This window comes from Rhodococcus sp. 852002-51564_SCH6189132-a (genome assembly GCF_001665495.1).
In the GTDB taxonomy this organism is placed as follows: Bacteria; Actinomycetota; Actinomycetes; order Mycobacteriales; family Mycobacteriaceae; genus Rhodococcus; species Rhodococcus pyridinivorans.
In genome coordinates, this window is sequence record NZ_LZMJ01000058.1 from 1 (window position 1) to 48,269 (window position 48,269).

Here is a 48,269-nt window from a genome sequence, read left to right on the forward strand (position 1 = left end):
CGGGGGGGGGGGGGCGGGGCGGCGCGACCCGCACCCCCGACGTGGCTCCCCGGGGGCCCGCCCGCCGGGGGGGTAACGGGGTCCTGGGGCCCCCCCGGGCGCCGACGAGCACCGGCGTTCCGCCCAGGACACCCATCGCGAAGGCGATGTTGCCGCCCACTCCGCCGCGCCGGACGACGAGGTCGTCGACGAGGAAGCTCAGGGAGATGTGCGCGAGCTGGTCGGCGAGCAGCTGCTCGGCGAACCGGCCGGGAAAGCGCATGAGGTGGTCGGTGGCGATGGAGCCGGTCACGGCGATAGTCACGTGGCTGAGCCTTTCCGCGGATGTCGATGGTGTGGCTGCTCACACGGAGAGCCGGAGCGGTCCCACGGTACTACCGCGGAAACGACGGAACCCCGGCGCCGTGAAGCGCCGGGGTTCCGAGGTGCGTTCTCGGTTCAGTTGAACGAGTCGCCGCAGGCGCACGACCCCGTGGCATTCGGGTTGTCGATGGTGAAGCCCTGCTTCTCGATGGTGTCGACGAAGTCGATCGACGCACCCTCGACGTACGGCGCGCTCATCCGGTCGACGGCGAGCGTCACACCGGCGAATTCTTTCGTGAGGTCGCCGTCCAGCGTGCGGTCGTCGAAGAACAGCTGGTACCGCAGACCGGCACAGCCTCCGGGCTGCACGGCGATACGCAGTGCGAGGTCGTCGCGGCCCTCCTGATCGAGCAGTGCCTTCGCCTTCGCAGCGGCGGCCTCGGTCAGGATGACGCCGTGAGTATCGGTCTCTTGCTGCACAGTCATGGGCGCTCCCTGTCGTTCGTGTCGAAACCCGATGGTTCAACGGTACCGCGCCGGAATCTATTCCTCGTGGACGAGTTGCGCCGAGCGTGGTATGGCGTGCGGAATTTCCCGCTTCTCTCCACTATCCCATAGCCTGGTGGTGTGAAGTTGCTACGCCGCGGTGGTTCCGACGACTCCGCCGATCACCAGGTTCCTGCGACCGAGGACTCCCCGGCCGCGACTCCCGACGATTCCGCGTCCGCGAAGGCGACGACCGGTAAGGGGCGTCCGACGCCCAAACGGCGCGACGCCGAGAACCGTCGTCGCGGTCCCGTCGCCCCCGCTCCCCTGACTGCGAAGGAAGCCCGCGAGCGCCGCAAGGCCGCGCGCAAGTCGCAGAGCAAGGAGGAGCGCAAGGCGGCCGCCGCGCAGCGTCGCGCCGACGCGTCCGAGCGTCGCAACCGGATGCTCGCGGGCGAGGAGAAGTACCTGCTCCCCCGCGACCGCGGCCCGGTGCGCGCCTACGTGCGCGACATCGTCGACAGCCGGCGCAATCTCGTCGGCCTGTTCATGCCGCTCGCGCTCGTGCTCATCATGTCGATGTTCCTCGGGCCGGTGGTGCAGCAGTACGTCACGCTCGCGATGTTCGTGATGATGTTCCTGATGATCATCGAGGGCATCTATCTCGGGCGAATGGTCAACAAGAAGGTGCGCGAGCGCTTCCCCGATTCGACCGACGGTGGCTTCGGCCTCGGCTGGTACGCCTTCGTGCGCGCCTCCCAGATCAAGAAGCTGCGTGCACCGCTCCCCCGGGTCGGCCCGGGGGACGCCGTCTGACCTCCCGGCGACCTCAGTTGTGAGGCGCCCCGCACACCACCGGCGGTAGCTCCGGATCTCGGCCGCGGCCTGCACGTCCTGCGACATGCGGTGCCGCGGCCGAGTCGTCCGTGCGGGGCGCTCCCAGTGGAGTCGCCAGGGCGCGCGCCGGACCCAGGCCGGCGCGGTAGCGGTCCGCCGGCGGAGCACCTCGAGACCGATGACCAGGGTGGACAGGACCAGGACGGTGACTGTGAGTTCGATCATGTCTCGATCCTCCGACCGAATCCGATCGCCGAGAAGTGGCAGTGATGACGCATAGCATCGGATTTCTGCCAGAGCGGGCGGTTGATAGCGTTCTCGCGTGAAGATCCGTCCGAGAGGTGACCTGTGACCAGCGGTTCCGATTCCCCCGCCGACGTCGAGTTCCCGCGCGTCGACCCACCCGATCTCGAAGCACGCGTCGCCGCCGAGGAACGCCAGCGGGATCTGACGAAACCCGCCCGCTCACTCGGACGGCTCGAGGAACTCGGGTGCTGGGTCGCCGCCTGTCAGGGCGAGGTCCCGCCCCATCCCTTCCGCCGACCGCGGGTCGTGGTCTTCGCAGGTGACCACGGCGTCGCGCGCAACGGGGTCTCGGCCTATCCGCCGGAGGTCACCGCGCAGATGGTGGCGAACCTGTCCGCGGGTGGCGCCGCCGTGAACGTGCTCGCCGCCGCCGCGGGCGCAGGAGTGCGGGTCGTCGACATGGCAGTCGAGAGCGACACCTCCCCCGAGGTGTCCGAGTTCAAGATCCGTCACTCGAGCGGCAGCATCGACCGCGAGGACGCGCTCACGCACGACGAGACGGTCCGCGCGATCGAGGCCGGCCGTGCGCTCGCCGACCGCGAGGTCGACGAAGGCGCCGATCTCCTCGTCGCGGGCGATATGGGGATCGGGAACACCACTCCTGCAACCGTTCTCATCGCCATCCTCACCTCCACCGAACCCGTGGCCGCGGTCGGCCGCGGCACCGGCGTCGACGACGCGGGGTGGATGCGCAAGGTCACCGCGATCCGCGACGCCATGTGGCGGGCGCGGCCCCACGTACGCAATCCCGTCGCCCTGCTGCGCACCGCCGGTGGCGCGGACTTCGCTGCGATGGCGGGATTCCTCGCGCAGGCCGCGGTCCGCCGGACGCCGGTGATCCTCGACGGCGTCGTCGTCACCGCTGCTGCGATGGTCGCCGAGGAACTCGCACCCGGCGCGGCACGCTGGTGGGTGTCCGGTCACCGGTCGGCCGAACCCGCCCACACCATCGCGCTGCGTCATCTCCGGCTCGAACCGATCGTCGACCTCGGTATGCGCCTCGGTGAGGGATCGGGAGCCGTGACGGCGCTGCCGGTGCTGCAAGGTGCGGTCGCGATTCTCGCGCAGATGGCCACCTTCTCCGAAGCGGGCGTGAGCACCCGCGACGAGAGCGCCCCGGCAAACGCCGACTGATGATCCGCGCCTGGCTCGGCGGGGTCGCGCTGGCCCTGTCGTGGTTGACGGTCCTGCCCGCGCGAGGCCCGACGGAGATCGACCGGACGGTCGCCGGACGTGCGATCTCCGTGGCGCCGATCGCCGGTGCCGTACTCGCCGCCGCGGCCACCGCCGTCTGCCTGATCGGTTCCGCCGTCGGGACGCCACCACTGGTGACGGGCCTGGTGTGTGTCGGGGTGCTGGCGGTCGGCACCCGCGGAATGCACGTCGACGGCCTGAGTGACACCGCCGACGGTCTCGGCTGCTACGGCCCGCCCGAGCGGGCGCGCGAGGTGATGCACAGCGGCGGCGCGGGTCCCTTCGGTGTGGCGGCGCTCGTCGTCGTCCTCGGTCTGCAGGCCGCCTCGTTCGGTGCGCTCGTCGACACCGACGCGTGGGGGGCGGTCGGGTTCGCGGTCTTCTCCGGACGTGTGGCCGTGGTCGTCGCGTGCCGGCGCGGTGTCCCGGCAGCGCCCGGCAGCGGCTTCGGCTCGCTCGTGGCGGGGACGCAGGGTGTCGTGCCGATCACGGTGTGGACGGTGGCCGCGGTGGCACTGTCGCTCGTGTGCCTGCCCGGTCCGCTCTGGGCGGGACCGCTCGTCGTCACGGTGGTGCTGGTCGCCTCGGTGCTTTTCGCCCGTCACTGCGTCGCGCGCTTCGGCGGCATGAACGGCGACGTGCTCGGCGCGGTCACCGAGGGCACGGTCTCTGCCGTCGCGGTGGCTGCGGCGGCCTTGTTCTAGATCGCACTGCGTCCGGAAACGACGAAGGGGTGCTGCCGGAAATCCGGCAACACCCCTTCGCGTTCGTGGCTACGTCACTTGCGCAGCGTCGTCATCCATCCGTGGGTGTCGGCGAAGGTACCGCGCTGGATGCCGGTCAGGGTGTCGCGCAGGGCCATCGTGATGGGGCCGGGCTCGCCGTCGGCGATGGTGAACTCGCCGTCCTTGTCCTTGACGCTGCCGACCGGCGTGATGACCGCGGCGGTACCGCACGCGAACACCTCGGTGATCTCACCGCTGCCGGCCTTCTCGCGCCACTCGTCGGTGCTGATGCGTCGCTCCTCGACCGAGAGACCGGAGTCCTTGGCGAGGGTGAGCAGCGAGTCGCGGGTGATGCCGGGGAGCAGCGAGCCGGACAGCTCCGGGGTGACCAGACGCGCGTCGGCACCGGACCCGTACACGAAGTACAGGTTCATGCCGCCCATCTCCTCGACGTACTTGCGCTCGATCGCGTCGAGCCAGACCACCTGGTCGCAGCCCTGCTCGGCAGCGTGCGCCTGCGCGACGAGCGAAGCCGCGTAGTTGCCGGCGAACTTCGCGGCGCCCGTGCCGCCCGGGGAGGCGCGCACGTACTCGCGGGAGAGCCACACGTTGACCGGCTTCACGCCGCGCGGGAAGTAGGCACCCGCCGGGGACGCGATGACGAGGAACTTGTATTCCTTCGCGGGCCGCACGCCGAGAGCCGGCTCGGTCGCGAAGGCGAAGGGACGCAGGTAGAGCGAATCCTCGCCGCCGGCGGCGGGAACCCACTCGTTGTCGACCTCGACCAGCTCGGTGATCGCCTTCACGAACAGCTCCGGCGGCAGGTACGGCATCGCGAGCCGCTCCGCGGACCGGTTCATGCGCGCGGCATTGGCGGTCACGCGGAACGACGCGATGCTGCCGTCGGCCTGCCGGTAGGCCTTGAGACCCTCGAAGATCGCCTGCCCGTAGTGCAGGACCATCGCGGCCGGGTCCAGGGATATCGGGGTGTACGGCTCGACTTTCGCGTCGTGCCAACCGATCCCGCCGGTGTAAGTGATCGACACCATGTGATCGGTGAAGTACTGCCCGAAACCGGGATTCGACAGAACCTCCTGGCGCCGCTCCGCAGAGCTCGGTGAAGGATGCTGGACGCGGGCGAATTCGAGGACACCTGTCATGGAGGACAATGGTACAACCGCCTGCAGAAGCCCTATCTGGTGTGGTCCTCGACGAACGGCGGAGCCACCACTTCGGCGCGCAGCGACCGTCCGCGCACGTCCACGCTCACTTCGTCGCCCGGTTCGAGTCCGGCGGCGGTGTCGAGGAGTGCGAGGGCGATGCCGATCTTGAGGGTCGGCGAGAAGGTGCCCGAGGTGGTCCGCCCTACCTCGTCACCGTCGCGACGCACGGTCAGGTCCTGACGCAGGACGCCGCGGTCGAGCGCCCGCAGGCCCCACAGTTTCCGTGCCGGGCCCGCCTCCTTCTCGCGGACCAGCGCGTCGCGACCCCAGAACTGCGGCTTCTTCCAGCCCACGGCCCAGCCGACCCGCGCTTCGAGCGGCGAGATGTCGACGGACAGCTCGTGCCCGTGCAGCGCGTAGCCCATCTCGGTGCGCAAGGTGTCGCGGGCGCCGAGACCGGCGGCCTGACCGCCCTGTGCGCGGACGGCGTCGAGCAGCGCGCGGAAGACACCTTCGGCGTCGTCCCAGCGCGGCAGCACCTCGTAGCCCCGTTCGCCGGTGTAGCCGCTGCGGCACACGCGCACCGGAGCACCCTCGTACTCGGCGTCGGCGAAGCCCATGTAGGCGATGTCGGTGGGCAGGCCGAGCGCCTCGAGGACCTCGACGGCCTTCGGCCCCTGGACGGCGAACACCGCGTGGTCGCGATGCTGGTTCGTCACTGTGACGCCGGCCGGTGCCGCGGCGGTCAGCGCCTCGACGACCGCTGCGGTGTTGGCCGCGTTCGGAACGAGGAAGAGCTCGTCGTCGGAGACGTGGTAGACGATCAGGTCGTCGACGACACCGCCGTTCTCGGTGCAGCACAGGGTGTACTGCGCCTTGCCGGGACCGATGCGGGTGAGGTCGTTGCTGAGCGTGGTGTTCAGGAACTGGGCGGCATCCGGTCCGGCGACGAGTGCCTTGCCCAGGTGGCTGACGTCGAACAGTCCCACGTTCTCGCGCACGGCCGTGTGCTCGGCGACCGTCCCTGCGTAGGAGACCGGCATCTCCCAGCCGCCGAACGGAGCGAAGGTCGCACCGAGTTCGACGTGCACGGTGTGGATGGGGCCCTGCTTCAGTTCCTCGTCGCTCATGGCGTACGACGCTATCCCACCGCCACCGTGTCCGACAGCGACGCCGGGCGTCGTTGTCATTAGGGTCGATTACATCGAGGCGATTCCCCTCGCACCGAACGACGCCGCAAGAGAACGACTCGCTCGTTCCCGACCAAGCTGCAAGGAGATGCCCTGTGAGTGCACCCACTCCCGATCTTCCCGAACTCGTTCTCGCCGGTTCGGTTTCCAAACGAGCCGATGTCCTGGTGATCGGCGTGACCTCCGCCGACGGCACCCCCGAGATCCTCGCGGGCGATGCCCCGATCGACGAAGCGGTTCTCGGCGAACTGCTCGACTCCCTGGTCGCCGTGGGCGCGAAGGGCCGCGGCGAGGAGCTCACCCGCGTGCCGGCGCCTGCCTCCCTGCCCGTGGCGAGCGTGCTCGCCGTCGGTCTCGGCGACGCCGACAAGATCGACGCCGAGCAGGTCCGCCGCTCCGCCGGTACCGCGGCGCGCGCACTGACAGGTGTGGAGACGGTCGCGACCACGCTGTCCGCCGTCGACCTCGGTGCCGCGGCGGAAGGTTTCGCGCTCGGCGCCTACACCTACACCGAGTTCCGGTCGGAGAAGTCCGCACCCAAGAAGGACGCGCAGGCGGTCGCGCGGGTGGAACTGCTCGTGCCTTCGACCCGCGACCGCGCGGCGAAGGCGGCGCTCTCCCGCTCCGTCGCGATCGCCGAGGCCGTCGCGACGGCCCGGAACTTCGTGAACACCCCGCCGAGCCACCTGTTCCCGGCCGAGTTCGCCGAGCGCGCGAAGGCACTCGGCGAGGCCGCCGGTCTGAAGGTCGAGATCCTCGACGAGAAGGTGCTCGAGAAGAAGGGCTTCGGCGGCATCGTCGGCGTCGGCAAGGGCTCGTCGCGTCCCCCGCGTCTCGTGCGCCTGTCCTACTCGTCGAAGAAGCGCAAGGCCCCGAAGGTCGCGCTCGTGGGCAAGGGCATCACCTTCGACACCGGCGGCATCTCCATCAAGCCCGCCGCCGGCATGGAGGCGATGACCTCCGACATGGCCGGCGCCGCCGCGGTCGTCGCGACCGTCGTGCTCGCCGCGAAGCTCGGTGTCGCCGCCGACGTCACCGCGACCGTGCCGATGGCCGAGAACATGCCGTCGTCGACCGCGCAGCGTCCGGGCGACGTGCTGACCCAGTACGGTGGAACCACCGTCGAGGTCATCAACACCGACGCCGAGGGTCGCCTGATCCTCGCCGACGCCATCGTGCGCGCATGCGAGGACGATCCCGACTACCTCATCGACACCGCGACCCTCACCGGCGCACAGATGGTCGCCCTCGGCACCCGGACGCCGGGCGTCATGGGTCACGACGAGTTCCGCGACCGCGTGGCCGCGCTGTCCCAGGAGGTCGGCGAGAACGGCTGGGCGATGCCCTTCCCGAAGGAACTGCGCGGTGATCTCGAGTCCCGCGTGGCCGACCTCGCGAACGTCTCCCCCCACCGGTGGGGCGGCATGCTCACGGCCGGCATCTTCCTGAAGGAGTTCGTCGCCGAGGGTGTGCAGTGGGCGCACATCGACGTCGCCGGCCCGGCCTTCAACACCGGCGGACCGTTCGGTTACGTCGGCAAGGGCGGCACCGGCGTGCCCGTGCGCACCATGCTCGCCGTGATCGAGGACATCGCCGCCAACGGATGATCTTCCGCACCGGTCCTCTCCCCGCCTGGCCCCGCCCGGGGCGAGGGAGAGGACCGGTGTGATCGGTAACAGCGGAACCCCGGTGTGAGGTGATCCGCCCCTCCCCGAACATCACCGAAAGATAGGTGCAAGGATGGGAGGGGCCATGCCCCGCCGGTATCGGCCCGACCGAACACGTGAACCAGCAGGCACGGGGTTCCTGGCCCGCGCACAATGGTCAACGACCACACAATGGTCGGCGACCACGAGTCGGTACAACTCAACACACACGAACACAACCGTCGAGGAGTCAACAGACATGGCCTTCTCCGTCCAGATGCCAGCGCTTGGTGAGAGCGTCACCGAGGGAACTGTCACGCGATGGCTCAAGCAGGAAGGAGACACGGTCGAAGTCGACGAGCCCTTGCTCGAAGTCTCCACGGACAAGGTCGACACCGAGATCCCGTCGCCTGCAGCCGGCGTGCTGGTCAAGATCGTCGCCCAGGAGGATGACACGGTCGAGATCGGTGGCGAACTGGCGGTGATCGGTGACGCCGGTGAGGAAGCCGGCGAAGAGTCCGCACCCGCCGCCGAAAAGGCACCGGCCGAAGAGGCTCCCGCGGAGGAGCCCGCCGCGGAGTCCGCCCCCGCGCAGCCCGCATCCTCGGGTGGTAGCGGCGAGGGCACCCCGGTCACCATGCCGGCACTGGGCGAGTCGGTCACCGAAGGCACCGTCACCCGCTGGCTCAAGGCCGTCGGCGACGAGGTCGCCGTGGACGAACCGCTCCTCGAGGTCTCCACCGACAAGGTCGACACCGAGATCCCCTCCCCGGTCGCCGGTATCCTCACCGAGATCACCGCTCAGGAGGACGAGACCGTCGAGGTCGGTGGACAACTCGCCGTCATCGGCAGCGAAGCCCCGGCCCAGCAGTCCGCTCCCGCCGAGCAGTCCGCGCCGAAGCAGGAGGCTCCGAAGCAGGAGACTCCGAAGCCCGCCGAGCAGAAGCCCGCCGCACAGCAGCAGGCCCCGAAGGTCGAGCAGGCCACCCCGGCTCCCGCACCGAAGCCGGTCGGGACCGCGGCGACGACCCCGAAGCCCGCGCCTCAGGAGGAGTCCACCCCGAGCGGTGCGACCCCGTACGTCACCCCGCTCGTGCGCAAGCTCGCCTCGCAGCACGGCGTCGACCTGTCGACGGTGAAGGGCACCGGTGTCGGTGGCCGCATCCGCAAGCAGGACGTCCTCGCTGCCGCCGAGGGTGGCAAGGCAGCCGGTGGCGAGCAGCAGAAGTCGGCCGCTCCGGCGAGTCCGGCTCCGGGTGTGCGCCCCGAGCTCGCCAAGCTGCGCGGAACGACCCAGAAGATCAACCGCATCCGCCAGATCACGGCGAAGAAGACCCTCGAGTCGCTGCAGACCACCGCGCAGCTCACCCAGACCTTCGAGGTCGACGTCACCAAGATCGCCCAGCTGCGGGCCCAGGCGAAGAAGGCGTTCTCCGAGCGCGAGAGCGTCAACCTCACCTTCCTGCCGTTCTTCGCCAAGGCCGTCGTCGAGGCACTGCGCGCGCACCCGAACGTCAACGCCTCCTTCGACGACAGCAAGAAGGAGATCACCTACCACGCGGCCGAGCACCTCGGCATCGCGGTGGACACCGAGCAGGGCCTGCTCTCCCCGGTGATCCACAACGCCGGCGACCTGTCGCTGGCCGAGCTCGCCCGCGCGATCGCCGACATCGCCGAGCGTGCCCGCAAGGGTGGTCTCAAGCCCGACGAGCTGGCCGGTGGCACCTTCACCATCACCAACATCGGTAGCCAGGGCGCGTTGTTCGACACCCCGATCCTCGTGCCGCCGCAGGCCGCGATGCTCGGAACCGGCGCCATCGTCAAGCGTCCGGTCGTGGTGATCGACGAGACCGGCAACGAGTCCATCGGCGTCCGCTCGATGTGCTACCTGCCGCTTACCTACGATCACCGCCTGATCGACGGTGCCGACGCGGGCCGCTTCCTCAAGACGATCAAGCATCGTCTCGAGGAGGGCGCGTTCGAGTCCGATCTGGGACTGTAGGTTTCCGGATCCGGACTATCCGTCCGACGACCTCCGACGGGGGCATCACCACTGCCGTGATGCCCCCGTCGGCGTCCGCGCCACAGCGGGTGCCCTCCCCCTGCGGTGCGGCGTAGAGTTCAGGAACATGAGTGATCCCTCGTCTTCCGCCCGTTCCGATTCGGCTCCCGTCGCCGTCGCATGTCTCGGAACCCTCGGTTATCTCGAGGCCTGGGAGAGGCAGCGCGAACTCGCGAACGAGCGCGCCGACGGCATCGGCGCCGACACCCTGCTCCTGCTCGAACACCCGCCCGTCTACACGGCCGGGCGCCGCACCGAGGACGGCGACCGCCCCACCGACGGCACGCCCGTCATCGACGTCGACCGCGGCGGCAAGATCACCTGGCACGGCCCCGGGCAGCTCGTGGGCTATCCCATCGTCAAGCTCGCCGAGCCGATCGACGTCGTCGGCTACGTGCGTCGCATCGAACAGGGCCTGATCCGCGTCTGTACCGACATGGGCCTGAACTGCGGCCGCGTGGAAGGACGCTCCGGCGTCTGGCTTCCCGCCGAGCTGCGCGACGGGCACTGGCTCCCCGAACGCAAGATCGCCGCGATCGGCATCCGGGTGCAACGTGGGGTCGCCATGCACGGCTTCGCACTCAACTGCAATTCGGCTCTCGACGCGTTCGACTCGATCGTCCCGTGCGGCATCCGCGACGCCGGAGTCGCGTCGCTCACCGGCGAACTCGGCCGGGAGGTCACCGTCGACGACGTGATCCCGGCCGTCACCGAGGCCGTCATCGCCGCTCTCGACGGCCGAATCCCCGTGACCGAGTGCGACATCGAGCGGGTCACCTTCGAGCACGCCGTCGGGACGTCCGGAATTCCCACCACCACCCCGGAATTCACGACACACCGGTTCTGAAGGGCGGTCGCACCCGCCGGGTCCGGGCAGGACCGGCGGCGTACGATCGAGTGCGTGACTGTGGCCCCAGAAGGACGCAAGCTGCTGCGGATCGAGACCCGAAACGCGCAGACGCCGATCGAACGCAAACCCAACTGGATCAAGACCCGGGCGAAGATGGGCCCGGAGTACACCGACCTCAAGGGCCTGGTGCGACGCGAAGGTCTGCACACGGTCTGTGAGGAAGCCGGTTGTCCCAACATCTACGAGTGCTGGGAAGACCGCGAGGCGACATTCCTCATCGGTGGCGAGCAGTGCACCCGTCGCTGCGACTTCTGCCAGATCGACACCGGTAAGCCCGCCGCGCTCGACCGCGACGAGCCGCGTCGTGTCGCCGAGTCGGTCCGCTCGATGGGTCTGCGCTACTCCACGATCACCGGCGTCGCCCGCGACGATCTGCCCGACGGCGGCGCATGGCTGTATGCCGAGACGGTGAAGCAGATCCACGCGCTCAACCCGGGCACCGGCGTCGAGAACCTCATCCCCGACTTCAACGGCAAGCCCGACCTGCTGCAGGAGGTCTTCGAGTCGCGTCCCGAGGTGCTCGCCCACAACGTCGAGACCGTGCCGCGGATCTTCAAGCGCATCCGTCCGGCCTTCCGCTACGAGCGGTCGCTCGACGTCATCCGGCAGGCCCGCGACTTCGGACTGGTCACCAAGTCCAACCTCATCCTCGGCATGGGCGAGACCCCCGAGGAGGTCACCGAAGCGCTGCACGACCTGCACGCCGCCGGCTGCGACATCATCACGATCACCCAATACCTGCGGCCCTCCCCGCTCCACCATCCGGTCGAGCGCTGGGTCAAGCCGCAGGAGTTCGTCGATCACTCCGAGACCGCCCGCGAGATCGGGTTCGCCGGTGTGATGGCCGGTCCGCTGGTGCGTTCGTCGTACCGCGCCGGTCGCCTGTACGCGCAGGCGATGGCCCACCACGGACGCGAACTTCCCGCCGACCAGGCGCATCTCGCCGAGGAGGGCACGGCGTCCCAGGAAGCCGGCGCCGTTCTCGCGCGCTTCGGCAACTGACCTCCCGCCGCTCGTCGCGGCAGGTCCTCAGGCGGCCCCGGTGGTGGTAAACGTGCCACCACCGGGGCCGTATCCTTGAGTACATGGCGAAGGGCAGCAAGACCGACAAGGAAGCGAAGGCCGCGGCGAAGGCCGCACGCAAACAGGCGTCGAAGGAGCGTCGAACCCAGCTGTGGCAGGCGTTCCAGATCCAGCGCAAGGAGGACAAGGCACTCCTGCCGTGGATGATCGGTGCCCTCGTCGGTTCGATCGTGGTGTTCTTCCTCGTCGGCCTGATCTTCGACATCCAGTGGTTCCTGCTGCCGGTCGGCATCCTCGTCGGCGTCCTGTTGGCCTTCATCATCTTCGGGCGCCGCGTGCAGAAGAGCGTGTACGCGAAGGCCGACGGCCAGGCCGGTGCGGCCGCGTGGGCGCTCGACAACCTGCAGGGCGCGTGGCGCGTGAGCCAGGCGGTCGCGGGCACCACCCAGCTCGACGCCGTGCACCGCGTCATCGGACGTCCCGGCATCATCCTCGTCGGTGAGGGCAACCCCGGTCGCGTGAAGGGCCTGATGGCCCAGGAGAAGAAGCGGGTCGCGCGTCTCGTCGGCGACACCCCGATCTACGAGTTCGTCGTCGGCAACGAGGAGGGCCAGATCCCGCTCTCCCAGCTGCAGAAGCGTCTGAACAAGCTGCCCCGCAACATCGACACCAAGCGGATGGACACCATCGAAGGTCGCCTGTCGGCGCTGAGCACGAAGAAGTCCGGGCCGGCCATGCCCAAGGGCCCGCTTCCCGCCGGCGCGAAGATGCGCAGCGTGCAGCGCACCATGCGCCGCCGCTGATCTTCCGAACTACGCCGAAGGCCGCCTCTCGTCCCGGGGACGAAGGCGGCCTTCGGTGTATGCGGAGAAGCTTGCGGGTGGTCGCGGTCAGCGCGAACGGACGCCTGCGCGTCAGCGCGAACGGACGCCTGCGCGTCAGCGCGAACGGACGACCGCGCGTCAGCGCGAACGGACGACCGCGGTGCCCGTGGCGCGATCCTGCAGGCCGCGACCGTCGATGTCGGTGACGAGCGCCGGGGCGATGAACACCAGCAGCACCTGACGTGCGAGCGCGCGCACGATGCCGACCCGCGCGGGGGCGTCCACCCGCACGACCTGCAGCCCGGCGACGAACTGTCCGGGGGTGAACGAGAACAGGCTCACGCATCCCACGCCCACCACGAACCAGATGATGAGGGTGTACGACGACAGCAGCGGGCTCTCGAGCGGGTTGCCCCCGACGAGGCCGGCGGCGATCGCCATGGACATGAACCAGTCGACCGCGAGGGCGAGTACCCGGCGGACGGTGGGCACCATGGAGCCGGGGCCGTGTTCGGGGAGGCCGAGCAGTTGCCCGGGATAGTCCTGCTCCTGCTGGAGACCTTTGGGAAGCGCCGCAGCAGGCCCGGAAAGCCAACTGCCCGTCATGCGTGCCATGGCACCAGGATAAGCTCTCATGGGCGGACCAGCGTCGACCCGTGTTGGCCGCGGTGACTTATACCACCTTTTCGACCTCACAGCAGGACGAAAGCATGTGTAACACCCGCGAAACATAGGCTTGATGGACGGGCAACACCAGATCCATAACGTCTGATCCGACGCAGGCGCCCAGCACCCATGGCGCGCACCGACTGAAGGAGCACAAGCGTGGCGTTCACCACGGCCGAAGAGGTCATCAAGTACATCGCGGAAGAGAACGTCGAGTACGTCGATATCCGCTTCACGGACCTGCCCGGCATCGAACAGCACTTCTCGATCCCGGCGAAGGCGTTCAACGAGGACGTCTTCGAGGACGGCCTGGCATTCGACGGATCCTCCGTGCGGGGTTTCCAGTCCATCCACGAGTCGGACATGCTCCTGCTCCCCGATGTGACGACCGCCCGCATCGATCCCTTCCGCGCCGCCAAGACCCTGAACGTCAGCTTCTTCGTCCACGATCCGTTCACCCGTGAGTCCTACAGCCGCGACCCCCGCAACGTCGCGCGTAAGGCCGAGGAATACCTGATCAGCACCGGCATCGCCGACACCGCCTTCTTCGGTGCCGAGGCCGAGTTCTACATCTTCGACTCCGTCTCCTACGACTCGAAGATGAACGGCGCGTTCTACGAGCTCGATTCGATCTCCGGCTCGTGGAACACCGGCGCCGAGTACAACGCCGACGGCACCCCGAACCGCGGCTACAAGGTCCGCCCGAAGGGTGGCTACTTCCCCGTCGCTCCGTACGACCACTACGTCGACCTGCGCGACGAGATCTCCACCAACCTGCAGCTCGCCGGCTTCGAGCTCGAGCGCGGCCACCACGAGGTGGGCACCGGCGGCCAGGCCGAGATCAACTACAAGTTCAACACGCTGCTCTCCGCAGCCGACGACCTGCAGCTGTTCAAGTACATCGTCAAGAACACGGCGTGGAAGAACGGCAAGACCGCCACCTTCATGCCGAAGCCGCTCTTCGGCGACAACGGCTCGGGCATGCACGTGCACCAGTCGCTGTGGAAGGACGGCAAGCCGCTGTTCCACGACGAGTCCGGCTACGCGGGTCTGTCCGACCTCGCCCGCTGGTACATCGGCGGCATCCTCCACCACGCGCCGTCGCTGCTCGCCTTCACGAACCCGACGATCAACTCGTACCACCGTCTGGTGCCGGGCTACGAGGCTCCGATCAACCTCGTGTACAGCCAGCGCAACCGTTCGGCCGCCGTGCGTATCCCGATCACGGGCAACAACCCGAAGGCCAAGCGTCTCGAGTTCCGCGCTCCCGACTCCTCGGGTAACCCCTACCTGAACTTCGCGGCGCAGATGATGGCCGGCCTCGACGGCATCAAGAACAAGATCGAGCCGCTCGCTCCGGTCGACAAGGACCTCTACGAGCTCCCGCCGGAGGAGGCCAAGAACATCCCGCAGGCCCCCACCAGCCTGTCGGCCGTGATCGACAACCTCGAGCGCGACCACGAGTACCTCACCGAGGGCGGTGTCTTCACCACCGACCTCATCGAGACCTGGATTTCGCTCAAGCGCGAGCAGGAGATCGCTCCGGTCAACCTGCGTCCGCACCCCTACGAGTTCCAGCTGTACTTCGACTGCTGAGTCGAGTCCGGTAAGAGAGGCCGTCCGTCCCTTCCGGGACGGGCGGCCTCTCGCCTTGTCTGCGCCCTTCCTCTCCGGCATCCTCGCGCGCCGAAACGGGGTTCGCCCCTGCTGCAGCAGTAGCAAGCCCCGGTTCGGCGCGCGAGATGCGTTCGTTCGTCATCGAATCCCGCGAAATCGCGACCGGTTCCAGAAAAGTGGTCCATAGTGGGCACGTGCCCTCGACGCGGGAATTCTCCGAGCGGTTACGCGCCGCCGGTCTTCGCGTGACCCGGCAGCGTCTGGCGGTGCTCGATGCGGCGCACGAGCACCCGCACGCCGATGCCGATCGCATCTTCGACGCGGTCGGCGCCGTCGTTCCCGGCATCGGTCGGCACACCGTGTACGACATCCTTCACGCACTCTCGGCACACGGCCTGCTCCGACGAATCCGGCCCGCAGGTTTCCACGCGCGGTACGAGGTGCGTGTCGGCGACAGTCATCACCACCTCGTCTGCCGGTCCTGCGCCGTGATCTCGGATGTCGACCACACCATCGGCGACTCGCGTTGCCTGTCACCGGTGGACGACGCAGGTTTCGACGTCGACGAGGCGGACGTCGTCTTCTGGGGCCTGTGCCGCGACTGTTCGACAGACGATCCACGACAACAGCCCTGAATCGGTCCGATCGACCCTGATCCGGAAGGAAACCGCAGTGTCCGAAAGCGAAAACCCGGCAATCCCCTCCCCCGAGCCGTCACCGCACCGGCCGAGGACCAATCAGGACTGGTGGCCGGACCAGTTGGATCTGACGGTCCTGCACCAGCATTCACCGCTGTCGAATCCGTTGGAACCCGACTTCGACTACTCGAAGGAAGTCGAATCCCTCGACGTCGAGGCGCTCCGTCAGGATCTGATCGACCTGATGACGGATTCCCAGGATTGGTGGCCGGCCGACTTCGGTCACTACGGGGGTCTGTTCATCCGCATGAGCTGGCACTCGGCCGGCACCTACCGCATCGCCGACGGTCGCGGTGGCGGCGGCAAGGGCGCGCAGCGGTTCGCGCCGCTCAACAGCTGGCCCGACAACGTCAGCCTCGACAAGGCGCGTCGCCTCCTGTGGCCGATCAAGCAGAAGTACGGCCGCAAGCTCTCCTGGGCCGACCTGCTGGTCTTCGCCGGCAACTGCGCCTACGAGTCGATGGGGTTCAAGACATTCGGCTTCGCGTTCGGCCGCGAGGACATCTGGGAGCCCGACGAGGTCTTCTGGGGCCCGGAGGACACCTGGCTCGGCGACGAACGCTACGCCGGTGAGCGCGAACTCCAGGGCCCGCTGGGCGCCGTCCAGATGGGTTTGATCTACGTCAATCCCGAAGGCCCCAACGGCAACCCGGAGATCCTCGCGTCCGGACGCGACATCCGCGAGACGTTCGCCCGGATGGCGATGAACGACGTCGAGACGGCTGCGCTCATCGTCGGTGGTCATACCGTCGGCAAGACGCACGGTGCCGCTCCCGCCGACAATCTCGGTCCCGAACCCGAGGGTGCCCCGCTCGAACAGCAGGGTCTCGGCTGGAAGAACTCGCACGGCACCGGCGCCGGTGCCGACACGATCACCAGCGGCCTCGAGGTCACCTGGACGCCCACTCCGACGAAGTGGGACAACACCTTCCTCGAGACGCTGTACGCCTACGAGTGGGAGAAGACCAAGAGCCCCGCCGGGGCGTGGCAGTGGACGCCGAAGGGCGGTGCCGGCGCGGACACCGTGCCCGACGCCCACGACCCGGCGAAGAAGCACGCGCCGGGCATGCTCACCAGCGACCTCGCGCTGCGCTACGACCCGATCTACGGCGAGATCACCCGGCGCTGGCTCGACCATCCCGAGGAACTCGAGCAGGAGTTCGCCAAGGCGTGGTTCAAGCTGCTGCACCGCGACATGGGTCCGCTCTCGCGGTACCGCGGACCGTGGATCCCGGAACCGCAGATCTGGCAGGACCCGGTGCCGGAGGTCGACCACGAGCTGATCGACGAGAGCGACATCGCCTCACTCAAGGCGAAGGTCCTCGACTCGGGAGCGACGATCCCGCAGCTCGTCGCCACCGCGTGGGCGTCGGCCGCGAGCTTCCGCGGCACCGACAAGCGCGGCGGTGCGAACGGCGCACGCGTGCGGCTCGAGCCGCAGAAGGACTGGGAAGCCAACGAACCCGAGCAGCTCGCACAGGTACTGCAGATCCTCGAGGGTATCCAGCAGGACTTCAACGGCTCGGGCGGCAACAAGAAGGTCTCCCTGGCGGATCTGATCGTCCTCGCCGGTAACGCCGCGGTGGAGAAGGCCGCCGAGGATGCGGGACACGACATCACGGTTCCGTTCTTCCCCGGCCGCACCGATGCGAGCCAGGAGTGGACCGACGTCGAGTCGTTCGAGGTGCTCGAGCCGAAGCACGACGGTTTCCGCAACTACCTGCGCGGTGAAGAGAAGCTTCCGCCCGAGAAGCTGTTCCTCGAGCGCGCCAACCTGCTGACGCTGACCGCGCCCGAGACGACGGTGCTCGTCGGCGGTCTGCGTGCGCTCGGCGCGAATCACGGCGGCAGCAAGCACGGGGTCTTCACCGACCGCCCGCAGACCCTGACGAACGACTTCTTCGTCAATCTGCTCGACATGGGGACCGAGTGGAAGGTCTCGCAGAACAGCGAGGGCGTCTACGAAGGACGCGCTCGGGGATCGGACCAGGTCAAGTACACCGCGACCGCCGTCGACCTGGTCTTCGGGCACAACTCGCAGCTGCGGGCGCTCGCCGAGGTCTACGCGACCGACGATGCCGGCCCGAAGTTCGTCCGCGATTTCGTCGCGGCCTGGACGAAGGTGATGAACCTGGATCGTTTCGATCTGAAGAAGTGACCGCGCCGGCGGTCCACGACCGCGCCTGACGCACCGTCCCGGAGCCACCTGTCGTGTTCGGCGGGTGGCTCCGTCGTGTGCAGGGGGTCGTGCGCAGGTCCGCCGAGCCGAAACCGACTGGACAGCCGTACTGCACACGGGTGTACCGTGAGGACACAGCTTTGGTGATGTTCGTCACACCCGCTCGCGGGGGAGTGGATGCGACGTGGTCCGTATCCGAACGACACGTCTCCTCGGGAGGCCACCATGCGTAGATCCCTCGTTTCGGCAGCATGCGCCGCTGTCATGCTGTCCCCCGTCCCTCTGTCCGTCGCATTCGCAGGCACCGCAGCGGCCCAGACCGACATCTCCGTCGTCGGCATGTCGCAGGAGCAGGCACAGCAGGTGCTCTCCGACGCGGGAGTCCCCTACATCATCCTCAACCGGTCCGGCAGCACCATGCAGAACTGCAGGGTGACCGAGCAACGCGACCGTGGCTACGACGTCGAGGTCGAGTACGACTGGGACCACGAGAACAAGGAATGGGACAAGACCGAGGTCGAGGTCTGGCGAGGACTCGCACTCGTCGTCTTCTGCGACTGACGGTCCGTCAGTCCCAGAACACCCGCTCGACGACCGCCCGCGCACGACGCGTGACGCGTAGGTAGTGGTCGAGGAACTCCGACGCGTCCTCACCACGCCACCCCGTCACGCGGGCAACGGCTTCGAGCAGCCGCCCCGGCCCCGGGAGCTGGTCGGTCGGTTTGCCGCGGACGAGCACGAGACAGTTCCGCGCATCCGTCGCGGTGATCCATGCCGTGCGCAGGAGTTCGACGTCGGTCGCGCTGAGCAGTTCCGCCGCGCCGATGCCGTCGAGGGCCTCGAGCGTCGAGGTCGTGCGGAGCGCCGGGAGCCGGTAGGCGTGCTGGAGTTGCAGCAGCTGCACGGTCCATTCGATGTCGGCGAGGCCGCCCCGTCCGAGTTTGGTGTGGGTGGCCGGGTCGGCCCCGCGCGGCAGCCGCTCGGAGTCCACACGTGCCTTGATGCGCCGGATCTCGCGGACGGCCTCCTGCGAGACCCCGCCCTCCGGATAGCGCACCTCGTCGATCATGTGCAGGAAGCGGGTGCCGAGTTCGCGGTCGCCCGCGACGGCGTGTGCACGCAGCAGCGCCTGCACCTCCCACACCTCGGCCCACTGCGTGTAGTACGCCCGGTAGGACGCGAACGTCCGGACGATCGGCCCGCTGCGACCTTCCGGACGCAGATCCAGATCGACCTCGAGCGGTGGGTCGGTGCTCGGCGCGCCGAGGAGTCGCCGCACCTGCTCGGCGATGCTCGTGGCCCACTTGACCGCATCGGTCTCGTCGGCGTCCGGCAGCGGGTCGCACACGAACAGCACGTCCGCGTCGGATCCGTAGCCGAGTTCGCCGCCTCCCAGCCGGCCCATCCCGATCACTGCGATACGCGCCGGCGCCGGTCCGCGGGACTGTTCCGAGCCCCGGATCACCGCGTCGAGCGCGGCTTCGAGGACACCCGCCCATACCGTGGACAACGCCCGGCACACCTGCGGCACGTCGAGCATGCCGAGGATGTCGGCACTCGCGACGCGCGCGAGTTCGGCGCGGCGCAGCGAACGCGCGGCGGCGATGGCGCGAGCGGGGTCGGAGTAGCGCGAGGACGATGCGACGAGGGCGCGCGCCACCTCGGGCGGGTTCGCCTCGAGCAGCCGCGGCCCGGTCGACGCGTCGGCATACAGGCGGATGACCTCGGGAGACTTCACCAGCAGATCGGCGACGTAGGCCGACGAGCCGAGCACCGTCATGAGACGTTCGGCGACGGCCGGCTCGTCGCGCAGCACCCGCAGGAACCAGACGGTGTCGTAGAGCGCATCGGACAGCCGTCGATAGGCGAGCAGGCCGGCATCGGGATCGGTTGTCTCCCCGAGATATTCGAGCAACTGCGGCAGCAGCAGTGCCTGAATGCGCGCCTTGCGGGAGGCTCCCCCGGACAACGCCGCCAGATGTTCCATCGCGTGCTGCGGGGCGTTGTAGCCGAGCGCCGCGAGCTGACGGACCGCCGCGTCGGGCGACAGGCGCAGGGCTTCCTTGTCGAGCTTGCTCACCGAGTCGAGCAGCGGCCGGTAGAACAGGCGCGCGTGCAGTTTGCGGATCCGCGACGAGTTGCGCTTGATCTCCGATTCGAGAACGCCGAGGGCGTCCTTGCGCCCGTCCGGCCGCATGTGCGCGGCGCGCGCGAGCCACCGCAGGGCCTCGCGGTCCTCGGGCGGCGGCAGGGTGTGGGTCCGCTTGAGCCGCTGGAGCTGGAGCCGGTGTTCGAGCAGGCGGAGGAACTCGTAGGACGCCCGCATGTTCGCGGCGTCGTCGCGCCCGACATAACCGCCGTCGGCGAGCGCGCACAGCGCTTCGACGGTGTTGGGCACGCGCAGCGATTCGTCGACGCGACCGTGCACGAGTTGGAGCAACTGCACGGCGAACTCGACGTCGCGGAGGCTGCCGCGTCCGAGCTTGAGTTCGCGTTCGCGTAATTCCGGGGGCACCATCTCCTCGACCCGGCGGCGCATCGCCTGCACGTCGGGCACGAAGTCCTCGCGTTCGGAGGCGGTCCACACCATCGGGCTCAGGGCGTCGATGTACCGGCGGCCGAGGTCGAGGTTCCCGGTCATCGGCCGTGCCTTGAGCAGTGCCTGGAACTCCCAGGTCTTGGCCCACCGGTTGTAGTAGGCGACGTGGGATTCGAGGGTGCGGACGAGCTCGCCGCGTTTGCCCTCCGGTCGCAGCGCGGCGTCGACCTCGAAGAAGGCCGACGTGCCGATGCGCATCATCTCGCCGGCGATCCGGCTCGCGCGGGCGTCGGCGGGTTCGGCGACGAAGACGACGTCGACGTCGCTGACGTAGTTCAGCTCGCGCGCACCGCACTTGCCCATCGCGATGACGGCGAGGTCGATCGGGCACGGGCCCTCCGGGACCACCGTGGACACGGCCACCGCGAGGGCCGCGGTCAGCGCCGCGTCGGCGAGGTCGGCGAGCAACGCCCCGACCTCGAGATAGGGCAGCACCGGTTCGTTCTCGACGACCGCCGCGAGATCGGCGGCGGCGATCAGCATCAGTTGGTCGCGGTAGGTGGTGCGCAGCGCCGCGACCGCGTGCGGGCCGATGAGCCCGGCCCGGTGGATCAGCCGGCCGGGACGTCCGTCGGGCTCGGGTTCGGCGTCGACGCTGTCGAGCATCCGCGCCGTGAAGGTGTGCTTGTCGGGCAGCGCCGCGCTGCCCGCGAGCATCTTCCAGCGATCCGGGTTGGCGACGATGTGGTCGCCGAGCGCCGACGACGCCCCGAACAGCCCGAACAACCGGCCGCGCAGGCGCGTGTCGGAGCGCAGCGCCGAGTCGAGTTCGGCCCAGTCGTCACCGAGCGCGTCGGCCAGGCGCGCGAGGGTGCGCAGGGCCAGGTCGGCGTTGGGGGCACGGGACAGCGCCCACAGCAGTTCGACGCTGTCGGCGTCGTTCCATCCGAGTCGAGCGAGCTCGGCGGGGGCGGTCGGCTCGACGAGGCCGAGCCGACCGGGGCCGGGAACTACCGAACGCGCGCTGGGCGGTCTCACCACGCTTCCATCGTCGCTTACAACCCCAGGTACTGCTCGAGTTCGAAGGGGGTGACCTGGCTGCGGTAGTTCTCCCACTCCCGCCACTTGTTGCGCAGGAAGTAGTCGAAGACGTGCTCACCGAGGGTTTCGGCGACGAGTTCGGACTTCTCCATCTCGCGCAGCGCGATGTCGAGATCGGTAGGCAGTTCGCGGTAGCCCATGGCGCGACGCTCGGCGGAGGTCAGCGACCACACGTCGTCCTCTGCTTCGGGGGCGAGCTCGTAGCCCTTCTCGATGCCGCGCAGACCTGCCGCGAGCAGTACTGCGAAGGTCAGGTAGGGGTTGCACGCCGAGTCGGGGGTGCGGATCTCCACGCGACGCGACGATGCCTTGTTCGGCGTGTACATCGGGACGCGCACGAGCGCGGACCGGTTCGACGGGCCCCAGCACGCGGCCGTGGGTGCCTCTCCCCCGTGCACGAGACGCTTGTAGGAGTTGACCCACTGGTTGGTGACGGCGCTGATCTCGTTGGAGTGCTCGAGGACACCGGCGATGAACGCCTTGCCGGTCGCCGAGAGCTGCAGCGGGTCGTCGGGGTCGTGGAAGGCGTTGGTCTCGCCCTCGAACAGCGACATGTGGGTGTGCATCGCGGAGCCGGCGTGGTCGCGGAAGGGCTTGGGCATGAAGGTGGCCCGCACGCCCTCCTGCATCGCGATCTCCTTGACCACGTAGCGGAAGGTCATGACGTTGTCGGCCATGGACAGCGCGTCGGCGTAGCGCAGGTCGATCTCCTGCTGGCCGGGCGCGGTCTCGTGGTGGCTGAACTCCACCGAGATGCCCATGGACTCGAGAGCGTCGATGGCGTGACGCCGGAAGTGCGGGGCCGAGCGGTGCACGGACTGGTCGAAGTAGCCGCCGATGTCGGCCGGGACCGGGGCGCTCCCCTCGGGGCCGTCCTCGACGAGGAAGAACTCGATCTCGGGGTGCACGTAGCAGCTGAAGCCGAGATCGGAGGCCTTGTTGAGCTGGCGGCGCAGCACGTGGCGGGGGTCGGCCCAGCTGGGGGTGCCGCCGGGCATGGTGATGTCGCAGAACATCCGGGCCGAGTACTGGTGACCCCGATCGTCGACCCAGGGCAGCACCTGGAAGGTGGTGGCGTCGGGACGCGCGACCATGTCGGCTTCGGAGATCCGGGAGAAGCCTTCGATGGCCGAGCCGTCGAAACCGATGCCCTCCTCGAAGGCTCCTTCGAGTTCGGCCGGCGCGATCGCCACCGACTTGAGGGTGCCGACGACGTCGGTGAACCACAGGCGCACGAACCGAATGTCGCGCTCTTCGAGGGTGCGGAGCACGAACTCCTTCTGGCGATCCATACTCGCGAGACTAGGCACAATCCGTTAATTCCGTGTTACATCAGGTGCCACTTGCGGATGGCGTGTCGCTCACGTGCGTCGGCGGTCAGCAGTGAGGATCACTTTCCGGCACCGTCGAATCCACAAGATAGCTGGTCACAGCGGTGTCGACGCACGCGTTGCCGTCCAGGGCGACGGTGTGCTGCGTTCCCTCGAAGGTGACCAGGACACCGCCGAGCCGGGCGGCCAGTTCGACTCCGGCATCGTAGGGCGTCGCCGGATCGCCGGTCGTCGAGATCACGAGCACGGGCGGCAGGTCGCGGACATCGGGGGTGTGCGGCTCCCCCGTGGCCGGGACCGGCCAGAAGGCACACACGTCCAGGGCCGCCGATCCGGTGCCGCGTCCGTCGTCGAGGAAGGGGGCGGCCGCGCGGAACCGCATGTCGAGTTCGCCCGCGAGGGCCCGGTCGGTCACCGGCGGGTCGTCGACGCACCGGACGGCGTTGAAGGCGTCGGTGATGTTGCTGTAGGTGCCGTCCTCGCCGCGCCCCTCGTAGAGGTCGGCGAGCCGCAGCAGGGTGTCGCCCGTGCCGGTGGTCGCGAGCGACTCCAGCCCACCGCGCAGCGAACCCCACAGGGTCGGCGAGTACAGACCCTGCTGGACACCGGTGATGGCGTCGCGGTGGCTCAGGCCTCGCGGATCTGTGGTGGGCGCCGGAGCGTCGAGCAGCGGGTCGACGAGCCCGCGGAACCGCTCGGCGGCCCGGGCCGGATCGGTCCCGAGCGGGCACCCCGCGTACCGCGCGCAGTACGCCGCGAATTCGTCGAAGGCCTTCTGGAAGCCCTCGGCCTGCAGCACGATCTCCTCGACCGGGTCCTGCTCCGGATCGATCGCGCCGTCGAGCACCATCGCCCGCACCCGACCGGGGAAGGCCTCGGCGTAGAGGGTGCCGAGTCGGGTTCCGTAGGAGTAGCCGAGATAGGTCAGCGCGTCGTCACCGAGGACCCCGCGGAGGACATCCATGTCCTGCACGACCTCGCGCGTGCCGAGGTGCGCGAGCAGATCTGTGCCGTTGCGTTCGGCGCACAGCTCCGCGTACTCGCGATTGCGCTTCTCCGTCTCGGCGATGCCCGCAGGGCTCGTGTCCCCGTCGTCCAGAGCGCGGTCGGCGTCGAACTCGGCGTCGGTGAGGCAGCGGACCGCCGGTTCGGACGATCCGACACCGCGGGGGTCGAAGCCGACCACGTCGAAGCGGTCGGCGAGGACGGTGCCGTCGGCCGCGAGCGCGGTGGACAGTCCCGAGGCGCCCGGGCCGCCGGGGTTGACCAGCAGGGAACCGATCCGGTCGCCGCCGGCGGGCAGTCGCGACACCGCGAGGGTGATCACCTCACCGTCCGGGTCCTCGTAGTCGAGGGGAACCTCGATGCGTGCGCACTCCACACCCTGCCGCACCATCATCGGCCCGTCGGCGTCGTACGGCCCGCACGACTCCCAGTCGACGTCCTGCTCATAGAACCGTTCGAGGCCCGGAACCACTCCGACCGCCGACGGCTGTCGTTGTTCCTGCGCGGTGTCACCGCACGCGGTCGCCGCGGCAGCGGCCACGAGCGCCAGGACGGACAGACGACGGATGCGCGCGCGAGCAGGGTGGGGCACGATCCGATCGTGCCATGCCCCGGTCAACCTGCAGCGACACGACCTGCACTCTCTTCCGAGCGGTCGTTCGGTGTGACGAATCGCACCGCTGCGCGGCCTTCGCGCTCTCCGGGCCGAGTGGCAGACTGAGACAGTCATCACCCGACCCGGGGACCCCGAGGGCCTCGAGGAAGAAAGGGACAGTGATGTCCGACAACGTGACGTCCGTATACGGCGGCGCGGCCTCCGCTTCAGCCCCTGCCGACACCCCCAAGCGCAAGACACGAGTCCATCACCTGCAGGCGATGAAGGCCGAAGGCCGCCGCTGGGCAGAGTTGACGGCCTACGACTACTCCTCCGCCCGCATCTTCGAGGAGGCGGGTATCCCCGTCCTGCTCGTGGGCGATTCCGCAGCCAACGTCGTCTACGGCTACGACACCACGGTGCCCGTGACCGTCGACGAACTCCTCCCCCTCGTCCGCGGCGTAGTGCGCGGTGCTCCGCACGCGCTCGTCGTCGCCGACCTGCCGTTCGGCTCGTACGAGGCCTCGCCCGAACAGGCCCTCGCCACGGCCGTGCGGTTCATGAAGGAGGGCGGCGCCCACGCGGTGAAGCTCGAGGGTGGCGAGCGGATGGCTCCGCAGATCGCCGCGATCACCGCCGCCGGCATCCCCGTGCAGGCACACATCGGCTTCACCCCGCAGTCCGTGAACACACTCGGCGGGTTCCGGGTGCAGGGCCGCGGCGCCGGCGCCGAGCAGCTCGTCGCCGACGCGATCGCCGTCCAGGAGGCAGGCGCCTTCTCCGTCGTGATGGAGATGGTGCCGGCCGACCTGGCCGGGCAGGTCACCCGCAAGCTGAGCATCCCGACCGTCGGCATCGGCGCCGGCAACGAGTGCGACGCCCAGGTCCTCGTCTGGCAGGACATGGCCGGCTACACGAGCGGGAAGACCGCGAAGTTCGTCAAGAAGTTCGGACAGGTGGGCGACGAACTGCGCCGCGCCGCAACACAGTACGCAGCAGAGGTCGGGCAGGGCACCTTCCCGGGGCCCGAGCACTCCTTCTGACGATCGCTCGTTTGCCGAGGGGCACCACCGACCGCGGTGGTGCCCCTCGTGCGTCCGGGATCACCGCCGTCCCGGGGTGCCCGCGGAAGCGACACTGAGTAAAATTTCGGTAATGAGCCACCCCTGGCACGCACTCGATTCCGGTGACACGCTCGCCCGGCTCGAGACCACCGAAGCGGGACTGACCACGGCCGAGGCGACCCGCCGGCGGGAGCTGTACGGACCCAATGCGCTGCCCGCTCCCCGCTCGGATCGCTGGTGGTGGCGACTGCTGCGACAGTTCCACAACGTCCTGCTGTACGTGATGATGGCGGCCGCTGTCGTCACCGCGTTCCTGGGCCACTGGATAGACACGGCAGTCCTGATGGGTGCCGTGATCGTGAACGCGCTCATCGGTTTCGTCCAGGAGGGTCGCGCCGCGTCCGCGCTCGACTCGATCCGTGCCATGCTCGCGCCCCGGACGCGGGTCCACCGCGACGGCCGGATCGTCGACATCCCCGCGGCAGATCTCGTGCCGGGCGACGTGGTGCGCCTCGCCTCCGGCGACCGCGTCCCCGCCGACCTGCGGATCCTGAGCTCGCGTGAGCTGCGCATCGACGAGGCGGCCCTGACCGGTGAATCCGTGCCCGTCGCCAAGACACCGGACCCGGTCGACGCCGACACCGAACTCGGCGACCGCAGATCGACGTGCTTCACCGGCACCGTCGCGGTTTTCGGCCAGGGTGACGGCGTGGTGATCGCGACCGGCTCCGACACCGAACTCGGCCGCATCAATGCCCTGTTGTCGGGTGTCGACCGCGCGGCCACACCGTTGCTCGAGCAGATCGGCCGCTTCGGCCGTTGGCTGGCGGCGGTCATCCTCCTCGCGTCCGCCGTGACCTTCGCGCTCGGTGTCGTGTGGCGCGGCGAGAGCCCGGCGGAGATGTTCACCCTCGTGGTCGCGTTGGCCGCCTCCGCGATCCCCGAGGGACTCCCGGCCGTGATGACCGTGGCCCTGTCCCTCGGCGTGCAACGCATGGCCCGGCGCAACGCCGTCATCCGGCGCCTTCCTGCCGTCGAGACCCTCGGCTCGGTGACGGTGATCTGCTCCGACAAGACGGGCACGTTGACCCGCAACGAGATGACCGTGCAGAAGGTCGTGTGTGCGCACCGCACCGTCGAGGTGGGCGGTGTCGGTTACGCGCCGATCGGTTCGATCATCGCCGCCGAGAGTGGCGATCCGGTCGATCCGCACACCGACCCGGCACTCGATCTGGCCGTCCGCGCCGGTGTCCTGTGCAACGACACCGAGGTGGTCGAGGAGGACGGCGTGTGGGAGGTGCACGGCAACCCCACCGAGGCAGCGCTCGTCGTCCTCGGCCGCAAGGCCGGCCTGCCCACCGCGGCGGCCCACGAGCGGTGGCCGCGCCTCGATGTCGTCCCGTTCGAATCCGAACACAAGTTCATGGCGACCCTGCACCCGCACGACGACGGTCGCCGCGAACGCATCCTGCTCAAGGGCGCCCCGGAGCGGGTCCTCGTCGCCTGCACCGGCCAGCTCGGCGCCGACGGCGTGGTACGCCCCGTCGACGAGGCCTACTGGACCCGCCGCGCCGACGAGATCGCGGCCCAGGGCCTGCGCGTGCTGGCCCTCGCGTTCCGCGACCGCGAACCGGAGGACGGCGTGCTCGCCTTCGAAGACGCCCGGCACGACTTCACGATGCTCGCTCTGGTCGGCATTATCGACCCGCCGCGCGAGGAGGCGATCACGGCGGTGCGCGAATGCCACCGCGCCGGGATCACGGTGAAGATGATCACCGGTGACCACGCCGCCACCGCCGCCGAGATCGGGGCGCAGATGGGTCTCGGCACGGGTTCGCGGGCGATGACCGGCGCCGAGATCGAGACCCTCGACGATGCGGAACTGCGCCGGGTCGTCGCGGAGACGGACATCTTCGCGCGCACCAGTCCCGAGCACAAACTCCGTCTGGTGCGCGCCCTGCAGGCCGGCGGTCACGTCGTGGCGATGACCGGCGACGGTGTGAACGACGCGCCGGCGCTTGCGCGGGCCGACGTCGGGGTCGCGATGGGCATGACCGGAACCGAGGCCGCCAAGGAAGCGGCCGACGTCGTTCTCGCCGACGACAATTTCGCGAGCATCGCCGCCGCAGTCCGCGAGGGCCGCGGCGTCTACGACAACCTGAAGAAGTTCGTCCTCTTCATGCTGCCCACCAACGGCGGTGAGGCGCTGGTGGTCGTCGCCGCCATCCTCTTCCAGCTCACCCTGCCGCTCACACCCGCGCAGGTGCTGTGGATCAACCTCGCCACCGTCAGCACCCTCGGTCTGGCGCTCGCGTTCGAACCGACGGAGAAGTCGGTCATGCTCCGCAGGCCGCGACCGCCCGGGGAATCACTGCTGTCCCGCTTCTTCGTCTGGCGCGTGGTGATGGTGTCGGTGCTGATGATGGTCGGCTCGCTCGGCCTGTTCCTGTGGGAACTCGACCGCGGTGCACCGGTGGAGGTCGCGCGCACGCTCGCGGTGGACGCGATCGTCGTGGCCGAGATGTTCTACCTGCTCAACAGCCGCCGCATCCGCGACACGGTCCTCACCCGCGACGGGCTGTTCGGGAACCGGTACGTGCTTGCTGCGATCGCGGCGTGCGCCGCGTTGCAACTGTTGTTCACCTACGCCCCGTTCATGCAGGCGATCTTCGGGTCCGCCGCGATCTCGTGGGCGGACTGGGGCAAGGTGCTCGCGGCGGGCCTGCTGGTGTTCGTCGTCGCCGAGTTCGAGAAGTGGGTGGTCCGGCGCCTGCGACCGGCACCCGTGTCCTGACCGCCGAGGGCCCCGTCCCCGGCCGGTGGCAGACTCGACGACGATCCGACCGTACGACCCGTGAGGTGTCCATGCAGATCCGCTCCAGTCTCGTTCCCGCCGTCGCCGTCGCGCTGGCAGGTGTTCTCGCGGCGTGCGCGCCGGCCCAGGACCCGGCGCCGACCGGCACGTCCACCGAGTCCCCGGTGACGACGGAAACGACATCGGCTGCGGGATCGAGCCCCGCGGAGGCCGGAGCGGGTGGCTTCACCGAGGCGCAGACCGCCGACCTGTGTGCTCGTCTCGAAGGTCAGTTGTCGAACTGGCGCACCTACACCCCGTCGGTGGGTCGCGGCGGCCTCAACATCCTCGTCGGTGAATGGGGTGCGGCGAACGGTGTCGATCTCGTCGTGCTCGCGGGCGACCGGGGCCGCATCGACGCGGCGACCTCCTCGCAGTGCCCGCAGGTGCGCGAGGAGGCCCTGCGCGGCCTCGACATTCCCGATCTCGCGTCGGGTCTCGTCGGGTTCTGACCCGTGGAGCGACGCGAACTGTATCCGCCGATCGAGCCGCACGAGACGGGCATGCTCGACGTCGGTGACGGCCAGCAGCTGTACTGGGAGGTCAGCGGCAACCCGCAAGGCAAGCCCGTGGTCTTCCTCCACGGTGGTCCGGGTGGCGGCACCGCACCCCTGCACCGGCGCTTCTTCGATCCGGGCGCCTACCGGATCGTGTTGTTCGACCAGCGCGGCTGCGGCCGGTCGCAGCCCCACGTGGCCGACGGCGCCGATCTGTCGGTCAACACCACCGACCATCTGGTCGCCGACATCGAGCGGCTGCGCACCTTCCTCGGTGTGGACCGGTGGATGGTCTTCGGCGGGTCGTGGGGCTCGACGCTCGCCCTCGCCTACGCCCAGCGGCACCCCGAGCACGTCACCGAACTCGTCCTGCGCGGGATCTTCCTGCTGCGCCGCAGCGAGATCGACTGGTACTACAACGGCGGCGCCGGGCAGCTGTTCCCTGAGGCGTGGGAAGGATTCTGTGCCCCGCTCGCCACCACTGGGCCCGGCGAGCATCCCGTGGACGTCTACCACCGCCTGCTGCACTCGACCGATCCGGACGTCGCCCTGAACGCGGCGATCGCGTGGTCCACCTGGGAGGGCGCCACGAGTTCACTGCTGCCGAACCCGGATCGCGTCGCGGAGACGGCCGAACCCCGGTTCGCGTTGGCCTTCGCTCGTATCGAGAACCACTACTTCCACCACCGTGGCTTCTTCGACGAGGGGGCACTCCTGCGCGACGCGCATCTGCTGCGCGACATCCCGGGCGTGATTGTGCAGGGCCGCTACGACGTGGTGTGCCCGACGCGCAGCGCGCACGACCTGCACGAGGCGTGGCCGTTCTCCCGCCTGCACATCGTCGACGACGCGGGCCATGCGGCGACCGAACCGGGAATCGTGCACCGGCTCGTCGAGGCCACCGACACCTTCCGCTGACCCGGATCAGCCCGGCAACCGCCCGAAGCCGACCACGGCGTCGTCCCCGGTCACGTCGAGTTCGTGGACGCGGATGCGGCCCATCTCGTTTCCGCCGACGGTGATCGCGGAATCACCGTCGACGGCGACGACGATGTTCGTGTGCTCGCGCTGACCGACACCGATCCTGTTGTGGTACAGCACCACATCGCCGACCTCCGGCCGGTACCCCGTGCCCGCCGGTTCGTAGCGGTCGGCTTGCTCGTAGAACTCACCGAGCGTGAACACGCCGGGGATCCGCCAGTGGCCCGAATGCGGATTGGACAGCGGCACACCGGCTTCCCGCATGATCCAGCTGACGAAGTCGGCGCACCACGGTTCGCGGACATCCTCCGAGTAGAACGTGCCGGGATTCTGCGCCTCGTGCTGCTCCTCGAGCAGTTCGACGATCCGCACCTGCGTCGGTGTCAACGCCGACGTGTCGATCTCGGGGAACGACGCACTGTCCCAGGGGAACAGCCGGTTCGGCAGGATCCACCACACGAGCACCGCGAGCGCCGCGCACAACGCGACCGCGACGGCGAGGACGGCAGCGACCGGACGTCGCCGCCGCGTGGTCTCACCGGTCATGGTCGAAGCGGATCTTGCGGGCCTGCGGGTCGGCGAGGGTGAGCCGCACCCGCACGGTGCTGCCCTCCTCGGGTGCCCCGCCGCACGGGCCGATGACGGTCTCGGAGGCGACGAACACCTCGGCGTCATGCCGGTCGGTGGCTTCCTTCAGCACCGTCGCCTCGAAGGTCTCCCCCACTCGCGGCGCGAGCACGACGGCCTCGGTCAGGTCGATGCACGCCCGGTTCACCTTGCCGGCGAGCGAATCGGTCGACGACATGATCTTCGGCATCGCGGACAGTTCGGCGCGCACCGCCTCCGGGACGGGCAGGCCCGACGACACCGCGAGGCACACCTCGGTGGCGTATCGGTCGGACAACCGGCGCAACGGCGCGGTGACATGCGCGTAGGGCGCGCCGATCGCTCCGTGCAGGATGGTCTCGGGCAGTTCACCGTCGAAGGCGGCGTAGGACGCCCCGCGCAGTAGCGTCGGCGCTTCGCTCATCAACACGAGCGTGCGCGGATCGTGGGCGTCGAGTCCGGCGAGGAAGGACCCGACTCCCATCTCCGGCGGCCACGGCACGTCCAACGACCGAGCGGTGCGACGCAGCCCGTCGACCGCCGCGGGATCGGCGGCGGGAAGGGTGCGCAGCAGACCGACCCCGGCGTCGATCATCATCTGCGCGGCGCACATTCCGGTGAGCAGCGAGATCTCGGAGTTCCACTCGTCGGCCTCGGTCCGCGGTTCGATCTGCAGCCTCCAGCCGTCGCCGTGCGGCACGACGTCCTGCGTGGGCAGACGCAGTTCGATCGCGCCGCGCGCGAGCGCCGCGGCCGAGCGCAACCGGCCGAAGTCGGGCAACGCCTCGACGGACGGATGCAACCTGTCCGCGTCGGCGTCGCGCTGCACTCCGGCGTAGTCCATGCGCGCGACCGACCGGACGAGCGCACGCCGCACGCTCACCGCGACGGGCTCCCCGCCGTGGTCGGTCTCGATCCGCCACAGCGCCGCGGGGCGGACGACGTCCGGCAGCAGGCTCGCCGTGCCCTCGGACACTTCGCGTGGATGCAGCGGAACCGAGCCGTCGGGCAGGTAGAAGGTCTGCCCGCGACGATGTGTCTCGGCGTCGAGAGCGCCGCCCGGTTCGACGAGTGCGTACACGTCGGCGATCGCGTAGTGCAGCACGAAGCCGTCGTCGGTGCGTTCGAGGTGCAGCGCCTGATCGAGATCCATCGATCCGGGTGGGTCGATGGTCACGAGCGGCAGGTCGGTGCGGTCCTCGCGGACGTCCGCGTAGCGGTCGGCCGCCTGCCGTGCCTCGTCGAGGGCATCCGACGGGAAGCCGTCGACGAGGTCGAATTCGGCGCGCACGTCGGCGAAGTCGATCGCCGGCGCGACGACGATGGGAGTGGTCACCACGATGCTCGGGAACTCCTGCGGTTCCGGGTGCTCGTCGTCGAACTCAACCGTTCTTCCAGTCGTCGTCGGCGGCGTCGGCCGCCTTGTTCCGCTCTGCCGCGATCTCCAGCGCCCGCTGAGCGGTCTCCCGATCCGGGTAGGGCCCCATGCGGTTGAGGGCGTGCGGATCCTTGCCCTGGGAGACCTTCCCCGTACGCACGTCGTAGTACCAGCCGTCGTCGCTCATGGTCTCAGTGTGCCCGAACGACGTCCTCGTGTACGGGCAACCCGTCGGCGGGCGTGGCGCGGTACTGTCGGGCCGCACACATGTGCTCGATGTCCGAACGCGCATGTGCTCGATGTCCGAACGAAGGAGCACGCCATGTCCTACATCCTCTACGACGCGTTGCTGCCCTGGCTGGGTCCGGATGCGGCCTCCTACTGGGCGCACCTGCTGGTCATATATCCGATCTGACCCGACCGGTAGCAACGCGGTGGGATCGGGAGACGCCGGGCGAACGAGCCGGCCTGTAAGCCGGATCCTGTCCCCCGCCGAAACGGGGTGGCGACCATCCATCTGGGCACACCGTCGCCGGGTACCTCGAGCGGTTCACCCGCAGGCTCGGGCGAGCAGCCCTCGAACACCTGCGCAGCCGCACCGCACGCGGTGCGACCTTCAACCTTGCTCCGGGCGGGGTTTACCTAGCCGCCCCGGTCACCCGGGGCGCTGGTGCGCTCTTACCGCACCCTTTCACCCTTACCTGCCGTACGGCAGGCGGTTTGCTTTCTGTGGCACTGTCCCGCGAGTCACCTCGGGTTGCCGTTAGCAACCGCCCTGCTCTGTGGAGTCCGGACTTTCCTCGATTCAGGGCCTGGCACCATCCGGTACCGGTTCCCTGCTCCGCGGCCGCCCGGCCGACTCGTTCGCTCGACCAGACTATCCCGCGGCGTATCGGCGCCGCCAACTACGGTGCACTCATGACGCGACTCGTGGCCCTGCTCCGCGGAATCAACGTCGGCGGTATCCGCATCCGGATGGCCGATCTGAAGAAGGTCTTCGTCGGCCTCGGCTTCGAGAACGTCCGCACCGTACTCGCGTCCGGCAACGTGCTCTTCGACTCCGAGGACGACCCCGCCACCGCGAAGGCCCGGATCGAGGCCGCACTCACCGAGCGGTTCGGTTACGAGGCCTACACCTTCGTCGTCGAGCAGTCGTATCTCGCGCGGGTCGTCGAGGCGTATCCCTTCGACGACGCACGCGCCGACCGGCATTCGTACGTCGTGTTCGTCTCCGATCCCGCCGTACTCGAATCGCTGGCCGCCCTGTCGGACGATCTCGATCCGAATCTCGAGTGCATCGAGGTAGGCAAGAGGGTCCTCTACTGGCAGGTCGTGAAGGGCTCGACGCTCGACAGTGCCGTGGGGAAACAGTCGGGTTCGGCCCGGAACAAGGCGACGACGACCGTCCGGAACCTCAACACGCTGCGTCGACTGGCCTGACAGGGCACGTCGCCGGCCATCGCACCTGCGTACAGACTGCAGGTAGCGTCCCTCCTCGACATTCGTCCCGCCGGAAGGTCCAGGATGCGCAGACGCACCGGAGCATTCGCCTCGATCGCCGCGGCTGCACTCCTCGCGACCACACCGACGGTGGAGACCGCCGAGTCCGATACCGACTTCTACACGTCCCCTCCGGCATTCGAGACGGCGCCGCTCGGCGACGTCCTGCGCACCGCATCGTCGGTCGCCGCCGTCGTCCCGAAAACCCCGGCCGTCCTCGACGCGGCCGTCACCCGCGTGATGTACCGAGCGGTCTCGACCCCGACGGCCCGATCGCGTTCTGGGGATATTCGCAGGGCGGCATGGTATCCGCCTCGGCCGCCGAACTCGCCGCGACGTACGCCCCGAACTGTCGGTGGTCGGCGCCGTGGCCGGTTCACCGCCCGCCGACCTGGGCGACCTCGCCGTAGCCGGCGACGGATCCCTGCTCTCCGGCGGGATCGGTTGGGTCGTCGACGGTTTCATCTCGGCGACGAGCCGTGGGCGTCGCTGGTCGCCGAGCAGCAACTCAGCAACCGCCCCGGCAATGCCGGTCTTCGTGGCGCAGAGCACGGGCGACGACCTCGTGCTCGTCCAAGGGGTCGACCCCATGGTCGACGAGTGGTGCTCGGCCGGCGCCGACGTCACCTACCGCCGCTACGACGTCGGACCCGTTCTGACGAAGACCGGGACGGGCCATCTGATCGGCATGTTCCCGGCCGTCGTCGAAGGCCTCGACTGGCTCGATCAGCGGTTCTCCGGCCGGGAATCCCAGTCCGACTGCACCGCCTGACATCCCGCCGGAAGAATTTCTCGGGACCGTGTAACACCCTCGGCCGGCCGACAGATAGACCTGATGAGTGGCCGCGCAGGCAACCCCCCGACATGTCTGCGCGGCCACTTGTCGTTTCGCGACCGCTACGGGTTCACAGGTGCGAGGTGTCGTTGACGAGCCGCACGGACGAGCCGCCGTCCGCGTAGAACTCGGCGATGCTGAGCGACGCGAGATCCAGGTGCAGGCGGTACAGCAGCGACGGGCCGGACTCGAGCGCCATCTGCAGGAACGTCTTGATGGGCGTGACGTGCGAGACGACCAGCACGGTCGAGCCGGCGTAGTCGGTCAGCAGGTCGTCGCGCACCGAGGCGATCCGCTTGGCGACCTCGTCGAAGCTCTCGCCGTTCGGGGGTCGCACGGAGGTGTCGCCGAGCCAGCGGCGGTGCAGTTCGGGATCGCGACGCGCGGCCTCGGCGAAGGTGAGACCCTCCCAGTCGCCGAAATCCGTCTCGATCAGCCCGTCGTGCACCGTCACCGGGAGATCGAGGGCGTCGGCGGCCGCAGCGGCCGTCTCCCGCGCTCGCCCCAGCGGTGACGCCAGCACGGCGGTGATCCCGCCGCGGGCACCGAGTCGCCGGGCCGCGGCGACCGCCTGGTCGCGACCGAGTTCGGTCAGCTCCGGGTTGCCCCGCCCCGAGTAGCGACGCTCGACCGACAGCGAGGTCTGCCCGTGACGCAGCAGCAGAAGACGGGTCGGTGACCCGACCGCACCGGTCCAGCCGGGCGAAGCGGGAACTGCCGGGTCGGGCACCGGCACGGCCGGCGGGGTGGCGACGTTCTCGGTCCCCGCATTCGACGGCGCCACGGGACGCGTCACAGTGTCGGACGCGACGTCCAGCAGTGCTTCGGCGGCCGCGTCCATCGCGGCGTTGGCCAACCGATCGGCGTGGGCGTTCTCCGCACGCGGGATCCACGTGAAGTCGACACTGCGGAACCGGCCGGCCAGCTCACGTGCCTGCGCGGCCAGCGGGATCATGTCGGCATGTTTGACCTGCCACCGTCCGCTCATCTGCTCGACGACGAGCTTGGAATCCATGCGGACGTGCACCTCGTCGGCGCCGAGCTCGGCGGCGGCCGTGAGACCGGCGATCAGACCCTTGTACTCGGCGACGTTGTTCGTCGCGCGCCCGATGCTCGCCTGGCGTTCGGCGAGGACGGTCCGATGGTCGGCATCGAAGACCACGGCACCGTAACCGGCCGGTCCGGGATTCCCGCGAGAACCACCGTCCGCTTCGACGACGACCGTCGTCACAGTCCGGATTCCTTGGTGCGGACCAGGATCGCGTCGCACTCCGGGCACCGGACGAGCAGATCGGCGGGTGCGGCGGCGATCCGGGCGATCTCACCGCGGTCCAGTTCGAGACGGCACGCGCCGCAGCGGCGGGCCTGCAGCAGTGCGGCGCCGATGCCGGACTTCTCGCGCTGCTTCTCGTAGAGCGTCACCAGTTCCGTAGGGAAGACGGCGAGCAGTGCCTCGCGGTCGCTGCGGCACCGCTGCTCGGCCACCTCGATGTCGGCGAGCGCCTCGTCGCGGGCCCGGACGGCGTCGCCGAGCTGGTCGTCGACCTGCGAGACCCGCGCACCGGCGTGGTCGTGGTCGGCCTTCGACGCCTCACGACGCTCCATGACCTCGAGCAGGTCGTCCTCGAGTGCCGCCTGGCGACGCTCGAGGCTGGTGAGCTCGTGCTGCAGTTCGGTGAGCTGCTTCGATCCCACCGAGCCGCTCTGGAGCATCGACCGGTCGCGGTCGGCGCGCATGCGCACGGCCTCGATCTCGCCCTCGAGCTTCCGGATGTCCCGGTCGAGGTCGTCGAGGATGATCTCGACGGCCACCGCGGCGTCCTTGCGCGCGTTGCGCTCGGTCTGCAGGCGGTCCACCTCCTGCTGTTCGGGCAGTGTCCGACGGCGATGCGCGAGGCGGTTCAGCTCTGCGTCCACGGCGGCGAGGGACAGCAGCTTGGCCTGCACGGTGGGTTCGACGTTCACTCGGGTGGTTCCTGCTTTCGATGGTGTGTCGGTGGACCGGGAGTCGGCGGCCACGCGGGACGTGTCGTAGCTGATTACCGTACCGCGCCCGCCGCGGTCGTCCAGGGATCGGTGCGCAACTCGCTGACCCGCGCCTGCCAGCCGTCCCGATCGGCGAACGCCCTATCGAGGACGTCGCGGGCCTGCGCGCACCACGGGTACTCGCTCGCCCAGTGCGCGACGTCCACCAGCGCGGGACCCCCGGCGCGCAGATGCTCGTCGGCGGGATGGTGCCGCAGGTCGGCGGTGACGTAGACGTCGACCCCCTGCGCGGTGGCGAGCCCGAGGAAAGAATCACCGGATCCGCCGCACACCGCCACGGTCCGCACCGGCCGGTCGGGGTCGCCCGCACCGCGCACACCCCATTCGGTGGCCGGCAGCGCGGCGGCGACGTCGGCGGTGAACTCGCGCAACGTGCGGGTCTGCGGCAGCTCCCCCACCCGGCCGAGCCCGCGATCGCTCGGCAGGTCGGCGAGTTCGATGATGTCGAAGGCCGGTTCCTCGTACGGGTGCGCGTCGCGCAGGGCCGCGAGTACCGCCGCGCGCGACCGGCGCGGCGCGATGACCTCGATCCGGTCCTCGGGGACGCGTTCGAGGTCGCCGACCGAGCCGACGGCCGGGTCCGCGCCGTCGACCGGGCGGAACTGGCCGGTGCCCGTGGTCGACCAGCAGCATTCGCGGTAGTTGCCGAGAGCACCCGCGCCCGCTGCGAACAGTCCCGCGCGCACCGTGTCGGCGGCGTCGGACGGCACCATCACGACCCACTTGTCGGTCGCGGGTTCGGGCTTGGCCTCGAGCGGTCGCAGGCCGGTCAGGCCCAGCGCCCCGGCGAGGGCGTCCGAGACACCGGGGTTCGCACGGTCGGCGTTGGTGTGCGCGGTGAACAGAGCGCAGCCGCCGCGGATGAGGCGGTGGATCAGCGCGCCCTTGGGGGTGTGCGCGCCCACCGTGTCGACTCCGCGCAGCAGCAGCGGGTGGTGCACCAGCAGCAGTTGCGCGCCCCATTCGATCGCCTCGTCGACGACAGCCGCGGTCGCGTCGACGGCGAGCAGCACCTTGCGCACCGGCTCGTCGGGGTCGCCGGCGACGAGTCCCACCGAGTCCCAGCTCTCCGCCAGCGACGGCGGGTAGGCCGTCTCCAGAACGTCGATCACCTCACGCAGCGTCGCCGCCGTCACGTCCACCTCCAGCCGATCCGCTCTCTCCTACGCGCACGACCCTACGCGGCGGAAGACCGAACGAACGGGGAGAATGGCCCGGTGACCGTTCTCGCTGCCACCCAGCCGCTCGTGCTCCCTGCTCCCGTCGTCCTCTTCGATCTGGACGGCACGCTCACCGATTCCGCGACCGGGGTGATCAACGGGTTCCTCCACGCCGCCGAGACGACCGGTTTCGAGGCACCGGACGGCGACCTGCAGTGGCTGCTCGGACCGCCCATGCGCGACACCCTGCAGAATCTCGGGCTCGACGAGGAGCAGGTCGCTGCGGGACTCGCGGCCTACCGGGACTACTACTCCGCCACCGGCTGGGCGGAGAACGCCGTCTTCGACGGCATCGAAGCAGTGCTCGAGGCCGTCCGTGAGGCAGGTAGCCGCCTGGCGGTGGCGACGTCGAAGTCCCAGACGTTCGCCGAACGGATCCTCGACCACTTCGGTCTGACCGGATACTTCGAGTTCATCGGGGGTGCGAGCGACGACGGCGCCCGGCGGCACAAGTGGGAGGTCGTCGCGCACAGCCTCGCCGCTCTCGGGATCGATCCGCAGGATGCAGAGGCCGGCGGCACGACCGGCGTGGTGATGGTGGGCGACCGCGAGCACGACATCCACGGTGCGGGCCGGTTCGGCATCCCCACGGTCTTCGTCGAGTGGGGTTACGGGACCGAGACCGAGGGTCGTGCGGCGGCGCGGACGACCGCCTCGGTCGAAGAACTGCGGGAGGTGCTCACGGGTGGACGCTGACGACCGCTTCCACGTGACCTTCGTGTGCACCGGCAACATCTGCCGGTCGCCGATGGCCGAGAAGATCTTCGCCGAACACCTGCGCCGGGAAGGACTCGACGAGCGCGTCCGGGTGAGCAGCGCCGGCACGCACGGCTGGCACGTCGGGTCCGAGGCGGATCCGCGCACCGATGCGGTGCTGCAGCGGCACGGTTATCCCACCGGTCACTGCGCGGCGAAGCTCCGTGCCGAGCACCTGGCGGCCGACCTCGTCGTCGCCATGACCACCACTCACGAGCGGGCGCTGGCGCAGCTCGGTGTCCCGTCCGATCGCCGTGTGCTGCTGCGTTCGTTCGATCCCGACGCCGACGACGATTCCGTGCCCGATCCGTACTACGGCTCTCTCGACGAGTTCGAGCAGGTCCGCGAACAGATCGAAACCGCCGTTCCGGGCCTGCTCGAGCGGGTGCGGCAGCAGTGAGACGCACCTCACCGGCTACCGTGGATCTGTGCGCCGATTGACATTTCTCCTACGCCCCGGCTGGTTGGTCCTGGCACTGGTGGTCGTCGGCTTCGCCTACGCGTGCTTCACGGTCCTCGCGCCGTGGCAGCTGGGCAAGAACACGAGCACCGAGGACCGCAACGGTCGCATCGCTGCGTCGATGGCACAGGATCCGGTTCCCGTCGGTGACCTACTGGGCGGCGACGGTCCGACCATCGAGGACGAGTGGCGCCGTGCGCTCGCGCAGGGCTCCTATCTGCCCGAGTCGGACGTGCTCGTGCGGTTGCGCAGCGTCGAGTCGCAGCCGGCCTACGAGGTGCTGACTCCGTTCGCACTCGATTCCGGCGGAACGATCCTCGTCAACCGCGGGTACGTGCGGCCGGTCCGCGGCACCGAGATCCCCGAGATCCCGCCCGCGCCGTCCGGCCCCGTCACGCTCGACGCCCGCATCCGGATGTCCGAGGGAACGGTCGAGGACAAAGCCCCCTTCGTCGACGACGGCTACCAGCAGGTGTACTTCATCGACGCCCCGCAGGTCGCATCCGTCACCGGTCTCGATCTCGAGGACGTCTACCTGCAGCTCGACGCCGACCAGCCCGGCGGTCTCGGCGTGATCCCGCTCCCCCAGCTCGATTCGGGCCCGTACCTGTCGTACGGCCTGCAGTGGCTGGCGTTCGGGATCATGGCTCCGCTGGGTCTGGGCTATTTCGTGTGGGCCGAGCTGCGAGAGCGTAGGAAGTCCAAGGGTTCGCAAGACGGTGGTGACGCAGCCGAGGCCCCGGCGGAAGCGGCACCGCGCACCGCGAGCGAGAAGCTCGCCGATCGATACGGCCGGCCGCGGTGACCGAGCCGACCACCCTGCCCCGATTCGAGGAGCTCCCGATGTACGCGACCGTCGACGACTACCTGGCCGACAAGGATCCGGCCGCCGTCGATGTGTTCCGGCACGTGCGCGCCATGATCCTCGACCTCGGCGGCGACGTCACCGAGCACGTTCACGCGTCCGAGATCTCCTGGTCGCGGGGCCGCCCGTTCGCGGCGGCGTTCGTCTACGCCTCGCGCCTCGAGGTGGCTCTGGATCTGCCGCGGCGCATCCACCACGCGACGCTGCGTGAGGCGTTCCCGAAGAAGGGGACGGTGACGACGCACCGGCTGAGCGTCTCGTCGGTCGACGAACTCGACGACCACTTCGTGGAGTTGCTGAACGTCGCCTACCGCACCGCGGCGGAACCACGCGACTGACGTCTAGGGGATTTGTGTGGATCGGACCCCGCTAGACGGTGGCCGGATCCACCGGAATCGCTACATGTGATTGTGGGCGCGGAGGGTTTCGAACCCCCGACCGCTGGTGTGTAAAACCAGAGCTCTACCACTGAGCTACACGCCCGAAAGACGGCGGCAGATGCCGCCGACTTCGCATCAGGACTTTAGCGCGGCGAGCGCTCTGGCCCAAGCTCCCTGGTCACGGGCCTCTCCGGGCTGGTTCTCCTCCGCGAACTGCACGATGCCGTCCTTGTCGATGACGAACGTGCCGCGGTTCGCGAAACCGAACTTGTCGTTGAACACTCCGTAGGCCTGCGCGACCTCGCCGTGCGGCCAGAAGTCGGACAGCAGCGGGAAGGTGTAGCCCTGCTCGGCTGCCCAGATCTTGTGGCTCGGCGACGGGCCGACCGACACCGCGAGGATGGCGGTGTCGTCGTTCTCGAAGGTGGGCAGGTCGTCGCGGACGGCGCACAGCTCGCCCTGGCAGACGCCGGTGAAGGCGAGGGGGTAGAAGACCAGGAGCACGTTCTTGCTGCCCCGAAAGCTCGACAGCGTCACTTCCTGGTTGTTCTGGTCCTTGAGAGTGAAATCGGGGGCTTCGGCGCCCACGGCGATCGGCATGCGTGAGGATCCTTACGTTCCGGGAGCCGGTTCAGCGGCGGGGACGGCCGGCCTTGGGCTGGACGAGGCGGCTGCCGATCCAGTCACCGAGGTTGGTGGCCGTGGTCTGGGTGAGGCCGGCCGTGGCGGCCGACTCGGCGATCTCGCTGGGCTCGACGTGATCGGGGCGCCCGGTCTTGGGGGTGAGCACCCACACGACGCCCTCGTCGGCGAGGGGGCCGATCGCGTCCATGAGGGCGTCCACCAGGTCGCCGTCGCTGTCGCGCCACCACAGCAGCACGACGTCGACGACCTCGTCGGAATCCTCGTCGAGCAGCTCCGTACCGGTGACCTCTTCGATCGCAGCTCTCAACTCGTCGTCGGTGTCCTCGTCCCAACCGAGTTCCTGCACCACGTGGTCGTGAGTGATACCGAGCTTGGAGACATAGTTCTTGGCATCCGCCGCGGCGACCACGGTGGCTCCTCCTAAGGGTTGTGGTGCGCGAATCGGATCCGCGTACCGGCGTGACGATCAATTGGTCAAAGCGAACATCGTTGCGGGCCTCAACGCAACCCGAATCGCTGGGAAAAGCGGGAGAATCTTTCCAGAGGGACCCATTGCACCGCCTCGCACCGTGTCCGATCCGTCCTGTTGGCCGGGCCACGGCGTGATCCTTCGTCGCGGATGGGGGAAGATGAGGGGTGCATCATGTTCAGATGTCGATTGCGTCGGCTCCCACAAGAGCCGGCCGACGGAGAGGGCGCTCCACCTACGCGCCCACCACGATGAGGAGCAGACGTTGACAGACCTGATCCACGGATCCGACTCCCGAGAAGGCGCCGCACCGGGCGCGTCGGGACCGGATTCCTCGACCAAGCCGGCATCGACCAAGGACAACCGTGTCCGGGTGATCCGCGAGGGTGTGGCCTCCTATCTGCCGGACATCGATCCGGCGGAGACCGAAGAGTGGCTCGAGTCGTTCGACGGAATGCTCGAGGCCGCGGGCCCCACCCGCGCGCGCTACCTGCTGCTGCGCATGCTCGAGCGTGCCAACGAGCGCAAGGTCTCCCTTCCCGCCCTGACCTCCACCGACTACGTCAACACCATCCCCACCGAGAGCGAACCGTGGTTCCCCGGTGACGAGGAGGTCGAGCGTCGCTTCCGCGCGTACATCCGGTGGAACGCGGCGATCATGGTCACCCGCGCGCAGCGCCCGGGTGTCGGCGTCGGTGGTCACATCTCCACCTACGCGTCGTCCGCCGCCCTGTACGAGGTCGGCTTCAACCACTTCTTCCGCGGCAAGGACCATCCCGGCGGCGGCGACCAGGTCTTCATCCAGGGCCACGCCTCCCCCGGTATCTACGCCCGAGCCTTCCTCGAGGGCCGCATCGGCACGGAGCAGCTCGACGGCTTCCGTCAGGAGCACAGCCACGCCTCGCTCGGCGGCGGCCTGCCCTCGTACCCGCACCCGCGCCTGCTCCCGACCTTCTGGGAGTTCCCGACCGTGTCCATGGGCCTGGGCCCGATGAACGCGATCTACCAGGCACGGTTCAATCACTACCTGCACGACCGGGGCATCAAGGACACCTCCGATCAGCACGTCTGGGCGTTCCTCGGCGACGGCGAGATGGACGAGCCGGAGTCGCGCGGTCTGGCGCACGTCGCGGCCACCGAGGGTCTCGACAACCTGACCTTCGTCGTCAACTGCAACCTGCAGCGTCTCGACGGCCCGGTGCGCGGCAACGGCAAGATCATCCAGGAGCTGGAGTCGTTCTTCCGCGGCTCCGGCTGGAACGTCATCAAGGTCGTGTGGGGCCGCGAGTGGGACGCCCTGCTGCACGCCGACAAGGACGGCGCACTGGTCAATCTCATGAACGCCACCCCCGACGGCGACTACCAGACCTACAAGGCCAACGACGGCGCGTTCGTGCGCGAGCACTTCTTCGGCCGCGACCCGCGGACGAAGGAACTGGTCAAGGACCTGTCCGACCAGCAGATCTGGAACCTCAAGCGCGGTGGCCACGACTACCGCAAGATCTACGCGGCCTACAAGGCGGCGATGGAGCACAAGGGTCAGCCGACGGTGATCCTCGCGCACACCATCAAGGGCTACACGCTCGGTAAGCACTTCGAGGGCCGCAACGCGACCCACCAGATGAAGAAGCTCACCCTCGAGGACCTCAAGTACTTCCGCGACATCCAGCGGATCCCGATCTCGGACGAAGAGCTCGAGAAGGATCCGAAGATGCCGCCGTACTACCACCCCGGCTTCGAGTCGCCCGAGATCCAGTACATGCTCGAGCGTCGCCGGGCCCTCGGCGGTTTCCTTCCGGAGCGCCGCACCACCGCGAAGCCGTTGGCGCTGCCCGCGGAGAAGACCTACGACGTCGTCCGCAAGGGTTCGGGCAAGCAGGAGGTCGCCACCACCATGGCGACGGTCCGTGTGCTCAAGGAACTGTTGCGCGACAAGGAGATCGGCAAGCGCATCGTGCCGATCATCCCGGACGAGGCCCGCACCTTCGGTATGGACTCGTGGTTCCCGTCGCTGAAGATCTACAACCGCAACGGTCAGCTGTACACCTCGGTCGACGCCGATCTGATGCTTGCCTACAAGGAGAGCGAAGTCGGGCAGATCCTGCACGAGGGCATCAACGAGGCCGGTTCGACGGCGTCGTTCACGGCGGTCGGGACGTCCTACGCAACGCAGGGCGAGCCGATGATCCCCGTGTACATCTTCTACTCGATGTTCGGTTTCCAGCGCACGGGCGACGGCCTGTGGGCGGCGGCCGACCAGATGGCACGCGGGTTCGCCCTCGGCGCGACGGCCGGTCGCACCACGCTGACCGGTGAGGGCCTGCAGCACGCCGACGGGCACTCGCTGCTGCTCGCGTCGACCAACCCGGCCGCGGTCACCTACGACCCGGCGTTCTCCTACGAGATCGCCCACATCTTCCGCGACGGTCTGCGGCGGATGTACGGCGGCACGGAGGGTGTCGACGGCTTCGGCGGTGAGGACGTCTTCTACTACATCACCATCTACAACGAGCCGTACTCGCAGCCGGCCGAGCCGGAGGATCTCGACGTCGAGGGTCTTCTCAAGGGCATCTACCTGTACAAGCGGGGACCGGAGTCGGGTCCGAAGGCGCAGATCCTGGTCTCGGGCGTGATGATGCCCGAGGCGCTGCGTGCGCAGAAGATGCTCGCCGACGAATGGGGAGTGTCCGCGGACGTCTGGTCCGTCACTTCGTGGGGCGAGCTGCGCCGCGACGGCGTCGAGTGCGACCGCCAGGCGCTGCTGAACCCCGGTGAGGAAGCCTCGGTGCCGTACGTCGCGTCGGTGCTCAACGACGCGGCGGGTCCGTTCGTCGCGGTGTCCGACTGGATGCGCGCGGTGCCCGATCAGATCCGCAAGTGGGTTCCGGGCGACTACACGGTGCTCGGCGCCGACGGCTTCGGCTTCTCCGACACCCGTGGCGCCGCCCGCCGCGTGTTCAACATCGACGCCGAGTCCACGGTGGTCGCGGTGCTCTCGGCACTCGGCCGCGAAGGCGCGATCGATCGTGAGAAGGCCGTCGAGGCGGCCCGCACCTACAAGATCGACGACGTGACGGCCGCCCCGGTCTCGATGGCGGATCCGGGCGTCGCCTGATCCGTCCGCCGGTCACGTCCGAGTGGCGTGACCGGCCGGCTCGCGGGCGCCGGGTACTTTCGTCCCATGGTCGACGAGCCGCAACCCCGCCGGACCGGGCAGGTACCGGGCGTTCACAGGGAACGCCCGGTACCGCCGTCCCGTCCCGAGCGGGCACCGCTGCCCGACGCGCTGCTCCGTCGGGTCAAGCAGTTCTCGGGGCGACTGTCCACCGAAGCGGTACACGTCATGCAGGAGCAATTGCCCTTCTTCGCCGATCTCGACGCGTCGCAGCGGTCGACCGTGCAGCTGGTGATCCAGACGTCGGTGGTCGACTTCCTCGAGTGGGTGCGCAATCCCGACAGCGACCTGCGCTTCAGCCTCGACGCCTTCCAGATGATCCCGCAGGATCTCGCCCGGCGACTGACGCTGCGCCAGACGGTGGACATGGTCCGCGCGGCGATGGAGTTCTTCGAGCAGTGGCTGCCGGCCCTCGCCCGCAACGAGGAACAGCTCGTGGCGCTCACCGAGGCGATCCTACGGTACGGGCGCGAGCTCGGTTTCGCTGCCGCGGCGGTGTACGCGGGGGCGGCCGAGTCGCGGGGCGCCTGGGACACGCGGCTCGAGGCCCTCGTCGTCGACGCCGTGGTGCGTGGGGACACCGGGCCCGACATGCAGTCGCGGGCCGCGACCCTCAACTGGGACGCGACCGCCCCGGCGACGGTGATAGTCGGTACTCCCCCGCCCGACCAGGGCGTCTCGGTGATCACCACCGTGCACACCGTCGCCCAGGAGCACGGTCGCGCGGCTCTCGCGGTGGTGCAGGGCGAACGCCTGGTGATGGTGGTCAGCGGTGAACTGCACGGGACGGTCGACGCGGCGGACTTCCGCTCCGAGTTGATGCGCGCGTTCTCCGACGATCCGGTGGTGATCGGTCCGACGACACCGACGCTGGCGACCGCACACGTCTCCGCCGTCGAAGCGCTCGCCGGCATGGAGGCGGTCGTGGGGTGGCCGGGGGCTCCCCGGCCGGTGCACGCCGCCGAGCTGTTGCCCGAACGTGCGCTGCTCGGTGATCCCGGCGCGATCGCCGCGCTCGAGGACTTCGTCGTCGCCCCGCTCGCAGCCGCCGGGCCGTCCCTCGCGGACACGCTGGACGCATACCTCGACAGTGGGGGCGCTGTCGAGACTTGCGCCCGGAAGCTGTTTGTTCATCCAAATACCGTGCGGTATCGATTGAAGCGGATCACAGAAGTAACGGGTCGGGATCCCACAAATCCTCGCGATGCGTACGTGCTTCGAATCGCTGCCACGGTAGGCCGCCTGGCACGAAGCCATAACGAATTGAGATCGCCTGCACCACCTGTCACACGATTCACAATTCGCGAATCGGACACGTAACGTCCCCGGCCTTTCCACCGATAGCGAGCACCGACGTGCAGATTTGTGGGAACCCTACAAATCGAGGGGCAACCTTTCATCGCTACCGACATCTCGCAGGCACCCATTCGCGGTGTTCCCTGGTGATCGTGATTTCGCTGCTTGCCCCCGGCCAGGGGTCTCAGACACCCGGAATGCTCGCCCCGTGGCTCGAGCAGTCCGGAGCGCGCGACCGGATCGACCGGTGGTCGCAGACGGCGGGACTCGATCTCGCGCGTCTCGGCACCACTGCCACCGCCGAGGAGATCACCGACACCGCGGTGACCCAGCCGCTCGTGGTGGCCTCCGCCCTGCTCGCCTTCGAGGATCTCGACCGTCGCGGCCTCGTGCCCGCCGACACGATCGTCGCCGGCCACTCCGTCGGCGAACTCGCAGCGGCCGCCATCGCGGGTGTCATCAGCGCCGACGACGCCGTCGCCCTCGCCGCCGTCCGCGGAGCCGAGATGGCCCGCGCCTGCGCCCTCGAACCCACCGGAATGTCCGCCGTCCTCGGCGGCGCCGAGGACGAGGTGCTCGCGCGCCTCGCCGAGTTGGATCTGGCCCCCGCAAACATGAATGCGGCCGGTCAGATCGTCGCAGCCGGGCGCCTGAGTGCGCTCGAGGAACTCGCTGCGAACCCGCCCGAGAAGGCCCGCGTCCGCGCCCTGCCGGTCGCCGGTGCCTTCCACACCCGATTCATGGCACCCGCCCAGGACGCCGTGGCTGCCGCCGCGGCGAAGATCACACCATCGGATCCGACGCACACGCTGCTGTCGAACTACGACGGCAAGCCCGTCACCTCCGGAGCCGACGCCCTCGAACGTCTCGCAGCTCAGGTCACCCGGCCCGTCCGGTGGGACCTGTGCACCGCCTACCTGCGCGCGGCGCAGGTGAGCCGGATCGTCGAGCTTCCCCCCGCCGGCACGCTGGTGGGCATCGCCAAGCGCGAGATGCGCGGCACGCCCACCGTCGCCCTCAAGACCCCCGCGGAGATCTCCGCTCTGGCCGAAAGTCTTCAACTCGGTTAGGTTGCTGCGCGCGCCGTCGCACAGCACGGGCACCTCACCGGGACCTCCCCGGACCCCCGACCGGAAACATCCGGCCGGTTTCGAACGACATAGTCGACAGATCGAGAAGGGAGCCACATCGTGGCCGCCACCCAGGAAGAAATCATCGCCGGTCTCGCGGAGATCATCGAAGAGGTCACCGGCATCGAGCCCTCCGAGGTGACCGTCGACAAGTCCTTCGTCGACGACCTCGACATCGACTCGCTGTCCATGGTCGAGATCGCCGTCCAGACCGAGGACAAGTACGGCGTGAAGATCCCTGACGAGGATCTCGCCGGTCTGCGCACCGTCGGTGACGCCGTGAACTACATCCAGAAGCTCGAGGCCGCAGGCGTTCAGGCCACGAACGACAACGAATGAGTTCTGCTGTGACCTCCCCTTCTCCTCGGGCACTCCGCAACGTCGTCGTCACCAGCCTCGCGGCTACGACGTCGATCGCCGGCGACGTGGACGCCACCTGGAAAGCACTGCTGGCCGGTGAGAGCGGGATCGGCACCATCGACGGCGGATTCGTCGACGAGTTCGACCTCCCGGTGCGCATCGGCGGAACCCTGAAGGTCAGCCCCGACGAGGGACTGTCCCGGGTGGAACTCCGTCGCATGAGCTTCGTCGAGCGCCTCGCGCTCACCCTCGGGCGCACCGTCTGGCAGAACGCCGGCAGCCCCGAAGTCGACCAGGACCGTCTCGGTGTGGTCATCGGTACGGGCCTCGGTGGCGGCGAGTCGCTCATCGACGCCGTCGACAAGCTCCGTGCCGGCGGCTACCGCAAGGTCTCGCCCTTCGCGGTGCAGATGATCATGCCGAACGGACCGTCGGCCACCGTCGGGCTCGAACTCGGTGCTCGCGCAGGGGTCATCACCCCGGTCTCGGCGTGCTCGTCCGGATCCGAGGCGATCGCCAACGCGTTCCGCATGATCGCCTTCGGCGACGCCGACATCGTCGTCACCGGTGGTGTCGAGGGTCAGCTGGACGCGGTCGCCACCGCGGGCTTCGCGATGATGCGGGCGCTGAGCACCCGCAACGAGGACCCGAAGGGCGCCTCGCGTCCGTTCGACAAGGACCGCGACGGTTTCGTCTTCGGCGAGGCCGGCGCACTGATGGTCCTCGAGAGCGAGGAGCACGCCAAGGCACGCGGAGCGACCATCCACGCTCGTATCCTCGGCGCCGGCATCACCTCCGACGGTTACCACATCGTCGCCCCCGATCCGGAAGGTACGGGAGCGGCTCGGGCCATGCGGCGAGCGATCGAGACCGCCGGGCTCACCAAGGCCGACATCGGGCACGTCAACGCGCACGCGACGGCCACCCCGATCGGCGACGTGGCCGAAGCCAAGGCCATCAACGCGGCCGTGGGCAACCACGCCGCGATCTACGCCCCCAAGTCCGCGCTCGGTCATTCGATCGGTGCGGTGGGTGCACTCGAAGCAGTACTCACGGTCCTGGCTCTGCGTGACGGGGTCATCCCGCCCACGCTGAATCTCGAGAACCAGGATCCAGAGATCGATCTCGACGTGGTCAAGGGCGAACCACGTTCCGGCCGGATCGATTTCGCGCTGAACAACTCGTTCGGTTTCGGTGGGCACAACGTGGCGCTCGCATTCGGTCGCGCCTGACCGTCGACGCCGCTGCGCCCCATGCGGTGGGGGGGGCCCCCCGCCCCGCCCCCCCCCCCCCCCCCCCCCCCCCCCCCCCCCCCCCGCCCCGCCCCCCAGCCCACACCGGGCGCCCCCGCG

The 48,269-nt window shown here is 69.1% G+C and carries 42 protein-coding genes, 1 tRNA gene, 1 other RNA gene and 2 pseudogenes; 28 read left to right on the top strand and 18 right to left on the bottom strand.

Translation table 11 applies throughout. The features are described 5' to 3' along the window. Nucleotides 1-304 (bottom strand): annotated as a pseudogene (locus A5767_RS13810) (hypothetical protein); the annotation flags it as partial. Nucleotides 305-438: 134 nt separating this feature from the next. Next, on the bottom strand, nt 439-789 hold the full coding sequence (locus A5767_RS13815; RefSeq protein ID WP_006554400.1) for a HesB/IscA family protein: 351 nt from the start codon (nt 787-789) through the stop codon (nt 439-441). Between the two features lie 141 nt (nt 790-930). On the opposite strand from A5767_RS13815, the gene A5767_RS13820 reads away from it, so the two are divergent. The 3 genes from A5767_RS13820 (at nt 931) to A5767_RS13830 (ending at nt 3,830) form a co-directional block, all read left to right on the top strand. Further along, nucleotides 931-1,605 (top strand): DUF3043 domain-containing protein, encoded by a 675-nt coding sequence (locus A5767_RS13820; protein ID WP_016693856.1) that lies wholly within the window; start codon nt 931-933, stop codon nt 1,603-1,605. A 369-nt stretch (nt 1,606-1,974) separates the two neighbouring features. Next, on the top strand, nt 1,975-3,066 hold the full coding sequence (cobT, locus tag A5767_RS13825; RefSeq protein WP_006554402.1) for a nicotinate-nucleotide--dimethylbenzimidazole phosphoribosyltransferase: 1,092 nt from the start codon (nt 1,975-1,977) through the stop codon (nt 3,064-3,066). Next, nucleotides 3,066-3,830 carry an adenosylcobinamide-GDP ribazoletransferase gene (locus A5767_RS13830; RefSeq protein WP_039585172.1) on the top strand — a complete coding sequence of 255 codons (765 nt, stop codon included), beginning with the start codon at nt 3,066-3,068 and terminating at the stop codon, nt 3,828-3,830. Before cobT ends, A5767_RS13830 begins: the two co-directional genes overlap by 1 nt. Before the next feature lie 74 nt (nt 3,831-3,904). On the opposite strand, the gene A5767_RS13835 is transcribed toward A5767_RS13830, so the two are convergent. Next, complete coding sequence (locus A5767_RS13835; RefSeq protein WP_006554404.1) at nt 3,905-5,011, bottom strand: branched-chain amino acid aminotransferase; 1,107 nt, start codon at nt 5,009-5,011, stop codon at nt 3,905-3,907. A 32-nt stretch (nt 5,012-5,043) separates the two neighbouring features. After that, nucleotides 5,044-6,144 carry a glycine cleavage system aminomethyltransferase GcvT gene (gcvT, locus tag A5767_RS13840; protein ID WP_033097582.1) on the bottom strand — a complete coding sequence of 367 codons (1,101 nt, stop codon included), beginning with the start codon at nt 6,142-6,144 and terminating at the stop codon, nt 5,044-5,046. A 155-nt stretch (nt 6,145-6,299) separates the two neighbouring features. On the opposite strand from gcvT, the gene A5767_RS13845 reads away from it, so the two are divergent. The 5 genes from A5767_RS13845 to A5767_RS13865 all read left to right on the top strand — a co-directional run bounded on the left by A5767_RS13845 (nt 6,300) and on the right by A5767_RS13865 (nt 12,648). Next, nucleotides 6,300-7,811, top strand: coding sequence for a leucyl aminopeptidase (locus A5767_RS13845; RefSeq protein WP_064852521.1), 1,512 nt, complete (start codon nt 6,300-6,302; stop codon nt 7,809-7,811). A 298-nt stretch (nt 7,812-8,109) separates the two neighbouring features. Next, nucleotides 8,110-9,852, top strand: coding sequence for a 2-oxoglutarate dehydrogenase, E2 component, dihydrolipoamide succinyltransferase (gene sucB / locus A5767_RS13850; protein ID WP_039585168.1), 1,743 nt, complete (start codon nt 8,110-8,112; stop codon nt 9,850-9,852). 127 nt (nt 9,853-9,979) lie between these two features. Then, nucleotides 9,980-10,759, top strand: a complete 780-nt coding sequence (gene lipB, locus A5767_RS13855; RefSeq protein ID WP_064852522.1) for a lipoyl(octanoyl) transferase LipB — start codon at nt 9,980-9,982, stop codon at nt 10,757-10,759. Nucleotides 10,760-10,813: 54 nt separating this feature from the next. Continuing rightward, a complete protein-coding gene (gene lipA / locus A5767_RS13860) occupies nt 10,814-11,824 on the top strand; it encodes a lipoyl synthase (RefSeq protein WP_006554408.1) in 1,011 nt (336 codons plus the stop codon). Nucleotides 11,825-11,907: 83 nt separating this feature from the next. After that, a complete protein-coding gene (locus A5767_RS13865; RefSeq protein ID WP_006554409.1) occupies nt 11,908-12,648 on the top strand; it encodes a DUF4191 domain-containing protein in 741 nt (246 codons plus the stop codon). 159 nt (nt 12,649-12,807) lie between these two features. Here the strand turns inward: A5767_RS13865 and A5767_RS13870 are convergent, their stop codons facing one another. Further along, the gene (locus tag A5767_RS13870; RefSeq protein WP_033097791.1) at nt 12,808-13,284 is read right to left on the bottom strand and encodes an RDD family protein; all 477 of its coding nucleotides are present in this window, start codon (nt 13,282-13,284) and stop codon (nt 12,808-12,810) included. Between the two features lie 210 nt (nt 13,285-13,494). On the opposite strand from A5767_RS13870, the gene glnA (A5767_RS13875) reads away from it, so the two are divergent. The 4 genes from glnA (A5767_RS13875) to A5767_RS13890 all read left to right on the top strand — a co-directional run bounded on the left by glnA (A5767_RS13875) (nt 13,495) and on the right by A5767_RS13890 (nt 18,390). After that, nucleotides 13,495-14,931 (top strand): type I glutamate--ammonia ligase, encoded by a 1,437-nt coding sequence (glnA, locus tag A5767_RS13875; protein WP_006554411.1) that lies wholly within the window; start codon nt 13,495-13,497, stop codon nt 14,929-14,931. Between the two features lie 215 nt (nt 14,932-15,146). Next, nucleotides 15,147-15,587, top strand: coding sequence for a Fur family transcriptional regulator (locus tag A5767_RS13880; RefSeq protein ID WP_064852529.1), 441 nt, complete (start codon nt 15,147-15,149; stop codon nt 15,585-15,587). Nucleotides 15,588-15,624: 37 nt separating this feature from the next. Continuing rightward, nucleotides 15,625-17,808 carry a catalase/peroxidase HPI gene (gene katG, locus A5767_RS13885; protein WP_197483247.1) on the top strand — a complete coding sequence of 728 codons (2,184 nt, stop codon included), beginning with the start codon at nt 15,625-15,627 and terminating at the stop codon, nt 17,806-17,808. A gap of 246 nt (nt 17,809-18,054) precedes the next feature. Then, nucleotides 18,055-18,390, top strand: coding sequence for a hypothetical protein (locus A5767_RS13890; protein WP_024101314.1), 336 nt, complete (start codon nt 18,055-18,057; stop codon nt 18,388-18,390). Between the two features lie 7 nt (nt 18,391-18,397). Here A5767_RS13890 and A5767_RS13895 read toward each other — a convergent pair whose 3' ends face one another. The 3 genes from A5767_RS13895 to A5767_RS13905 form a co-directional block, all read right to left on the bottom strand. Further along, complete coding sequence (locus A5767_RS13895; RefSeq protein WP_064852523.1) at nt 18,398-21,409, bottom strand: bifunctional [glutamine synthetase] adenylyltransferase/[glutamine synthetase]-adenylyl-L-tyrosine phosphorylase; 3,012 nt, start codon at nt 21,407-21,409, stop codon at nt 18,398-18,400. Nucleotides 21,410-21,423: 14 nt separating this feature from the next. After that, nucleotides 21,424-22,761 carry a type I glutamate--ammonia ligase gene (gene glnA, locus A5767_RS13900; protein ID WP_024101316.1) on the bottom strand — a complete coding sequence of 446 codons (1,338 nt, stop codon included), beginning with the start codon at nt 22,759-22,761 and terminating at the stop codon, nt 21,424-21,426. Nucleotides 22,762-22,846: 85 nt separating this feature from the next. Further along, the gene (locus A5767_RS13905; protein ID WP_052227274.1) at nt 22,847-24,397 is read right to left on the bottom strand and encodes an alpha/beta hydrolase; all 1,551 of its coding nucleotides are present in this window, start codon (nt 24,395-24,397) and stop codon (nt 22,847-22,849) included. 185 nt (nt 24,398-24,582) lie between these two features. On the opposite strand from A5767_RS13905, the gene panB reads away from it, so the two are divergent. The 4 genes from panB (at nt 24,583) to pip (ending at nt 29,733) form a co-directional block, all read left to right on the top strand. After that, nucleotides 24,583-25,443, top strand: coding sequence for a 3-methyl-2-oxobutanoate hydroxymethyltransferase (gene panB, locus A5767_RS13910; protein ID WP_064852524.1), 861 nt, complete (start codon nt 24,583-24,585; stop codon nt 25,441-25,443). Between the two features lie 112 nt (nt 25,444-25,555). Continuing rightward, a complete protein-coding gene (locus A5767_RS13915; RefSeq protein ID WP_006554419.1) occupies nt 25,556-28,258 on the top strand; it encodes a cation-transporting P-type ATPase in 2,703 nt (900 codons plus the stop codon). A 71-nt stretch (nt 28,259-28,329) separates the two neighbouring features. Next, a complete protein-coding gene (locus A5767_RS13920; protein WP_039585239.1) occupies nt 28,330-28,770 on the top strand; it encodes a hypothetical protein in 441 nt (146 codons plus the stop codon). Between the two features lie 51 nt (nt 28,771-28,821). Beyond that, nucleotides 28,822-29,733 (top strand): prolyl aminopeptidase, encoded by a 912-nt coding sequence (gene pip / locus A5767_RS13925; protein WP_052227279.1) that lies wholly within the window; start codon nt 28,822-28,824, stop codon nt 29,731-29,733. 6 nt (nt 29,734-29,739) lie between these two features. On the opposite strand, the gene A5767_RS13930 is transcribed toward pip, so the two are convergent. The 4 genes from A5767_RS13930 to rnpB form a co-directional block, all read right to left on the bottom strand. Next, nucleotides 29,740-30,342, bottom strand: coding sequence for a CHAP domain-containing protein (locus A5767_RS13930; protein WP_039585162.1), 603 nt, complete (start codon nt 30,340-30,342; stop codon nt 29,740-29,742). Beyond that, nucleotides 30,332-31,741 carry an RNB domain-containing ribonuclease gene (locus A5767_RS13935; RefSeq protein WP_064852525.1) on the bottom strand — a complete coding sequence of 470 codons (1,410 nt, stop codon included), beginning with the start codon at nt 31,739-31,741 and terminating at the stop codon, nt 30,332-30,334. Before A5767_RS13935 ends, A5767_RS13930 begins: the two co-directional genes overlap by 11 nt. A 43-nt stretch (nt 31,742-31,784) precedes the next feature. After that, entirely contained in the window at nt 31,785-31,967 is a 183-nt protein-coding gene (locus A5767_RS13940) for a hypothetical protein (RefSeq protein ID WP_006554424.1), read from the bottom strand. 268 nt (nt 31,968-32,235) lie between these two features. Continuing rightward, nucleotides 32,236-32,643, bottom strand: an RNA gene (gene rnpB, locus A5767_RS13945) — RNase P RNA component class A. A gap of 55 nt (nt 32,644-32,698) precedes the next feature. Here rnpB and A5767_RS13950 point away from each other — a divergent pair. From A5767_RS13950 to A5767_RS23765, 3 genes and pseudogenes are all read left to right on the top strand, one after another. After that, the gene (locus A5767_RS13950; protein ID WP_019289801.1) at nt 32,699-33,220 is read left to right on the top strand and encodes a DUF1697 domain-containing protein; all 522 of its coding nucleotides are present in this window, start codon (nt 32,699-32,701) and stop codon (nt 33,218-33,220) included. 362 nt (nt 33,221-33,582) lie between these two features. Continuing rightward, nucleotides 33,583-33,689 (top strand): annotated as a pseudogene (locus tag A5767_RS23760) (lipase family protein); the annotation flags it as partial. 117 nt (nt 33,690-33,806) lie between these two features. Next, the gene (locus tag A5767_RS23765; protein WP_230826264.1) at nt 33,807-34,052 is read left to right on the top strand and encodes a lipase family protein; all 246 of its coding nucleotides are present in this window, start codon (nt 33,807-33,809) and stop codon (nt 34,050-34,052) included. A gap of 133 nt (nt 34,053-34,185) precedes the next feature. Here the strand turns inward: A5767_RS23765 and A5767_RS13960 are convergent, their stop codons facing one another. The 3 genes from A5767_RS13960 to A5767_RS13970 all read right to left on the bottom strand — a co-directional run bounded on the left by A5767_RS13960 (nt 34,186) and on the right by A5767_RS13970 (nt 37,303). Next, a complete protein-coding gene (locus A5767_RS13960; protein WP_064852527.1) occupies nt 34,186-35,346 on the bottom strand; it encodes a bifunctional RNase H/acid phosphatase in 1,161 nt (386 codons plus the stop codon). Continuing rightward, nucleotides 35,343-36,080, bottom strand: a complete 738-nt coding sequence (locus tag A5767_RS13965) for a zinc ribbon domain-containing protein (RefSeq protein WP_006554428.1) — start codon at nt 36,078-36,080, stop codon at nt 35,343-35,345. Before A5767_RS13965 ends, A5767_RS13960 begins: the two co-directional genes overlap by 4 nt. Before the next feature lie 74 nt (nt 36,081-36,154). Continuing rightward, complete coding sequence (locus A5767_RS13970) at nt 36,155-37,303, bottom strand: Nif3-like dinuclear metal center hexameric protein (protein ID WP_006554429.1); 1,149 nt, start codon at nt 37,301-37,303, stop codon at nt 36,155-36,157. Between the two features lie 75 nt (nt 37,304-37,378). Here A5767_RS13970 and A5767_RS13975 point away from each other — a divergent pair, with 75 nt between their 5' ends. Genes A5767_RS13975 through A5767_RS13990 form a run of 4 tightly spaced genes read left to right on the top strand, consistent with a single transcriptional unit; the run spans nt 37,379 to nt 39,800 of the window. Further along, nucleotides 37,379-38,077 (top strand): HAD hydrolase-like protein, encoded by a 699-nt coding sequence (locus A5767_RS13975; RefSeq protein ID WP_006554430.1) that lies wholly within the window; start codon nt 37,379-37,381, stop codon nt 38,075-38,077. Further along, complete coding sequence (locus tag A5767_RS13980) at nt 38,067-38,537, top strand: low molecular weight protein-tyrosine-phosphatase (protein ID WP_006554431.1); 471 nt, start codon at nt 38,067-38,069, stop codon at nt 38,535-38,537. The genes A5767_RS13975 and A5767_RS13980 overlap by 11 nt, the downstream gene beginning before the upstream one ends. A 28-nt stretch (nt 38,538-38,565) precedes the next feature. After that, complete coding sequence (locus A5767_RS13985; protein ID WP_037216851.1) at nt 38,566-39,402, top strand: SURF1 family cytochrome oxidase biogenesis protein; 837 nt, start codon at nt 38,566-38,568, stop codon at nt 39,400-39,402. Continuing rightward, a complete protein-coding gene (locus A5767_RS13990) occupies nt 39,399-39,800 on the top strand; it encodes a DUF5655 domain-containing protein (protein WP_006554434.1) in 402 nt (133 codons plus the stop codon). Before A5767_RS13985 ends, A5767_RS13990 begins: the two co-directional genes overlap by 4 nt. 73 nt (nt 39,801-39,873) lie before the next feature. Here A5767_RS13990 and A5767_RS13995 read toward each other — a convergent pair. The 3 genes from A5767_RS13995 to A5767_RS14005 form a co-directional block, all read right to left on the bottom strand. Next, nucleotides 39,874-39,945, bottom strand: a tRNA-Val gene (locus A5767_RS13995). A 32-nt stretch (nt 39,946-39,977) separates the two neighbouring features. Next, nucleotides 39,978-40,442, bottom strand: a complete 465-nt coding sequence (locus tag A5767_RS14000; protein WP_019289828.1) for a peroxiredoxin — start codon at nt 40,440-40,442, stop codon at nt 39,978-39,980. A gap of 31 nt (nt 40,443-40,473) precedes the next feature. After that, nucleotides 40,474-40,896, bottom strand: a complete 423-nt coding sequence (locus A5767_RS14005; RefSeq protein ID WP_006554437.1) for a DUF3052 domain-containing protein — start codon at nt 40,894-40,896, stop codon at nt 40,474-40,476. Between the two features lie 325 nt (nt 40,897-41,221). On the opposite strand from A5767_RS14005, the gene aceE reads away from it, so the two are divergent. The 5 genes from aceE (at nt 41,222) to A5767_RS14030 (ending at nt 48,149) form a co-directional block, all read left to right on the top strand. Further along, nucleotides 41,222-44,071, top strand: coding sequence for a pyruvate dehydrogenase (acetyl-transferring), homodimeric type (gene aceE, locus A5767_RS14010; RefSeq protein WP_064852528.1), 2,850 nt, complete (start codon nt 41,222-41,224; stop codon nt 44,069-44,071). 66 nt (nt 44,072-44,137) lie between these two features. Continuing rightward, nucleotides 44,138-45,451, top strand: a complete 1,314-nt coding sequence (locus tag A5767_RS14015; protein WP_006554439.1) for a PucR family transcriptional regulator — start codon at nt 44,138-44,140, stop codon at nt 45,449-45,451. Between the two features lie 128 nt (nt 45,452-45,579). Continuing rightward, nucleotides 45,580-46,497, top strand: a complete 918-nt coding sequence (locus A5767_RS14020; RefSeq protein WP_024101330.1) for an ACP S-malonyltransferase — start codon at nt 45,580-45,582, stop codon at nt 46,495-46,497. Between the two features lie 120 nt (nt 46,498-46,617). Further along, nucleotides 46,618-46,896 carry a meromycolate extension acyl carrier protein AcpM gene (gene acpM, locus A5767_RS14025; RefSeq protein WP_006554441.1) on the top strand — a complete coding sequence of 93 codons (279 nt, stop codon included), beginning with the start codon at nt 46,618-46,620 and terminating at the stop codon, nt 46,894-46,896. Continuing rightward, on the top strand, nt 46,893-48,149 hold the full coding sequence (locus tag A5767_RS14030) for a KasA/KasB family beta-ketoacyl-ACP synthase (protein WP_162836414.1): 1,257 nt from the start codon (nt 46,893-46,895) through the stop codon (nt 48,147-48,149). Before acpM ends, A5767_RS14030 begins: the two co-directional genes overlap by 4 nt. The last annotated feature ends 120 nt before the right edge of the window (nt 48,150-48,269 follow it).

Coding starts and splice junctions, on each gene's coding strand:
- panB (WP_064852524.1), top strand. CDS start 24,583: ATGTCCGACAACGTGACGTCCGTATACGGCGGCGCGGCCTCCGCTTCA.
- A5767_RS13940 (WP_006554424.1), bottom strand. CDS start 31,967: ATGAGCGACGACGGCTGGTACTACGACGTGCGTACGGGGAAGGTCTCC.
- A5767_RS13950 (WP_019289801.1), top strand. CDS start 32,699: ATGACGCGACTCGTGGCCCTGCTCCGCGGAATCAACGTCGGCGGTATC.
- sucB (WP_039585168.1), top strand. CDS start 8,110: ATGGCCTTCTCCGTCCAGATGCCAGCGCTTGGTGAGAGCGTCACCGAG.
- A5767_RS14030 (WP_162836414.1), top strand. CDS start 46,893: ATGAGTTCTGCTGTGACCTCCCCTTCTCCTCGGGCACTCCGCAACGTC.
- A5767_RS13830 (WP_039585172.1), top strand. CDS start 3,066: ATGATCCGCGCCTGGCTCGGCGGGGTCGCGCTGGCCCTGTCGTGGTTG.
- A5767_RS13920 (WP_039585239.1), top strand. CDS start 28,330: ATGCAGATCCGCTCCAGTCTCGTTCCCGCCGTCGCCGTCGCGCTGGCA.
- A5767_RS13890 (WP_024101314.1), top strand. CDS start 18,055: ATGCGTAGATCCCTCGTTTCGGCAGCATGCGCCGCTGTCATGCTGTCC.
- gcvT (WP_033097582.1), bottom strand. CDS start 6,144: ATGAGCGACGAGGAACTGAAGCAGGGCCCCATCCACACCGTGCACGTC.
- A5767_RS13930 (WP_039585162.1), bottom strand. CDS start 30,342: ATGACCGGTGAGACCACGCGGCGGCGACGTCCGGTCGCTGCCGTCCTC.
- A5767_RS13870 (WP_033097791.1), bottom strand. CDS start 13,284: ATGGCACGCATGACGGGCAGTTGGCTTTCCGGGCCTGCTGCGGCGCTT.
- A5767_RS13835 (WP_006554404.1), bottom strand. CDS start 5,011: ATGACAGGTGTCCTCGAATTCGCCCGCGTCCAGCATCCTTCACCGAGC.
- pip (WP_052227279.1), top strand. CDS start 28,822: ATGCTCGACGTCGGTGACGGCCAGCAGCTGTACTGGGAGGTCAGCGGC.
- A5767_RS13915 (WP_006554419.1), top strand. CDS start 25,556: ATGAGCCACCCCTGGCACGCACTCGATTCCGGTGACACGCTCGCCCGG.
- A5767_RS23765 (WP_230826264.1), top strand. CDS start 33,807: ATGCCGGTCTTCGTGGCGCAGAGCACGGGCGACGACCTCGTGCTCGTC.
- lipB (WP_064852522.1), top strand. CDS start 9,980: ATGAGTGATCCCTCGTCTTCCGCCCGTTCCGATTCGGCTCCCGTCGCC.
- A5767_RS13865 (WP_006554409.1), top strand. CDS start 11,908: ATGGCGAAGGGCAGCAAGACCGACAAGGAAGCGAAGGCCGCGGCGAAG.
- A5767_RS14000 (WP_019289828.1), bottom strand. CDS start 40,442: ATGCCGATCGCCGTGGGCGCCGAAGCCCCCGATTTCACTCTCAAGGAC.
- glnA (WP_024101316.1), bottom strand. CDS start 22,761: ATGGATCGCCAGAAGGAGTTCGTGCTCCGCACCCTCGAAGAGCGCGAC.
- A5767_RS13815 (WP_006554400.1), bottom strand. CDS start 789: ATGACTGTGCAGCAAGAGACCGATACTCACGGCGTCATCCTGACCGAG.
- A5767_RS14015 (WP_006554439.1), top strand. CDS start 44,138: ATGGTCGACGAGCCGCAACCCCGCCGGACCGGGCAGGTACCGGGCGTT.